This is a genomic window from Arthrobacter sp. CC3, from assembly GCF_039907775.1.
Taxonomy (GTDB): domain Bacteria; phylum Actinomycetota; class Actinomycetes; order Actinomycetales; family Micrococcaceae; genus Arthrobacter.
The window spans coordinates 1-56383 of the sequence record NZ_JARCCY010000029.1; the positions used below are offsets into that span (position 1 = coordinate 1).

Here is a 56383-nt window from a genome sequence, read left to right on the forward strand (position 1 = left end):
CACCAATGGGCACTTTTGCTGGCCATCAGTGGGCACTTATGTGGCCGCCTATGGGCAGTTTTTCACGGCCGCTAACAATCCCGCCCCCAAACGGAAAATCAGTCACGTCTTCGGGTCGACCCACTCGCTGGCGACTATCTTTCTGGCCCCCGTCCGAAAGACGTGCTATGAGTCCGGAGTTTTGTACATTTTGTCAATGGACTTGATAAATCGAATTGGTGGCTCTCACGGGGGTGCCGTTGTATCCGTCGGGACGCCCGGCGGTGCTGCGTTTGCCGGCTGAGGGTGGAAGTGCGTTCCGGTGCTCAAAAGGCGCCAAGAACCGTGCCGGGCGAACGTCGTTTTCCGTGGGGACGGTCTTGCGTTGCCGAGAAGCCTCCTCATGAACGAGGGTGATCGGTGCTGACACGGTGAGTAACCGGCCTCGTCGTTCGGCCTTTTTGGATTAGCCGACCCCAACGCCGCCGGCCAGCTCTGCTGGACCGGAGCCGCGTTCCACGCCTGCGTCTCTAGGCGCCGGATCCTGCCCGATGAGGCCGGACGGCGATGAATATGACCAGGGCGACCGCCTGGATAAGGTCACCGGGCTCGGTGCGTCCGCGCTGAAGGTCAACTGCCTGATGTTGCGATGATCGCCGGGCTGCATGATTGTGACAGTTTGATTCAACACCGCTGTGACGGCCTGATCCAGGTCAACATTGGGCCTCGGCGGGCAGGTTGTGACGGTTGGGTCAGACCCCCTCCCGGCGTTGCATGCCCGGTGTCAGTAGTGGTGGCGGGCGGCGATTATGATGAGCTGCGCGGGTTCCGCGGCGTAGACGAGCCGGTGTTCCTCCGTGATCCTTCGGGACCAGTATCCGGAAAGCTGATGCTTGAGGGCTTCGGGCTTGCCTATGCCCGCGAAAGGATCGCGCTGGCAGTCCTTGATCAGCAGATTGATCCGCTTGACCATAGCCCTGTCAGTCGCGGTCCAGTATACGTAGTCCTCCCAAGCCTTTTCGGTGAAGAGGACGTTCACTCTGCCAGTTCCCGTTGAACCGCCGATCCGGCCCGGTGCTGGGCGATGCTTTCAAGCAAATGCGCCGCGTTCGCCGGCGTCCGCAGCAGGTAGGCCGTTTCCTCCAGCGCCTCAAAGTCCGCTAGGGACATCAGGACGGCGCTGCCCTTTTTGGACACAATTTCAATGGGTGTGTGGTCGGCGTTAACCTTCTCAATCAGAGGAAACAGCCCGGCCCTGGCCTGCGAGGCGGTGATCGCCATGACGTACTCCTTCCATAGTCGTACCACATATTGTACCACTCCGTGGAGGTGGGGGCGGGGATGCGCGGTCGCGTCCATTCCGGGGATCTGAGACGACCTAGCCCTATCAGTTTTAGTGTTCGCCGTGTACCGGGTGGGCGTCGGACCGGAGCGCGCGGGTCTCCGTCTGTGGTGAGCCGCCTTCGGCCGGTGCGTGTTTAGGCGTACCACTGCCAGCCGGGCGGCGCCAGTCTTCCGGTGCCTGGTGGGAGTAGTGGTTGCCGCAGTGTTTGCAGCTGTAGCTGATGACCGGGTGCCGCAGGCCGTCCCGGTCGCGTGCCCCCGATATCAGAGCGAGGGTTCGGGTCACTTTACTCTCGTGGCGGCCTGTCCGGAACCCCTCGGCAGGGCGGTTCTGCGGGCATCACCCTGCCTGGCGGCAGCGGTGCCCGGCCTTTCAGGGCTGTGTTGCGTCGAAGAAACGGTATTCCCGTGGCGGAGTTTCCGCCTCGTGTGCCTTCGCCTGGATGAAATCGCGGTCCTCCTGGGCGAGCACGGTCTCGCCGTGCCGGTCACCTTCGTCGGTGCCGGTCTCCTTGCAAATAGTCGAGGTGATGGTGCGGGGCAGGATCAGACACCCGGATTATCGATGAGCCCACTTCTGTGTGGAGGGATCGAGGCGGTCCCACTGATCCTTGATGTTCATCTGCGTTGAATGCTGCCTTTCTGAGTGCACGCCTAGTGAGGGGCATTGTATCGCGCACGTACCCGGTGTGCGCTCAGGGTACGCCCGCCTGCCGACGAAGGACAGAGACCCCGGGATGGAGCGGTCACCTCCCCTTGTCAGGGAGCTGGATGCCGCTGACGATCCCTCGGGAACAGCGACGGACAAAAGGATGTCCGGCCGGGATGGGACCGGCGGGACATGCTCACTGTAGCAAGGTCGGTTCTTGCTGTCGTTGGCGGAGCCAAGCTATCAGTCACAGAAGTTGTCCGGCGCTAAAGCCGGGGGTCTGAGCAGACCACGCGGTTCCGTCCGAGGGCCTTGGCCCGGTATAGGGCGGTGTCCGCTTCCGCGATCATGCGTCCCAGATCCGGGTCGGCGATTGTGCTGGGAGCGGCGCCGTAGCTCACGGTCGGGAACGTGACCCCGGCTGGCGTCTGGGCCTGGGCCATGCGGCGGCTGATCAGGGTGGCGATGATCCGGGCGCTCTCCGGTCCGGCCCCGGGTGGCAGGATGATGAATTCCTCCCCGCCGTACCGTCCGACGAAGTCGGTGTCGCGGACCGAGGCCCGGCAGGCCGCGGCGAAGGCCTGGATCGCGGCGTCCCCGGCGGCGTGGCCGTGCCCGTCGTTGAGGGCCTTGAAGTGGTCCAGGTCGGCGAGGATCACCGTGGAGACGGACCCTGCTGCGTGCACTCGGTGGATTTCCTTTGCGGCGAGTTCCATGAAGGCCGTGCGGTTCAGGAGCCCGGTCAGGCCGTCGCGGGTGGCGCGTTCGTTGAGCCCGTTGATGAGCTGTTCGTTGCTCAGGGCGGTCACGCTGAAGGACACCGTGACCAGAAGAACGATTGTGAGCACGCTGGTCACGGCGGGGCTGAAATAGGTGGCGAAGTTCGGCCCATCGGGTCCTTCCCGGAGATAGACGACGAAGCGGCAGAGATAGTAGATGGCCAGGATCCCCGCGGCCAGCGCCAGGGCACGGTGGGTTTCCGAGTCGCTAGGCTTCAACAGCCACAGCTCCCATGTTGCCAGGGCCATGCCGATGGCCATCATCGCCAAATACACCGCGCCCCCGGACCAGGCGTTGGCGGCCGGATTCTCCAGCAACGACGCCACCGCCGTCACGAGGGGCGCGGCGATCAGCTCCCACCGCGGCGTCGGGAGCAGCCTCAGGGAACGCGAGCCCGCGCCCACACGCTGAAGGCCCCAGCCACCAGCAGGGCGTTGCCGGCCGGATCCGCCCAGACCTGCTGCGACGTTCCGGTCAGCAGGTATGCGATGTTTCCGAAGAGCAGGAAAACCAGGGCAACCGACCACCAGCCGCTGTGCGCGGACCGGGTCCGGCGGAACGAACCGAAAAACAGCAGGCACAGCGTGAGCGAGACGACGCCCAGCGCCAGCTTCAGGCCGCCCGCATCAAGCACCATGAATCGTTTCCCCTCCCAGAAGGAACTCCAAGCCTATCCGCTACCCTGCGCGCCGGACACGGGATTGACATTCTCACGGGATCGGCGGTTTCGGGATCTGAGCATGCCGGCGCGTGTAACCCAATTACTGGCCAGTTACATTTCGGTAGGGACAGCTAATTTCGGTGGGACAGCTACAGGAGTACCGTGCCCAGAAGACACGACAACCCGATCGCTCGAGGGTTCCGGAGACCTCCAACAACAGCTTTGTGGTTACAGAAGGTGTGTGGTGCTGTCCGGCAGGAGTATCCAGGCCCAGATGTAGAACGTGACGGCAGGGCCCGGTATCAGGGACAGCACCAGGAAAACGATCCTGGCCGCGTTGGGGTCCACGCCAAGCTTGGCTGCGATTCCGCCGCAGACGCCGCCGATCCACCTGTCCGGTCCACGGCTGAGCCCCGTTGCCCGGATCGCCGCGAATGTCTTTTGGGTCAGCTCGTTAAAAGTCATGGCACGCTCCTCGTAGTGCCGCCAGACTATGGCCGTCCCCGCCGCCCTTCCTAGGGCCGAAAGCCACGGATGCCGGGCGTGGCCAAGGACGCCAACCAGGCGCGACCCGGCGGCGCTGCCATGTAAACATACATAATGGCCAAAGCCCTACCGGGCAGTAACTTATAGTGCCCCATGGTGCTGCCGTTCAGGTTAAGCCTGTAAATTTGAACGCATGACCCCCACCGCGAAGCCTGCCATGACCCGCGCCCCCGGAATCTCCAAGGAGATCGAGGACGCGGCGTGGTTTGTCCTCGGGGCAGGCCTGCAGGGAAAGCCGTCAGCACTGGACGGACGGACCCAGACATGGACCACGGCAGCTGCCGGCGAACTGCTGGAGCGGCTGGAGCGGGGCGTCGCGGATTCCAAGGCGCCCATGATGACCAACCTGCGGCAAAACCTCTCGGATGCCTCCCGCGCAGCCAAACAGCTGGCGGTCGAGCTTCTGTTCCTGCAGTCGCTGCCGCTGGCGCACGAGGTCAAGTCGCTGAAGGTCAAGCGTGCCCGCGTGGCTGAAGCGGCCTCCTGGCTGGAGCTTCCGCTGGAACTCCCGGACGAGCTCTACGAAGGCATGACGGACCACGGCGTTATCCGCGACCGCACCGCCGAGTTCAACTGGACCATCTGGGACCACCTGAAGTGGCTGTGCCGCTTCGTGCAGCATGTTGACCAGCAGTCTACGAATGCTGTGACCAAGGCCTTGAAGGACCCCCTCGCATTCCATCAGCTCGCGTCCGGAACCCCGGACGACCAGCCGGCCATCCGCCGCAGCATTGAGTACCTGGCCTGGCCCAGTTACTTCGAGCCGGTGGTGGCTGACGTGGAGCGGCAGGAAATCCGGGACGCGTTCGCCTCCCTGGTGGGAGGCGCCAAGGGTGACAGCGAAGCCGAAATTACCGCTGATATCCACCGTATCCGCCTCTACCTGGACAAGCAGGCCGGCCAGCGCATCGACTGGTACGCCCGCCAGCTGGTGAGCCAGTGGCGCAAGGTGGGGGACCCGGGCCGCCGTGCCTGGCTGCTGCGCACGCACCATGACGTGAAGGACCTCCTGGCGGCGTGGCACGGGGAGGAGAAGGTGACGCTCGACGTCGAGCATCTGCGCCTCCTGGATGCCGGCGTCACCGCGGGCGTCGTGCAGCACGCCGTGGACGAGGACTACAAGCACCTCGGCTACGTGGAGCGCGAGGACAACAAGACCGCCGTCTTCGCCTTCCTCACGGTCATGAAGCCGGGCGACCTGGTCCTGTACCAGCACGCCGGTGCCGTCCGACTGGGCGGGGTGCTCGGCGAGCCCGAGCACAACGAGGACAACCGCCGGATGCGCCGCAAGGTCCGCTGGTTCGACGACGCGCACAGCATGGCGGACCTTCCCCGCCACGTCCAGCGCCAGCTGGCCACGCCCGGGGTCATCGTCGATGTCACCCGGGTAGTGCAGGCGCTGCAGGCGCTGCTGCCCGCCGAAGCGGAAGCGGAGGCCGACGACGCCGCCGAGCCTGCCGCCGTCGTCGAACCCGTCCCGGAGGGGTTCCGTCCGCTGACGGAGGAGTTCGCCGCGTCCCTGCACATGGACCTGGAGCCGCTGCAGGAAATTGCCGAACTCCTGGAAGAGAACCGGCAACTGGTGCTCTACGGTCCGCCCGGAACAGGCAAGACCTACCTGGCCAAGCACCTCGCGGCCGAACTTGCCGGGGACAGCACCGACGAGCGCGTCAAGCTGGTGCAGTTCCACCCGTCGTACGCCTATGAGGACTTCTTCGAAGGCTTCCGGCCTGACAAAACGGACGAGGGGCAGGTTTCCTTCAAGCTGGTGGCCGGCCCGCTGCGCCGCCTCGCGGAAGAGGCTGCCAAACCCGGCAACGAGAAGAAGCCCTACTTCCTGATCATCGATGAGATGAACCGTGCCAACCTGGCCAAGGTGTTCGGCGAGCTCTACTTCCTGCTGGAGTACCGCGACGACCGGATTTACCTGCAGTACAGCCCCAACGAGCCGTTCACGCTGCCGGACAACCTGTACATCATCGGCACCATGAACACCGCGGACCGGTCCATCGCCATGATGGATGCGGCCATCCGCCGGCGGTTCTCCTTCATTGAGCTGCACCCCAAGACTGAACCGGTGAAGGGTTCTTTGCTTCGCTTCCTGCAGGCCCGGAACCTGGACACCACCCCGGCGCTCCTCCTGGACGCCCTCAACGACGCGATTGATGAGTGGGACCGCGACCTCATGATCGGGCCGTCCTACTTCATGAAGAAGGCCGCCCAGACTCCCGCGGGCCTGCGCCGGATCTGGAAATACGAGCTCATGCCGCTCCTTGAAGAGCACTACCATGGCCAGCTGAACCGGGCCCAGCTGCAGGAGCGCTTCGGGCTGGAGCAGCTGCTGGGCCGCCTTGCGTCCCGCTAACGAGTTGCTGCCGGCTCAAGGCTTAAGGCCCGCCGTCGCGGTACCGCCACTGCCGGCGCGGCAGCCGTCCAGTGCCGACAAGGCCGTCCGCCACATTGTCCTGGACGAGCTGTCCGGCGGCGTGGTGGACAAGCTTGACGCCGCCAGTGCCGCGTTCCTGAACGCCAGCGGCCTGGCCAAGGCGTCCCCCATGGGCATGGGCCTGTTCAGGATCGAGCCGGTGGGCATGGTGGGGTCCGTGCGGACGCCCACGGTGCAGCTGGAAGTACGGCCCAAAGACCGCCTGGGCCTCAGCCGGCTGCTGTTCCTCCTCAGCTATGCCGGGAACCAGGGCTTCCGCGACGACCCCGTGGCCGCCGTCGAGGACTCGGACCTGTGGAGCGCGCTGGCTGAATCGCTGGCACAGCTGGCGGACCGTGCCCTGAGCCGCGGGGTCCTGCAGGGTTACCTCACAGTGGACGAATCGCTGCGGACCGTGAAGGGCAGGATCCGGATCTCGGACCAGATCTCGCGCCGCCCCGGCATGCTGGTGCCGCTGGAAGTTTCGTATGACGAATTCACCGAAGACATCGCCGAGAACCGCATCCTGCGGGCCGCCCTGGAGCGCATGGCCCAGGTTCCTCGCGTGCGGCCGGACGTCCAGAGCCGCCTGCGGCAGCTGAAGGGAAAGCTCGACGCCGTCACGCGGCTTCAGTCCGGAGCGCCCCTGCCGCCGTGGCAGGCGACGAGGATGAACGCGCGGTACCACGCGGTGCTCCGCCTCTCCGAGGTGATCCTGCGCAACGCCTCAGCCGAAGCCGGCGACGGAAAGCAGCAGACGGCGTCGTTCGTTGTGGACATGGGCCAGGTTTTCGAAGACTTTGTGGGCACTGCCCTCCGCGAAGCCATGGCCGCCTATCCCGGCGAGATGCGGCTGCAGTACAACGCCCTGCTGAACGAGGCGGTGCGCGACTCGGACCGGCTTACCGTGAATCCGGACGCAGTCCACCTCCTGGGCGGCCGCCCCGTGGTGGTCTACGACACCAAGTACCGGGCGGCCACGGACCAGGGCGCGTCATTGTCCGCGGACCACTTCCAGATGCTGGCCTACTGTACGGCCCTACGCGTCCCCACTGCCTGGCTTGTGTACGCAGGCTCGGGGGAAATGAAACTCCGCCGCATCCTTCACACGGACATCGACGTGGTGGAGTACCCGCTTGATCTGTCCCTGCCGCCGTCGGACATCCTGGCAGCTGTTGCTGACCTGGCACAACAGTCCTGGGGCGAAGTGGTGCGGCAGGCAGGACTTAATCAATGACTGCGGGCGCGGAGCGGCCCGGCATTGACATGAGGTGCATGAGCAAGGCCCTCTCAGGGTTGCCCCGGTTTTTGTTGAGGCAACGGCGCAGCTGATTGCGGTTTTCTGACCCCTCCGGGTCATTGTCCGTCAGGATTGCATTGATGATTTCCCACGATTGGTGGCGAATCGGCTCAAGATTCACGCGCCCGCGTACGCGCCCCCCAACGGCATGGATCCCGGACCGCGCCTGCCACGGATCCCCCTGATGGGACACTGCGGCTGACAGCAATTTCTTCGGCATCTCTTACCCTCCTGTGGCACAAGCGCTCTGGCTCAAACGCCTGGGAATTCGACCGACCGGAATGTAAAGAATTTTATCTCAGACAGACAAGTCTGTCTCCCCTTTGCGCTAGACTATTTGTAATGAACCCCACGCCAGACCACTCAGTGATTGAGCCTGCCCCGGAGGCCGAGGCTGCGATCAGCCTCGCCGACGCGAGGCAGCGGATCGTGGACACGGCATACCAGCTGTTCGCACGCCGGGGTATCCGCGATGTGGGCGTCAACGAGCTGATCAGCAGCGCGGGCGTAGCCAAGGCAACGTTCTACCGGCACTTTGCCTCCAAAGATGAACTGGTACTTGCCTTCCTGGAGCAGCGCGACCGAGTCTGGACCGTGGACATGATCGTCGCGGACGCACGGCGCCGCGGCGGCACGCCCACCGAGCAGCTACTGGCCATCTTCGACGTCTTCGGCGACTGGTTCAGTCGCGACGATTTTGAAGCATGCTCCTTCATCAACGTCCTGCTGGAAATGGGCGCCAACCATCCGCTGGGACGGGCAAGCATCGACTATCTTGCCAGGATCCGCGGCCACGTCCAGCAGCTCGCCGAGGAGGCGGGACTCCGCGACACCGAGGATTTCTCCCGCTCGTGGCACATCCTTATGAAGGGGTCCATCATCTCCGCGACGGAAGGCGATGCCGGCGCCGCCAAGCGTGCGCAGGCGATGGCCCGGACTCTGATTGAGCAGTACCGGCCATAGGGCTGACCGCGGCCGGCAGGCCGGCGGTCGGAGCGCCGTGTCCGGCGGTCTCGGACGCCGGGGTAGGCAGGCCGCTAGACCGGCACCCTGACCGTGAACGTGGTTCCTTCTCCCAGCGTGCTCCGCAACTGGATGCTGCCGCCATGTGCTTCAACAATGGCCTTGCTGATGGACAGGCCCAGCCCCACTCCGGGGATGGACGTGTTCCGCACGTTGCCGGTCCGGAAGAACTTCGTAAACACCTCGGCCTGGTCCTTCTCGCTCATTCCCATGCCTGTATCGCTGACCCGGCACACCAGGTCCGGTCCGTCCGAGTCCAGCGACACCACAACGTCGCCACCGTTTGGCGAGTACTTGATGGCATTGGACACGAGGTTGTCCAGGACCTGTGACATGCGCCCCGAATCGACGTGGGCATCCAGCCGGTCGGGGGCGTCGGCAACGAGCCGTACCTTGGCGGCAGCGGCGCGGGGGAGGGCGGCACTGACGCTGCCGCGCACGAGCTCGGCCACATTCACGGCCTGCGGGCTGACGATGAGTTGCCCGTTCCGGCTGGACAGCAAGTCCGATACAAGCCCCAACAGCCGCTGGGAGTTGCGGCGGATGATCATGAGGGCATCACGGTGCGGATCGGGTACACCGTCGTGGTCGTCCAGCAGGAGCTCCACGTAGCCCAGGATCGAGGTCAGCGGAGTGCGGAATTCGTGGGAAACGTTGGCCACGAAGTCGTCCTTGGCGGCAAGGGCGTTGACCAGGTCGGTGACGTCGCTGAACACGATCACCGAGCCGGCGAAGGTGCCGTCCTGGTCCCGCATGGCGCGGGCGCTGGTGGTGATGGCCCGCTGGTCACTGCCGCTGCCAAGCCACACCAGATTGTCCGTGAAACTTTCGCCCATCACGGCGCGGCGGACCGGCCGCTCGTCGACCGGGACGGTGGTGGTCCGGTCCGCTCGGAACACCAGGAGCTGGGATTCGTTGGGGTCGCCGTTTCCCGCCGGCGCGGCGAGCCGGTGGTTCTCCCGCTGTTTGCGGTTCATCAGGATGTCGTGCCCGTCGGCGTCCACAGCCAGCACGCCCAGGTGAACCGTCTCCAGCACGGAATTCAGCAGTTCTTCCTGCCGCTTGCTCTCCTTGAGTGTGACCCGCAGCTGAGCGTCCTTCTCTTCCAGGTCCCGCTGCTGCCGGACCATGCTCAGCGTCAAGACGCTCACCGAGACGCCGATCCCCAGCATCATCACCGGCAGCAGCAGGGTCCGCGCCAGGTCCTGCCCGGTGACGTCGCCGCGAAGGAACAACGGCACCCAGATAATGCCCAAGGGGCCGAGGAACGAGACCAGCAGCGAAGCCCGGGGGTACAGCCCTGAGGCGCATAGCCAGATGACGGGAAAGACCGCCAACAGGCTGATGCCCGTCAGGCTCTCCTGCCCACCCTCCCGGCCCAGCGCGATCGAGATGAAGTCAAGGATGGGAATCACCAGGAAGCTGGTAAACGGCAACCGGTCCCAGGGAGTGAAGTAGCACAGCGCAAGGATCAGGACCTGCGTGGCCAGGAACGCGAGAAACAGGGGATTACCCAGTGTGACCGGAAAAAACAACAACATCAGGACGGCCGTGAGCGCCGCCGTGATGGACAGCGGCATCTGGCTCAGGGTGACCCGTCCCCGCAGGGAGTACTCGTGAAAGGGCCGGCGGAAGAACAGGATCCGGCCAGACTTGATGTCCCAGGTGACGTTGCCGCTCATGGCAAGCTAAATTTCGACGTGCGGTTTACTGGACGCATACCCCCACGATATCCGGCGGGCGCTATACTTCTGACGGTATCGAGCGGACTGAGGGGGCTGCGATGAGTGAATCACGTGTGGGTCTGGTTATCGAGGATGATCACGACATCCGTGAACTGGTGCGGGTTGTGCTTGTCCAGGCCGGGTTCGATGTCCAAGTGGCCAGTAGCGGGGCGGCCGGCGTGGTTGCCGCCAAGGAGCTCAATCCCGCAGTCATCACCCTGGACCTGGGCCTCCCAGACATTGACGGCTTTGAAGTCGCCCGCCAGATCAGGGAATTCTCCGACGCCTATATTGTGATGCTGACCGCGCGGGCGGAGGAATTGGACACCCTCATCGGGCTGGAATCGGGCGCGGACGACTACCTGACGAAGCCCTTCCGTCCCCGCGAACTGCGCGCACGAGTCGCCGCCATGATGCGCCGTCCGCGTTCGACGTCGGACTCCGCCTCCGGTGGCAAGGCACCTGCCGTGGCTGCCGGCAACGGCCGGACGCTGACGCACAACGGGCTTGAGTTCAGCTACGACGCGCGGACCGTGAGTGTGGACGGACGCGAATTGCATCTGACCCGCACCGAGTTCGACCTGCTGCACGCGCTTCTTGAGGCGGGCCGGATGGTGCGGACCAAATCCGAACTGGTGAAGCGGCTGCGCGACGAACCGTACGACGTCGGGGGCTACATCTCCGAGGCGGACGAGCGGTCCGTGGAAGTGCACATGGGTAACCTCCGCAAGAAGCTGGGCGACAGTCCGCAGAACCCGCGCTGGCTGCAGACTGTGCGCGGTGTGGGTTACCGCCTGGCTCCTGCCGAGCGCTGATACGCGGAGCTGGACCCGGGCGGCCGGGACTGTGGGCTGGGCTAGGCCGCTGCGGCAGCCGAGAGGCCGGCCACAGTCTGGTCGGTGCAGGCGTCCATGCTTTCCAGGAGCGCGAGCTGAAGCCGGGGCGGATGCTCCGGCACGGCTTCCGGATGGGATTCCAAGTGCTTGAGGATGGTTTCGAGCTCATCCGCGAGCCGGCCCAGGTACGCCGCGCCCACCATCATGCTGGAGGTTTTCACGCTCAGGACGGCGTCCATGGCTGCGTCGAGGTCCATGGCTTCCACGGCGTGGCGGAGCCGGTCGAGCCGCCGGGGCAACTGCTGGATGTAGCTGTTCACGAACACGGTGCAGTACTCGGCGTCGGGCTCGAGTTCACAGCGGAGTGTTTGCAGCACGGAGGGGTCGACGTACGGCTGGCCGGCGCCATCCTGTCCATCCATTGGACACCCCTTCCCTTGGGCCTGCACAACCGGGATAACGGGTGCGGGACACATCCTTGCCTCTTTTACAGTAGGGCTCCCACGGAGCTGGAATGCGCTTTCCGGAAAAATTTGCGCCAATCTTGATCGGGGAAGGCCGGTTGAGCTTTAAGATCGGGACAAGTGTCTGCCGGCACTGAACTGACCTGTGGCTTCTCAGGCCACCAGCCGATTGCGGGGACGCTGTGTTCAGGATAGTGAAAATGCTTGTTTCGGGCCTGGCGGTGGCACTGGGCCTCAGCTTGGCGGCCATTCAGCCCGTCCAGGCAGCACCGGCTGCCGCCCAGGTGTACCTGAACCCCAATACCGGGCCCGTCGGATCGGCGGTGACAGTGAGCGGAACAGGATTCAAGGCTTCCACCACGGGAACCGTGATAATAGGCTCCACCACGTTTTCCTTCAAGACGGCGGCAGCGGGCACCTTCAGCACCTCAATCACCATCCCCGAGGCGGCCACGGGGGCGTTGACCATCACAGCGAAAACCTCCTCCATCAAGTCCTCGGCAGTGTTCACCGTGACTTCTTCGGCCCCGGCCATTCCTCCGGTGAGCACGGCGGCGCTCCGCTTTGGGGCGGCCACGCCGGGCGGCCCGCTGGCTGGAGCCGAGCTGGACGAAGTGGCGCGGATATCGGGGGAGAGCCCGTCCACCGTGTTGTTCTACAAGGACTTCCTGCAGGCACCGCCCATCGCGGAGTTGAATGCAGTGCGGTCCCGCGGAGCCGTCCCCTTGATCACGTGGGAACCGTGGGCCTGGGGCGGCGGCCTGGCGCAGCCAACGTACGCCCTGGACAGGATCGCCGCGGGCGACTTTGACGCCTACATAACGCAGTGGGGGCAGGCGCTGGCATCGTGGGGTCAGCCGGTCCAGCTACGGTTCGCCCACGAGATGAACGGCAACTGGTACCCGTGGGCGGAGGGTGTGAACGGCAACCAGCCCGGCGACTATGTACAGGCGTGGCGGCACGTGCACGACGTCGTTGCAGCAACCGGCGCCAGCAACGTGGACTGGGTATGGAGCCCGAACGTTCCGTACTTTGGCTCGACCGATCTTGCCGGACTGTTCCCGGGCGCCGGCTACGTGAACGTTGTTGCCCTCGACGGCTATAACTGGGGGACGTCGGCGTCGTGGAGCAGTTGGATGTCGCCGCAGGATCTCTTCGCGCCAGGCATTGCGCAATTGCGGACACTTGCGCCCGGACTCCCGATCCTGATCGCAGAGGTTGCGTCGGCCGAAGCCGGCGGCTCAAAAGCGCAGTGGAATACCGACCTGGTGAGCTATCTGGCAGCCCAGGCGGACGTGGAGGGCTTCGTCTGGTTCCATATGCAGAAAGAAACGGACTGGCGCATCAACAGCAGCGACGCGTCGGCGGCAGCGTTCAACGCTGCGTTGGCAGCCCGCCGCGCGTCGTAGGGCGGTTTCTGGGGCGGGGTAGGGCCCGCGTCAGGCGAGGAACTGCTCCAGCTGTTCTTCCAGGGCAGAGGCGTTCTTGAGTTCGCATTCCCAGACGGTGAGTACTTTCCAGCCGGAGGCTTCCAGGAGCCGGCGCTGTTCGGCGTCGCGGTTCCTGGTGCGGGTCCGTTTCGCCTCCCAGAACTCCGCGTTCGCCTTGGGAGCGTGTTGCCCGGCCTTGCAGTCGTGGAAATGCCAGAAACAGCCGTTGACGAAGATGACCTTATGCCGCCCCGCGAACACCAGGTCCGGATTGCCCGGGAGTTTGCCGCCGCGGGCGCTGCCGTGCAACCGGTAGCGGTAGCCCTTGGCGTGCAGGAGGCTCCGCACGAGCAGCTCCGGTTTGGTGTTCTTGCCCCGGATCCTGGACATGTTCCAGCTGCGCCGTTCGGGAGTCAGCTGGTCAGCCATGAATTAAGTTTAGGCGGCTGCCGTCCCTAGATTTCGCGCTCCGGATGTTCCCCGAACTGGAAGTGCCGTCCGCTGACCGCAACCGGCTCGATCTCAACGTAGAAGTCCTTCAGCGTGGGCACCCACGGCTTCAAGCCGAGCGATTCCGCCACCGCGATGTCGGCCGACTGGTCCAGGACCCGCGCTGTTCCGCGAAGCACCACGGACCAGGCCTCGTCTGACATGATGCCGTCCGTCTCAAAGAGGACTTTGGCGTTGATGGTCAGCTCTGCAAGCTTGTTCCCCGGAGCTGTCCGGAGATACAGCTTGCGGCCGCCCACGGCGTAGTTGACCGGGAAGATATCCGGTTCGCCGCCCACGGTCACAACCAGCCGGCCGTGCTTGGTGCCCTCCAGGAGCTTCCACGACTGGTCATCGTCAAGGTTCAGAATGGGATTGCCGTCTTCGTGTGTGAACATCATGAGCCCTATTGTTCAGCCGGCGGCAGGCGATGGCCAGTGTCTTAAGGACGCATTCTCATTACGGTGACGCCGTGCCGGGAACATTCTGCGGTCCAGCCGAGCGGGGTGACCTGGACCTTCATGCTGCGCCGGCAGGCGGCGCAGTAGCGCGGCGGTTCCAGCGTGAGCCGTTCACCGCAGTGGAGGTGAACGTCCGACGTCGGGCCGGCGCCGTCGTCGGACGGCTCGCCGCAGTGCCCGCAATACTGTGCCGGATCGCTGGTTGGGCTGGTCGAAACCCCAGTGGTTGAGTTCGTCTGCACGGCGGTCATAGTGTCTTTTGGAGTTCCTTGATGGGCATGTTCAGCTCCACGAGGAGGTTGAGGTCGGCGGTGGCGGGGCGGCCGAGGGTGGTGAGGTAGTTGCCGACGATGACGGCGTTGATGCCGCCGAGGAGGCCTTCGCGGGTGCCGAGGTCGCCGAGGGTCAGTTCCCGGCCGCCGGCGTAGCGCAGCACGGTGCGGGGCATGGCGAGGCGGAACGCGGCGATCGCGCGAAGGGCGTCCTTGCCGTCCATGATGCCCTGGTTTTCCAGCGGGGTGCCGGGGCGGGGGTTGAGGAAGTTCAGCGGGACTTCGTGGGGTTCGAGGGCGGCGAGCTGGGCGGCGAGTTCGGCCCGCTGTTCCAGGGTTTCGCCCATGCCGATCAGGGCGCCGCAGCACAGTTCCATGCCGGCGGCCTTGACCATGTTGCAGGTCTCGAGGCGTTCTTCGTAGCTGTGGGTGGTGACGACTTCGGGGAAGTAGCTGCGGGCGGTTTCGAGGTTGTGGTTGTAGCGGTGCACGCCCCATTCGGCGAGCTGGTCCACTTGGCGCTGGGTGAGCATGCCCAGGGAGCAGGCGATGTTGATGTCCACTTCCTCGTTGATGCGGTCGATCGCGAACTTGATCTGGTTCATGAGTTTGATGTCGGGGCCGCGGACGGCGGCGACGATGCAGAACTCGGTGGCCCCGGTCGCGGCGGTTTCCTTGGCGGCTTTGACGAGTTCGGGGATGTCCAGCCAGACACCTCTTACCGGGCTGTCAAAGAGGCCGGACTGGCTGCAGAAGTGGCAGTCCTCGGGGCAGCCGCCGGTCTTGATGGAGATGATGCCTTCCACTTCGACATCCTCCCCGCAGTGCTTGAGGCGTACTTCGTGGGCCAGCTGCAGCGCGGCGGAAAGGGCTGCGTCCGGGAGGCGGAGGACCTCCTCGAGCTGCGGGTGGGTCAGGCCGATGCCGTCTTCGAGGACCTGACGGCGGGCGGTTTCAAGGATTTTCGCGCTTGTTTCGTCGATGGTTGGAACGGCTGCCTGAATCGTCATTGAGGGGTCCTTTTCGCGGGGACGGCTGGTCGCCTCTGACGCTAGTTTGGCTTTTTGTTGGCTTTTTTGTGGGAAGTAAACAAAGAGCAGGCGCTGAACTTGGGCAGCTGTTTTCGGGGTGGAGTCTGGGCGGTGCGACTTCTTAACGGAAGCAGCGGGTGATACACCGGAGGCTGTGGATAACTTTGAGCGCCAAAGTGTGACCTCAGTTACCCTTTAACCATCGTCCGGATTTATTGCGGGCGTTCGGACGTCTTGAAACTATCGGGGGAATAGCTGCCCATGACATCTCGTACTTTGCCTTCCGCACGGTTGCGCTATTCCACCGCTGCAGTTTTCGTCGCTTCTGTCCTGGTTTTGTCGGCGTGCAACGGGGGCGGCACTACGCCCAGGAACGAGGGTACGTCGGGGTCCGCCTCGGCTTCCGCTTCTGCCTCGTCCACGCCAAGCCCGACGCCGACTCCCACCGCGGCCTACAAGCCCGCCGACGCCAAGGGAAAAGCCCAGAACGTTCCCGTTCCGGTGCTGCCCGAAGCCGCCAAGGAGGAGACGAAGGAAGGGCTGGAAGCTTTCGCGGCTTATTGGTTCAAGTTGCTTAGCTACGGCTACGAAACTGGCGATGTATCTGGGCTGGAGGCTATTACCAGCTCGGCGTGCAGCTCCTGTGAGCGAGCAAAGAAGGTGATTACTGGTTGGCACGAGAACGGCAGGTGGATCGTCGGAGGAAAAGTGGACACTCCGGCGATAAGTACTACTTTTCGGATGGCTGCCGATGGTAATTATCAAGTGCCCGTCCAGGTCTCCCAAGGCGCTCTTTCCTATTACAACGCCGATGGCACCTTGCACAAATCTGACCCTAAGCCTGATGACAAGGGAAATCTGATGCTGGCCGTTTTCAAAGACGGTTCCTGGTACGTCAACAACATCCAGCCCATAGTTGGCTAGCGAAATGAGGGCGCTCCATCGAGCTGCGCTAACAGTTGCCCTGTGTTTCGTAGCCATCCTCAGTGCCCCGGGGTTCACTTTCGCAGCTGAGTCAGAGCCGCCGATTACCGGCGATTGGGGAACTGACGAGGTCAAAGTCGGGGGTTGGTCTGTGGGCCCTAGCGGGGAATTTGTCTGGGCTGAACCGGGCACCTTGCCGGCTGATCCCAACCAGTACAAATACGAACTCCAGTGCCACTTGGGCGGTGCCGATTTCGATACACCTTGTTTATCGCGACAGTTGGAATGCAAGAACGGGCCCGACGGCAAAGATGGAATACCAGTGGTGTGGTTGAAATCGCCAATTGGAATTCCTAACCCCGCCTGGACGTTCCATTCGGGCCCCACCTGCCTTTTCGATCCGCGACCCGAGGACCTGCTTCCGCGCATTGCGGCATTGATTCAGAACGAGTTCCAGAAGCTTCCCGTGGCCGCAGGAACCGTCACGGCCCAACCGAGCCCGCATACCCTTCGCGGAGCCGAGACGAATTTCTTCACGGACTCGGCAGAGCAGACTTTCGACATCACCATCCTGGCCCAGAAGGTGCATGTTGTGGCGACCCCGGCCCAATACACCTGGAGCTACGGCGACGGAACAACACTTGGCCCCCAGCAATCCGCAGGCGGCCCTCTGCCGCAGGACCGCTGGGGTGAAAAGACCCGCACCAGCCACGTCTACACGCAGACCGGCGATTTCCAAGTGGTGCTCACGACGCACTTCCAGGGAACTTACTCCGTCAACAACGGCCCGCCACTGCCAATCCCTGGTCAAGGCCAGTTCAGTTCGCCGCCTCAGACCATCAGTGTGTGGCGTTCCATCACCCGCAACTACGCCGACGACTGCATCAAAAACCCGCAAGGCCAAGGCTGCCCGGGAGCTGTGCCGCCTACCCCCTAGCCGGTCAGCTCCTGGCTAGACCAACCCCCTAGCCAGCCCAGTCCGCCCCCGGCTAGCTAGGTCTGCAGTTCCCGGTCCACCCGCTCCATCCGGGCCCGGACCAGCTGAAAGCGAGGATCGCCGGGCCCGATCAAGCTGGCAATGGCCGCCGCGCCTTCGGTATCTGATGCACCCATGTCGCTGGCGCACCACTGCATGATGAGTTGTGCGTCGCCGCTGGAGCGGACCGACGCGCCCACGGCTTCATTCAGCTCGTCCCGCATCAGCTCGATGGACAGGTTCACCGAACGGTTGAGCAGCTTCGCAGGGTAGGCGCCCAGTGCCTGGGCCACCCGGCCTTCCCTCAGGTGGCCGGCAACGACCGATGCGTCCGTGACCACATGAACTGCCGACGAGAAGCGGTACGGGTTTGGTTCCACCACGTTGCCGAGGATCCCGCGGATTCGATGCATCTCGGTCCGGATAGCCGTGGCCGCGCCGTCCTCGCCGTGCAATCGGTACGCCAGCTCATCGGCACTCCACCCCTGGGACCTGGAGGCGAGCAGGGCCAGGATCTCCGCACGGCGCAGCGTCAGCGGAAGGCGTGTGCCGTCGTCGAGCTCGGCGCTGGGAGCGTCACCCAGCAACCTCAGCATCAGCGTCGAACGTACCCCGCCCATATGCGTGCCGCCGATCTGCTCCCTGGCCGCGGGAGCGCCGGCAGACTTCAACAACTCCTCCGCCAGCCGCACCCCGCAGCGCACCATGCGGAGGCTGTCCGGTGTCACCGATTCGAAGGGGCCGGAAACATCGAGTACTCCCACCACTTCGCCCGTGAACGGGTCGCGGATGGGTGCAGCCGTGCACGCCCAGTCGTGATGCGTGCGCACCAGGTGTTCGGCGGAGAATAACTGCGCCGGCGCGCCGGTCACGAGGGCCTCGCTGATGGCGTTGGTCCCGACGCCGGATTCGGACCAGTCGGCGCCCTCCACAAACTCGAGCGAGTCGGCCAGCCTCAGCGCTTGCCGGCTGCCCACCCGCCACAGCACCTCACCCAGCCGGTCCGTGACGATCAGCAGGTGGCGCCCCGCCGACGACTCGTCCGCCAGCAGCTGGGACAACGCCGGCATCACGGCGGCCAACCGGTGCCCGGCGCTGAGCGAGCGTGCTTCGGATACGTCGTGCCGGTGAACCGGCCTGTGTTGATCAGGGTCGATGCCCAGCGCCAGCGAACGCTGCCAGGACTTGATCAGGCCCGGAGAAATTGAGGGATCGGGGTTGCCCGAAATGGTGGCTTCGTGGGCTTTGCGCAGCGTGCGCGCATACTCCGCCGGAGCGGTAAACCGCAGGTCGCGAAGATGGGTGATCGCGCCGGTGCCCGTCCGCATCCGCAATCTCCCAACTCGTCATCGAATCGTGCTCGGACCGCCCGAAGAAATCGGGGAGGGGGCCGTGTCACTCGATTGTAACCCTAGGGGGCTTTTACTTGTGATGCGGGTCACGGCCGGGCGGGGCGACAAAACCGGACGCGGCCCACCGCAAGCAACGGAAAGAGGAATCATGCCTGAAACACCAAACGGCATCGTGGAGGCCTGGCTGGCGCAGTTCGATGAGGCGCTGCGCAGCAAGGACATCGACGCCGCAGTACAGCTGTTTGAAGACGAGCCCTATTGGCGCGACTTCGTATCCTTCACCTGGAACCTCAAGACGCTCGAGGGCAAGGCCGAGATCAAGCGCATGCTGGATGCCACGCTCGCGGAAGTTCAGCCCACCAACTGGGCGCTCGCCGAGGATGCCACCGGGGACGCAGCGAACACCGAGGCCTGGGTGGACTTCGAAACCTCCCAGGCGCGGGGCTACGCCCACTTGCGTCTCCGCGACGGCAAGTGCTGGACGCTTCTCACCACCATGAAAGAGCTGAAGGGCTTCGAGGAGAAAAAGGGCCCCAACCGCGAGAAGGGTGTGGCGCACCAGATCAGCAAGGGCCGCAAATCGTGGCTGGAACTCAAAGAGGAGGAGGAAGCCCGCCTGGGATACGAAGACCAGCCGTACACCGTGATCATCGGCGGAGGCCAAGGCGGCATTGGACTCGGCGCACGGCTGCGACGGCTGGGTGTGCCCACCATCATCATCGAGAAGAACGAAAAACCCGGCGACTCCTGGCGGAACCGGTACAAGTCCCTCCACCTGCACGATCCCGTCTGGTACGACCACCTTCCCTACATGAAGTTCCCTGATGACTGGCCCGTTTTCGCGGCCAAGGACAAGATCGGCGACTGGCTCGAGAACTACACCCGGATCATGGAACTCAACTACTGGTCCAAGACCGAGTGCACCAACGCCCGCTTCGATGAAGCGTCCCAGGAGTGGATCGTGCAGGTAATGCGCGACGGCGAACCGGTCACCTTGCGTCCCAAGCAGCTGGTCTTCGCCCTGGGCGTCTCCGGATATCCAAACGTTCCAACGTTCGACGGTGCCGAGTCCTTCCTGGGACAGCAGTACCACTCGTCCAAGCACCCGGGCGGCGGAGACTGGACCGGCAAGAAGGCCGTGGTGATCGGGTCCAACAACTCGGCGCACGACATCTGCGCCGACCTGTGGGAACACGGCGCGGAGGTCACCATGGTCCAGCGGTCGTCCACCCACATTGCCCGGAGCGAGTCACTCATGGACCTGGCCCTTGGCGACCTGTATTCGGAGAAGGCTCTCGCCAACGGTGTCACCACGGAGAAGGCCGATCTCCTCTTCGCGTCCTTGCCGTACCGGATCCTGCCCGAAGCCCAAATCCCCGTTTACGAGGAAATGGCCAGGCGCGACGCCGACTTCTACTCGCAGCTTGAGGCTGCCGGTTTCGACCTGGACTTCGGGGTGGACGGTTCGGGCCTGTTCCTCAAGTACCTGAGGCGCGGCTCGGGCTACTACATCGACGTCGGCGCCTCCCAACTGATCATTGACGGCCGGGTCAAGCTCGCTAACGGGCAAGTCACCAAAATCACCGGGAACGCCGTGGTCATGGACAGCGGAGCGGAGCTCGAAGCCGACGTCATCATCTATGCCACCGGATACGGATCTATGAACGGCTTGCTGGCCGACCTCGTCTCACCCGAGGTGGCTGACGCCGTCGGCAAATGCTGGGGCTTCGGCTCGGACACGCCCAAGGACCCAGGGCCGTGGGAGGGGGAGCTGCGCAACATGTGGAAGCCCACCAACGTTGAGAATCTCTGGATTCACGGCGGCAACTTGCACCAGAGCCGCCACTATTCCAACTACCTCGCCCTGCAGCTCAAGGCGCGGATGGAGGAACTGCCCACGCCGGTTTACGAGCTCCAGCCCACACACCACACGCGCTGACCAAACTGAGCAGGGGGCCGTGACAACCACAGTTCCCCGGGACCACACTGGGGTGACGGACCCCTGCTGTGACAGTCCAACGACATGCCGTGGATGCGCCTGACCGGGTGCATCCACGGCCCCGTAAGCGAAGGAAAAGACCATGAAAGCAGCACGTTTCCACGCCCGCGAAGATCTCCGGATCGAAGACGTTCCGGAGCCGGAACTGCGGCCCGGTGCCGTGAAGATCGCCGTCGCCTGGTGCGGTATCTGCGGCACGGACCTCCACGAATTCCTGGAAGGCCCCATCTTCACCCCGCCGCCCGGACACCCCCACGGGCTCTCCCACGAGGAAGCCCCGGTCACCCTGGGACATGAGTTCTCCGGAATCGTTGAGGAACTGGGCGACGGCGTTACCGGCCTGTCCGTCGGAGACAGCGTGGTGGTGGAGCCCTACTTCGTTTGTGACGAGTGCGGTCCGTGCCGGGCGGGCAACTACAACCTGTGCACCAAGCTGGGCTTCATCGGGCTTGCCGGCGGCGGCGGGGGACTCAGCGAAAAGATCGTGGTTGATACGCGCTGGGTCCACCCGGTCGGCGATATTCCGCTCGACGAAGCCGCGCTCATCGAACCCCTCGCCGTGGCCTATCACGCAGTGGGCCGAAGCGACGTCAAAGCCGGGGACGTCGCCGTCGTCGGCGGTGCAGGTCCCATCGGGCTGCTCACGGCGGCGGTCCTGAAAGGGCTGGGAGTCACCACGGTGGTGACCGAACTGTCCGCCGCGCGCAAAGAGAAAGCCACCTCATCCGGCGTCGCGGATCATGTACTGGACCCCAGCGCCGTCGACGTCAAGGCGCGGGTGCTGGAACTGACCGGGGGAGCAGGGGCGGACGCAGCGTTCGAATGCGCCGGTGTGAATGCGGTGCTGGACACTATGCTCGACGTCGTGAAGCCCGCAGGTGTGGTGGTCAACGTGTCCATCTGGGGACGCCCGGCCACCGTGGACATGCAGAAGATCGTCCTCAAGGAGATCGACCTGCGCGGAACGATTGCCTACCGCGGCGATCACGCGGCCGCCATCAAACTTGTCCAGGATGGAAAAGTCGACCTCAAACCCTTCATCACGGGACGGATTTCCTTGGACGATCTCGTGGACAAGGGCTTCGACACCTTGATCCACCACAACGACACGGCGGTGAAGATCATCGTGCATCCGTAGTGATCCGAGTCTCATCCGGAATAGTTGCAGGCGCCTCGCAGTTGGGCTCAGTGGACCCAATCCGCTTTGAAAGGAACTGCGCATGCTGTTTTCCCCGTTGACTCTCGGCGAGCTCGAACTGCCCAACCGCCTGGTGATGGCCCCGCTGACCCGTCTCCGCTCCGGCGAAGCGGGGGTACCCGCCCCCATCGTTGCCGAGCACTACCGCCAGCGCGCCTCGCTTGGCCTCATCGTCAGCGAAGGCACGTACCCGAGCCATGCAGGACGCTCCTACCCGGGGCAGCCAGGCATCGTCACGCGCGAGCAGATTGCCGGCTGGAAAACGGTCACGGACGCAGTGCATGCCGAAGGCGGCCGGATCTTCGCACAGATCATGCACGGTGGCCGGGTTTCGCACGAGGACATCAACGGGGGCCACCAGGTCGTCGCGCCGAGTGCCATCGCCGTCGAGGCAGAGTCCCGCACGTACAAGGGCAAGCAGCCACACCCCGTGCCGCACGCCCTGACCACCGCTGAGCTGCCCGGCGTCCTCCAGGAAATTGTCCAAGGATCGCTGAACGCGATCGAGGCAGGGTTCGACGGCGTTGAGCTGCACTCCGCCAACGGTTACCTGCTGCACGAATTCCTTGCGCCGTCGTCGAACCAGCGCGACGACATCTATGGCGGCTCTCCCGAGAACCGGGCGCGCTTCGTCATCGAGGTTGTGCAGGCAGTGGTTGCGGCCATTGGTGCCGACCGCGTCGGCATCCGGATCTCGCCCGAGCACAACGTCCAGGGTGCCCTCGAAACGGATGCCGCGGACGTCCGCGCAACGTACTCCCGGTTGGTGGACGCCATCTCGCCGCTGAACCTGGCCTACCTGAGCATCCTGCACAAGGAGCCCGCCGGCGACCTGGTCCAGTACCTGCGTTCCCGGTTCAACGGACCCTTCCTGGTCAACACCGGGTTCGGCGTGATCACCACCCGCGAAGAGGCCATCGCACTGGTTGCCGACGGCCATGCCGACGCCGTGGTGGTGGGCCGTCCTGCCATCGCCAACCCCGACCTTGTGCGCCGCTGGCGAGAAGACCTGCCGGTCAACGAACCGAACCAGGCCACGTTCTACGCCGACGGAGCCGAAGGCTACACGGACTACCCGTTCTACGAGGAGTCCGCGAACTAGCCACTTAGGGCCCCGGGCCCTGGCATAACAGACTGGTACCACAGGCGGGCGCAACCCCTTTGCGCCCGCCTGTTGTGTTGTCCGCTGCTTTGTGACCGGCCGTGCAGGCCGCGTCGGAGGCTGGCCTATAGGATCTGAACATGCAGCGTCCGTCCCAAAGCACCAGTCCCGGCAGTCGAAAAGGCAAGCCCGTGAGCCGTCAGGTGCTGGCCGACCACGTCTATGAGGAACTGCTGGAATCCCTGATGGACGGCCGGCTTGAACCGGGCGCCACCGTCAGCATTGACGGCACGGCGCGTGACCTTGACGTTTCGCCCACCCCCGTTCGCGAGGCTCTGGCCCGGCTGGAACACACCGGAATGGTCCGCCGCGTTGCCCTCAAGGGCTACCGGGTGGCGCCCGTCTTCACCCGCGAGGACTTCGCCGAGCTGATGGAAGCGCGGCTCGCCATCGAGCCGGTGAATGCCCGGCTTGCCTGCGCGCGGCTGACCCCGGAAAGCCTGGCCCAGCTGGAACAGGCAGTGACCGACCTGAAAACCGCACCGCGAGGGCCGTCCTTCGCAGAATTCCGTGACTACCTGGAGGCCGACGAGCGGTTCCACCGCCTCATCGCCGAGCAGACCGGAAACCAGTTCATGGTGGCTGCCTACGCGGCGCTGGGAGGCCAGGTGCAGCGGTTCCGGCTCTTCGGCGGCGTGGGCATCACGGATGCGGAGAACGCCATCGCCGAACATCAGGCCGTCCTTGATGCGATGGCCTCGGGAGACCCCGAGTCGGCTGCGGCTGCCATGGCCGAGCACGTGGGCAAGGTCCGCGGCCGCGCCATAGCTGACGCCCCTGAGGCCTGATCCCGCCACCCCAACTGAGTAGCAGCAGGTGTCGTTTTGGAGCGTCAAAACGACACCTGCTGCTACCTAGTTGGGCCATAACCACCAGAAATGTGACCTTGACAACTTTGTGTCGATAGTAAATCCTATAGGAAACAGGATTCGCACAAAGGAGTGAACACCATGGCCTACACCGCCGAGAACTGGCCCATTACTGCGGCCCTGCTTCAGTTCCCGGGCACCGACGCCCAGGGAACCCACATCAACGACGCCGACGCATCGGCCTGGGCCAGCGTCCTCACTGAGGTCAAGGAAGCCGGCTTCGCCCACGCGGACCTCACGGACAGCTGGGTGCGCCCCGGCGATCTCAGCAAGGAGCGCCTGGCCGAGTTCAAGCAGACGGCAGATGCCGTGGGCATCGGCGTGCCGGTCATCTCCGCCATCCGCCGCAGCGTCATCGAAGAAGGCAACTGGGAAGCCAACCTTGCCTACAGCCACCGCACCATCGACGCCGCCGCCGAGCTGGGCTGCGAAGTCGTCTCGTTCGGACTCCACCAGGCCATTACGCCTGAGCAGCAGAAACAGCTCTGGTTCTGGACCGTCGAAGGCTACAAGGACCCGGCAGGAAACAAGGAAGCCTGGGGCAACGCCGTCAGCCGCCTCGGCGAACTTGGCCGGCACGCAGCCGAAGTCGGCGTCCTGCTCTCGCTCGAAATGTATGAGGACACCTACCTGGGCACCGCGGATTCCTCGGTGCAGCTGGTCCAGGACATCGGACTGTCCAACGTCGGCCTCAACCCGGACCTCGGCAACCTGATCCGGCTCCACCGGCCCATCGAGGACTGGCGCGAGATGGTGGCCAAGACCCTGCCGTACTCCAACTACTGGCACATGAAGAACTACATCCGGGATGAGGACGCGGCCCGCGGCATGTACGTCGCCATGCCGGCGCCGATGGAAAGCGGCCTCATCAACTACCGCGAAGCCTTCAAGCTCGCGCTGTCCGTCGGGTTCCAGGGCATCCTCTGCACCGAGCACTACGGCGGCGACGGCCTCAGCATGACGGCCAGCAACCAGGACTACCTCCGCCGCCACGTCCTCCCCAAGACGGACGGTTACGCGCTGGGCCAGAGCCAGGTGGCCCAGGGCCGGCAGCAGCCGGCCGCCGCACTCGCCGTCGTCTAAACAGGCCGTCGTCTAAACAGGGCGTCAGCCTAAACAGGCCGTCGCCTAAGCAGGCCGTCAGCCCGACACCGCTTTTCCCAACACGGATTCGATGAGGAAACCATGACCCAGATCTTCGACAACCCCGCTGATTTCGCGGATGAGGCACTGGAAGGCTTTGTCGCAGCCAACCGCGGCTACGTTGCCCGCGTTGACGGCGGCGTGGTCCGCTCCACCGAGGTGCCCGCCGGGCAGGTGGCCCTGGTGGTGGGCGGCGGCTCCGGCCACTACCCGGCCTTCGCCGGACTGGTGGGGCCGGGCCTCGCCACCGGCTCCGCCTGCGGCAACATGTTCGCGTCCCCGGCGGCCGGCCAGGTCTACCGGGTGGCCAAGGCGTCCAACGCCGGCGGCGGCGTGCTGCTGAGCTACGGCAACTACGCCGGCGACGTGCTCCACTTCGGCCAGGCCCAGCTGCGCCTCAACGCCGAAGGCATCGAGACCCGCACCGTCCTCGTCACGGACGACATCGCCAGCGCCCCGCTGGACCAGATCGAGAAACGCCGCGGCATCGCCGGCGACCTGACGGTCTTCAAGATCGCCGGCGCTGCGGCCGAAGCGGGACTGGACCTCGACGCCGTCGAACGCCTGGCGATCCGCACCAATTACCGCACCCGTTCCCTGGGCGTGGCATTCGACGGCTGCACCCTCCCCGGAGCGGACACTCCGCTGTTCCACGTGCCCGCCGGCCAGATGTCGCTGGGCCTGGGCATCCACGGCGAACCGGGCATCTCCGAACACCCCATGCCCACCGCCTCCGAACTCGCCGAGCTGCTCGTCTCCCGGCTCCTGGCGGACAAGCCCGACGACGTCGGGAACCGCGTGGTGGCCATCGTCAACGGCCTGGGCACGGTCAAATACGATGAGCTGTTCCTGCTGTTCGGCAAGATCGACAAGCTCCTCACCGCTGCGGGCCTGACCGTGGTGGAACCGGAATGCGGCGAGCTGGTCACCAGCCTGGACATGTCCGGGCTCTCCCTGACCCTGCTGTGGCTGGACGATGAACTGGAGCAGTTCTGGGCGGCTCCGGCCGACACCCCCGCCTTCCGCAAGGGCAACCTGGCCCCGCGCGCACTCCGCGAGCTGGCCGGCCCGGAAGACGCCGTGGCCGGCGAAGTGGAAAACACGACGCCGGCAGCAGCTGAGCTGGGCCGGCTGGCAGCCGCCGTGCTCGCCCAGGTGCAGGGCGTCGTCGTCGAGCATGAAGAGGAACTGGGCAACCTGGACGCCATCGCCGGCGACGGCGACCACGGCATCGGCATGCGCCGCGGAGTGGACGCGGCAGCCGCGGCAGCACAGGAAACCTCGGCAGCCGGGGCTTCGGTGGAACGCGTTCTCACCGCAGCAGGGGAGGCCTGGAGCGAACGCGCCGGCGGAACCTCAGGTGCGCTGTGGGGATCCGCGGTCATCGCTGCCGGGCTCGCCCTCGGCAACAAGGATTCGTACCGCGGAGAGGATGCGGCGGCCGCCGTCACCGCCTTCGTGGACGCCATCACCGAACTCGGCAAGGCCGAGCCGGGGGACAAGACCATGGTGGACGCGCTGCTTCCCTTCCGGGACGCATTCCGCACAGCGTTCGACGGCGGCACCCCGGCACGCGGGGCGCTCGCCTCGGCAGCGGCTGCTGCAGTGACCGCAGCCGACGCCACCGCGGCGCTCCGGCCGCTCAAGGGCCGCGCGCGTCCCCTTGCCGAAAAGAGCCTGGGCCATCCCGATCCCGGCGCCGTCTCCTTCGGCCTGATCGCCACCCGGATCTCGAACTACCTCGATTCTGAACTGAATAATTCCGCCCTGACGGATTCACAGCTTGCCGCGTCCGCGGCCGGAAATGGAGCACCAGCATGAGCACCACCCCGGGCACCAGCCCCAGCAACACGACTTCCGGGAGCACCGCAGGCTGGCGGATCGTCGTCGGAAACGATGAAGCCGGCGTCGAGTACAAGGAAGCGCTGAAGGCCCTGCTCGAAGCCGACAGCCGCGTCGCGTCCGTGCTGGACATCGGCGTGGGCGCCAACGACTCCACCGCGTACCCGCACGTCGCCGTCGACGCCGCCCGCAAAGTGGCCGACGGCGAAGCGGACCGTGCGCTGCTGATCTGCGGCACGGGGCTGGGCGTGGCCATCGCGGCCAACAAAGTCCCCGGGATCCGCGCCGTCACGGCCCACGACGGCTACTCCGTGGAGCGCTCGGTCCTGAGCAACAACGCCCAGGTCCTCACCATGGGCCAGCGCGTCATCGGCCTGGAGCTGGCCAAGAAGCTGGTGGGCGAGTGGCTCGACTACCGTTTCGACGAGACCTCATCCTCCGCCGCCAAGGTGGACGCCATCTGCTCCTACGAGCCCGACTACACGAAGGCAGTCTGATCATGACCGAAACAGTAAGCACCCCCAACGCGGCAGCCGTAAACAGCGCCCGGAAGATCGCCGTCGTCGGCTCCGGCTACATGGGCGGCGGGATCGCGCAGGTCCTGGCGCTCGGCGGAGCCCGCGTGGCACTCGCCGATGTGTCCGCCGAAGTAGCGCAGAGCAACTACGACCGTCTCCTGACGGAATCTGACCAGTTCGTGGCCGACGGCCTGTTCCCTGCCGGTTCCACCGAAATCCTGAAGCAGAACCTCTGGGCCGCCAAGGACATCGAGGAAGCCGTGGCCGATGCGGACTTCATTGAGGAAGCCGTCCCCGAAGTCATCGCCATCAAGCACCAGACGCTGGCCCGCATCAGCGCCGCGGCCAGGCCGGACGCCATCATCGGCTCCAACACCTCCACCATCTCCATCGCCGAACTGTCCGAGCCGGTCACCAACCCGGAGCGGTTCCTCGGCGTGCACTTCTCCAACCCCTCACCGTTCATCCCCGGCGTCGAGATCATCCCCCACGCCGGTACGTCGGCAACCACCGTCGGCGCGGTCCGCGACCTGGTGCACGCAGCAGGCAAGCAGACCGCCGTCGTCAAGGACGTCACCGGCTTCGTTCTCAACCGCCTGCAGTACGCGCTCTTCCACGAAGCCGCGCAGCTGGTGGAGCAGGGCATCGCCACCGCGGACGATGTGGACACCCTGGTTCGCACCACCTTCGGCTTCCGGCTGCCGTTCTTCGGTCCCTTCGCGATTGCCGACATGGCCGGGCTGGACGTTTACAACTTCTGCTACAAGTCGCTCCAGACCGACTTCCCGGAGCGGTTCGCCACCCCGAAGATCCTCACGGACCTGGTGGAAGCGGGAAAGCTGGGCACCAAGACCGGCGCGGGCTTCCTCAACGTTCCGGCAGAGCGCACGCCTGAGCTGATCGCCTACCGCAATAAGGCCTACGTGGCCATGCAGCAGCTGCTCGAAGACCTCGGCCCCGCGCCCATCAACTAACTCCGCCCCTTTACTTCACCCAGGAGCCACCCACATGAGCATCTTCCCCGCAGAACGCACGGCAATCGTCACAGGAGCCGTCTCCGAGCGCGGTATCGGCCGGGCCACTGTCAACTACCTGGCCGCGCAAGGCTGGAACATCGGCATCATCGACCTTGACGACGCACTCTGCAAAGCCACCGCCAAGGAACTCGCAGCCCAGTACGGCGTGCAGGCCCACGGCGTCGGCGCCAACGTCGGCGATGAAGCATCGGTCCGCAGCGCGATCGACGAGATCGAAGCCGAACTGCCGCAAATAGTGGCCCTCGCCAATGTGGCCGGGGTCAGTTCACCCGTTCCGTACCTGGAACTGGACCTGGCCGAATGGGACCGCGTCCTGAACATCAACCTCAACGGCGTCCACTACGCCACCCGCCGCGTAGCCGAGTCCATGGTGAAGAACCGGATCGGGCGCATCGTGAACATCTCCTCCGTGTCGGCCCAGCGCGGCGGCGGCACCTTCTCCAAGACGCCCTACTCGGTGGCGAAGGCCGGCGTGATCGGGCTGACCCGTTCCACTGCCCGGGAACTGGGGGAGTACGACATCACAGTCAACGCGATCTCCCCGGGCCCGATCGACACCGACATCATGGGCGGCACGCTCAGCCAGGAACGCAAGGACGAACTCACCAAGGACCTCGTCGTCAACCGGGTCGGGTCCACCCGCGACATCGCAGCAGCCATCGCCTTCCTCATCAGCGAGGACGCCGGCTACATCTCCGGCCAGACGCTGAATGTGGATGGCGGACTCTACATGCACTAGGGAAGGCCAGCCATGGCACAGCACAGCAACCCCGCAGGACTGTCCGCAAAAGCACGGCCGGCAACGCCACGGCCCGCAACGGGGCTCAGGTCCTGGAGCCGCGGACGCCAGATCTACCTCGCCGTGGGCATCCTCGCCTGCCTCGCCGGGATCATGATCATCGCGTTCTCCCGCTAGCTAGGACCCGAAGTACCCCCTTCGTTCGCAACTGATTTACTCAAAGAGGAGTTTTGATGTCCCTAACAGCAACGTCCACGAAGGAGCTCCTGGATTCGCCGGTCCTCAAATCGGCGATTTCCAAAGCTTCGTTCCGGCTCATGCCTATGCTCGTCATCCTGTACATCGTGGCCTTCCTGGACCGCACCAACGTGGGTTTCGCCGAAGCGGCGCTCGGTGTGGACCGCGGAGTCACGGCCGGGGCCTACGCCCTTGGCGCCGGCATTTTCTTCATCGGCTACGCCCTGTTCGAAATCCCCAGCAACCTGCTCCTGACCAAGTTCGGCGCCAAAGTGTGGCTGGCCCGCATCGCCATCACCTGGGGCATCGTGTCCGCGTGCTTCGCCTTCGTCCAGGGCGAGACGTCCTTCATCATCCTGCGCTTCCTGCTCGGCGTGACTGAGGCAGGCCTGTTCCCGGGCGTCATCATGTTCCTGGCGGCCTGGTTCCCGAACAAGGTGCGCGTGAAGATGTTCGCCATCTTCTACCTCGCCCAGCCGTTCTCCCAGATGATGGGCGCCCCGCTGTCCGGCTGGCTGATCAACATCGGCGACCAGGTCCCCGGCGTGGCCGGCTGGCAGGTCATGTTCTTCGTCGAAGGCATGCTTGCAGTAGTGGCCGGCATCGCCGCGTACTTCTTCCTGATCAACAGCCCCCAGGACGCAAAGTTCCTGAACCCCGGGGAGAAGAAGGCGCTGCTGGATGTCATGGCACTGGAGGACACCGTCAAGGAAGAAACCGGTCCCCGCGGCGTGCTCGCGGCCATGAAGAACCGCAAGGTCTGGTACTTCACCGTCATCTACTTCTGCCTCCAGGTGGCGGTCTACGGCGTGACGTTCTACCTGCCGCAGCAGGTGGCCCAGCTGACCGGCCAGAAGGTGGGGTTCGCCGTCGGCCTGCTGGCGGCCATCCCGTGGTTCTTCGGCATCTTCGCCTGCTACTTCATCGGCAAAGCCGCCAACACCATCGTCCGCCGCCGGGTGTGGGGCACGGGGCTGTTCATCTCCACCGGCCTCTGCATCTTCGGCTCGGCCTGGGCCGGCGCCAACCATATCCCGGCACTGGGCATCATCTTCATCACGCTGGCGGTGTGCAGCTTCCTGTCGATCGGGCCTATCGCCTGGTCCTACCCGACGGCGTTCCTCACCGGCACGGCGGCGGCTGCGGGTATCGGCCTGATCAACTCCCTGGGCAACCTGGGCGGCTTCGTGGCCCCGATCCTGCGCACCACGGTGAACCAGGTGACGGCGTCCGACACCGGAACGATGGGTGTTTACGCCCTGGGTGTGCTGCCGTTCCTGGCGGCCGCGATGATGTTCGCGACCAAGCGGTTCCAGAACAAGGCAGACGAACTGCTTGAGAAGTAGCAACAGCCTGGAAAGTAAAAACAGCTCCGTGACGTATGTCGGGGTCAGCACCAAGATGTACCTGGGTTACCGGGACAGCCTGGAATGGCTCAAGCGCCTGCGGCACGAAGTGGACTCCCGTCCGGCCCTCGCGGCCGGGCGGGTTGTCCCGTTTGTGATCCCGTCCTTCCCCGTGCTCCCAGCGGCCGCCGCCCTGGTGGACGGATCGCCGCTGCTCCTCGGCGCGCAGAACTGCAGCTGGGCGGACGGCCCGTGGACCGGTGAAGTGGCCCCGTCCATGCTCGCCGAGCTGGGCGTCCGGCTGGTGGAGATCGGCCATGCCGAGCGCCGTGCGCACTTCGGCGAAAACGACGCCGTGGCGGCGCTCAAGGTCCGGGCAGCGGACGACGCCGGGCTGACGCCGCTGCTGTGCGTTGGCGAAGACTCCGCCGCTGCTGCCGGTGATGCGGCCGATCATGTGTTCCGTCAGATCGAGGCTGCCGTCGGGGGCGACTGGGCGCTGGCCTCGCGCATCGTCATTGCCTACGAACCGGTCTGGGCCATCGGTGCCGCCGAGCCCGCGGACGCGGGCTACGTGTCCGACGTCGTGAATCACCTCCGTGGCCTGCTCGCCCGGCCCGGGCTTCAGGGACTCCCGGTCATTTACGGCGGTTCAGCGAAACCCGGCCTGCTTCCCAGGCTGGGCGGCGTTTCCGGACTGTTCCTGGGCCGGTTCGCACACGACGCCGCGAACTTCGGCAGGGTACTGGATGAGGCCCTGCTCCCTGCGTCCTAGTTTGTGGCGGACCGCCGCCTAGCTGGTAGCCGACCGCTGGCACAATCCAATGAAACCGCCCAGCTGTTCGAGCCCTTCCGGATGGGTGGGCAGGTAGTTGGTCAGTTCCGGTGCCCGCACCACCACGGCGCGCCATTTGCCGCGGGATACCGCCACGTTGATCCGGTTCCGGGAGAGCAGGAATTCCATCCCGCGCGGAGCCTCGGCCACCGCAGAGCAGGCCATGGACACTATCACTACGGCAGCTTCCTGGCCCTGGAATTTGTCCACGGTGCCCACTCGGACCGCGGTGTGGCCGGCCGCGTCGAGGGCGTCCCTGATCAGGTTCACCTGGGCGTTGTAAGCCGCCACCACCAGGATGTCCTGCTGCCCCAGCGGGCGGCCGCCGGATTCATCGTGCCACATCAGGCCAAGGTGCCTCTCCGCCTGATGAACCACTTCAGCTGCTTCCTCCGGGGAGGACGTGATGTTGCCGCCGTGCGGGACCATCACGGTTTCGATTCCGGCAGGAACGCCCTCCAGGCTCCGCAGGTCCGCCGCGTGTGCTGAGCGCAGCCTGCCCTCGTAGGAAAGCTCCGAAACGGCTTCGCACAGGGGGGACGCCATCCGCCACGAGTCGGCCAGGAAATACCCCAGCTCCGGCGGAAGCGTGGCACGGCCCGCGGAGATCCAGCCGAGCGCGGATTCATTGACCGGCTCCGGGTGGGTGCCCTGGCTGACCTGGGGGAGCTGCTGCGGGTCGCCGAGCAGCAGCATCCGCGGGCTCGCCTGGGCAACAGCGAGGGTATTCGCAAGGGAGAACTGCCCGGCCTCATCGATCACCAGAAGATCGAGTGAGCCGGCGGGAACCGTGGAGCCGGTCATGGTCCAGGCGGTGCCGCCCACCAGCGCGCCGCCCGGCGAACTGAGCAGCCGTTCAACGTCTGCGGCGTCCCGGTGGTGCCACGGCAGGGCACCGTCGTGTTTCACGTCCTTGGCGACACGGCGCGGGTCCACTCCGGCTTTTGCCACGGCAGTGCAGAGCAGGTTCTCCACCACCGCGTGCGACTGGGCAACCACGCCCACTTTCCAGCCGCGGGCCACAAGCCGCGCGATGACGTGCGAGCCGACGTGCGTTTTGCCGGTGCCAGGCGGCCCCTGGACCGCGAGGTACGAATGGTCGAGCGCCTCCACCGCGGAAGTGATGGCGTCAATGAAGCGGTCCGGTCCGCCAGCCGGTGCGGGGAGCGGGCCGCCTGTCACCAGCCGCGGCGGAACCCGGCGCACCAGGTCCAACGCCGGGTGCTTCCGGAAGTTTGGTCTGCCCGGCGCCCCGGCCTTTGACGGTGCGGCCTTGGCGGATGCACCGGCCTTTGACGGTGCGGCCTTGGCGGATGCACCGGCCTTTGACGGTGCGGCTGCTAGACCCGCGTCGTCCGCCGAGCTGTCCGGAAGGCCGGCAGCGACCTGGTCCGCCAGCAGGGCCAGCGCTTCCTCCAAGCTCTTGGTGGCCACGGGCTGGTCTTCGGTCAGGGCGATGGGCAGGCTGTTGTGCGGTTCGATTTTCCGGTGCAGCCTGTCCCGGATCACCACAGTGTCCCGCCCGTCTTCGTGACCGATCTCCAGGACCTCCGTCCCGAACCATCCGTTGCGCCCCGACCCGTCGCTGCCCGTGCCCTCAAGCCCTGCCGGCAATGGACGGTCGTACATCCGGAACCACTTGCTGCCCTCGCGGAGGTCCGAGCCGGCGGTCAGGTTTCCGGTCAGCTGCACCCTGCGCTCCGGGAGCCTGGTGCCCACCTTGTGCCAGTCATCGAGGATCCGGGCTTCCTCCACGAGGAAGACGTTACGGTCCTGCTGGTGGGTGTCGGGGCCGTTTTCGCAGCGGTCAAAGTGTGCCCACCAAAATGCCTTGCGCTCGCGGCGGTGGTAGCTCACGGCTGCATCCACCATGGCGACAGCCTGAATATCGGAATCGGGGCCGCTGACCCCACCCTCTGCGGCGCGTAAGTCACCTCCTGCGGTGCGTGACTCCGCCGCCCGGGCGAGGAACGCCCGGATGGCCAGTTCGGAACGCCTAAGCGCGGCACCGTCGTCGGACTCAGATGCCGCCCGCCCTAAATTTCCGGAGCCCCCCGTGCTTCCGGGTGCCCCATCACTTCCGGGTGCCCCATCGTTTCCGGCAGGCCCGTCGTTTCCCGGGGCCGGGCGGATTCCCCGCTCGGCGGCACGCCCCAGCAGCCAGTCGCGGAGCTCCAGCGTGGAGAGGCAATCGTATTGGTTGTAGTCGGAGATCCCGGCGAGGACGGCCGCGGCGTCCTCGGACAATCCGGCGTCGCGCGCTTCGCAATAATCGGCGTATGCCACCACGGACGCGCCGGCGTCCTTCACCTCCCCGGAGCGGAGGTTGCTGCCCATGTAGAGCGGCTCGAGTTTCTTGATGCTGTACGAGTTCTCGGAGATGCGGATGCTGTTCCGCACGGTCTGGTACAGGTCCACGAGGAGTCCGTCCCGCAGCCAGTTGTCCACCACGTCCTCACCGGCGACGTGCATCACCGACAGTTTGCGGAGCGCCGTCTTCTCGTAGGCGGCGTAGTGGTAGACGTGCATGTCCGGGTAGTGGCGCCGCCTGTCTTCCACATAATCCAGGAAATCGAGGAAGGCCTGCTTCTCGGCGGCGCGGTTGTGGGCCCAGAAGGGCTTGAACACGGTACTGCGATCCGGTTCCAGCGGCGCTTCGATAACTCCGAACAGGTACTCGAGCCCCCAGACGCCGGTGGCGCTGTCCTGCCACAGCGGATCCCCTTCGAAGTCGAAAAAGATGTCGCCGGGGCTCGGCGGGGGCAGTTCCGCCAGCGTGTTCTCCGGGATCACCCGGTAGCTGATGCTGTGCTGTTGGCTGTCCTTGACGTAAGTTACGGAACCGTCTGCCGTGCCGGTGTTGCTTTGCATCCTGGCCTGGTCCTGCATCCGCAGCAGGGAGGGGCTGGCGCCGGGCAGCGCGGCATCGGCCAGCTGCTTGACCGTGAAGATACCTTCCGCGTGGAGCTTTTTCCGCTGCGCCGAGTTCATCCGAGCGACCTGGAGGAGGTCGTCCGTCGCTTTGACCTGTTCCTGGCAGTAATCGCACCTGCCGCAGGCAACGACGCCGGATGCACCCCAGCTGACGGCGTCGGGCTGGTTGCGGTGGCCGGTGGTCAGCGCAAGGAACCTGTCCCGGCGCTCGCGGAACACCGGGAGGATGTCGGCGAGCTTGTGGCTGCTGCGGACGTAGTCGAAGCCGCCTCCCGCAGTTTCCACGGTGGCACCAAGGATGAGGGTGACCGCGGGGTCCGGCGTGATTCCGGCGTGCAGCAGCTGGTCGCCGTACGCTGCAAGCTGGAGCAACGCGGTCACCTTGGCATGGCGGGCCAGTTTGGTGTCGTACACGGCGTAGCTGCCGTCATCCTGTTTGACCAGGAAGTCGGAGCGGCCGTGGAAGCGGCCGTCGAAGAAGGCGGCCTGGAAGACGACGTCCGCCCCGGCCCGCAGCGCATCGATGGATTCGGCATGCTTGGCCTGCAGGGTGGCGCGGTCCATTGCGGTGGCGGCTGCGACGTCGTACACACCGCGGCCGGTGGCGGGATCCCACGGGCCGAACTCATCAAGGAACTTGTCCAGGACCTTGTGCTCGTGGACGTCACCAAGCTTCGCCGTGCGGGCCAGCATCTCGTCGGGCTCGAATTCGGCTTTGGGGCACCTGCCCAGTTTTTCATCGAGTTTTCGCAGCAACTGGTATTCGCACGTGGCCGCGGTCACCAGATCGCTCGCGGAGAAGACCAGATCCTGTGCCAGATCCGGTACTTCCGGTTCAAGAAGAAACACTGCGCCTCGTTGCTGTAGATGTTGCGGTGCCGGTTGTTGTGAGTTGCCGCTGATGCCTTATTGCCAAGCTACCAAAGGGCCCTGACAATTTGGCTTGGGCTCTCCCTGTTCGGCTCTGCCGCTGCCCGCCAGCCTCTGGCCCGGGCAGGTGCGGTCGGCGTAAAGTCTGAGGAACATGACTGAACAACAGCATTTTGAAGTCGTCCAGCGGTTTCCGGATTTTGAAGTGCGCCGTTACCCGGCGCACGCCGTCGCCGAAGTAAAGGTGAACGCGACCTTCGACAGTGCGGGCAATGCCGCTTTTCGGCTTCTTTTCGGCTACATCAGCGGTTACACACCGCACGCGAGGCTGTGTCCATGACCGCCCCGGTCCTGCAAAGTCCCGCGCCGTCCCGGAAACTGGCAATGACGGCGCCGGTGGTCCAGAGCGGTGCCCCCGGCGACAGCGAATTCATTGTTGCGTTCGTTCTTCCCGCCAGCGTCACGGCGGAAACAGCTCCCGTCCCGAGTAATCCACAAGTGGAAATCCGGGCCGTGCGCGGTTCGGTTGCTGCCGTTCTGGGATTCTCCGGCCGGGGGACCGAAGCGGCGTTCGAGAAACGGAACAGTGTCCTGCAGGAAGCCCTGGCTCAGGCCGGCCTCAGGCCAGTCGGAGCGCCGCGGTTCGCACGCTTTGACCCGCCTTTCAAACCCTGGTTCCTCAGGAAGAATGAAGTGGTCCAGGATATCGAGGAGTCGGCGGGACTTGCCGGCCAGAGGGAAGGGGCCTCATGAACGGTCAGCCCAGTGAGTACGCCGCCTACAACGAAGACGCGTTCGAAGCTGCAGTCCGGGCAGCGCAGAAGAGCCTTAGTGAAGGCGGCATCCCCATCGGCGCCGCCCTGGCGAGGGGCAACGAAGTGATCGCCAGCGGTCATAACGAGCGCGTGCAGCACGGCGATCCGATTGCACACGGCGAGATGTCCGCACTCCGCGCAGCAGGGCGCCAGAGGAGCTACCGGGACACAACCCTCTACACCACGCTTGCCCCGTGCGCCATGTGCACCGGAACGATCATCCAGTTCAAGATCCCGCGGGTTGTGGTGGGCGAGGCGCGCACCTTCCCGGGCGAATTCGAGCTCCTCCGTTCGCGCGGCGTGGAAGTGCTGGTGCTGGACGACCAGCGCAGCTTCGACATGATGCGCAGCTTCCAGCAGGATCACCCGGAGCTGTGGGCGGAGGACATCGCCGAGGACGCGCTGCCGGAACCGGCCTAGGGCCTGTAACTCTCAAGGTGGCGGAGAAATGGACCGAAATCACGCAGCGCTGAGGGCAGTGAAGGCATTCCACACGCTGGCCTGGTTCCTGATTGAAGCCTGCATGGTCTACCTCCTCTACGCCGGGGTCCGCGGGCAGACGGACAAGCGTTCCGGGGTGGCCGCGTGCGTCGTGGCCGGTGAAACGCTGATCTTTGCCGCCAACGGCTTCCACTGCCCGCTGACCGCCGTGGCCAAAAACCTGGGAGACGAGACGGGGTCGGTGACTGACATTTACCTGCCCAAATGGTTCGCGAGGAACCTCCCGGCCATCCACGTTCCGTTGCTCTTGCTGGCGGTGGCGCTGCATCGCCGGAACATCATCGCCGCGCGGGCACGCAGACAGGCCGCGCTCCTGACCGGGCGGCCCGCCCGGTAGCCAGGCCCGCCGGTAACCAAGCAGCCCGGTAACCAATCCCGCCGGCTACAGGAACGCCTCGCGGCCGGTCCCTTCCCGCAGCAGGAGTTTGCCGTTCTCGATGGACACAAGGAGGCTCTTGGGCCTGCCGCTGAGCTTGACGCCCCCGGACAAGCCCCGGCTGGTGACATCGACGCCGATGGTGGCACCGCGCGCCGGAACCTCGATCGCGACCTCTTCGGCGATGCCAAGCAGCGGATTCGTGGAAAGTTCGGTGTCACGCCTGGCCTGCTTGCCGTTGACGAAAACAGTGACGTTGTCCTCCTCAAAGCCGCCCTGAAGGATGATGAGCAACTCCTGCATCGTGGACCGCCTCCGTAGATCGTCGGGCTCCCCCAACTGCCACTACATCACTTCTTTTCGCCTGTGGATAGCCCCAGTTTTGGCTGTCGCGGGGAGGGCACAGAGAGGACACAGCGGCACAGTGTCGGTCCGGTAAGGCAAAATGATCTGGGTGAACCACATCCCGCAGCGCCCGTCCCCTTCCCCGGCCACAACACCGGCCAGCCCGGCCGCCACCATGTCTGCCGACTCCACTGCCGAGCACATCGCAGCCCAGATTGCCGGTGAGCTGGGGGTCAAGGCTTGGCAGGTCAAGGCCGCGGTGGAACTGCTCGACGGCGGCTCGACCGTTCCCTTCATCGCCCGGTACCGCAAGGAAGCCACCGGGACGCTGGACGACACCCAGCTCCGCGACCTCGAGGAGCGGCTCCGGTACCTCCGCGAACTGGAGGACCGCCGTCGGGCCGTCCTGGAGGCGATCGCCGCCCAAGGCAAGCTGACACCGGAACTGCAGGCCGCCGTCGTCGGCGCCGACACCAAATCCCGGTTGGAAGACATCTACCTTCCCTTCAAAACCAAGCGGCGGACCAAGGCGCAGATCGCCCGTGAGGCGGGGCTCGAGCCCCTCGCGGATGCCCTCCTCAAGCGCCCGGAACTGCACCCGGAGCGCGAGGCCGCCAAGTACTTCAACCCTGAACATTCCATCGAGGACGCCGCAGCAGCGCTGGCGGGTGCCCGGGCCATCCTCGTTGAGCGGGTGGCCCAGGACCCTGATCTCGCCGCGACCCTCCGCGAACGGCTCTGGACCCAGGGCCGCATGGTGTCGCGGGTGAAGAAGGGCCAGGAGGCCGAGGGGCAGAAGTTCAAGGACTACTTCGAGTTTTCGCAGGCGCCGTCCGGGATGCCGTCGCACCGGGTCCTGGCGCTGCTCCGCGGGGAAAAGGACGGGGTGCTGGAGCTGGATCTCGCCGAGGCGGAGCCGTCCGACGACGCCGCCCTCGCCGCCGCCCGCGGCCGGTATGAATCCGCGGTGGCCAGGTTCCTCGGGGTTGCGGACCGCGGCCGGCCCGCCGATGAGTGGCTGCTGCAGACCGCGCAGGTGGCGTGGCGCTCACGGGTGCTGGCCCGGCTGACGGCCGACCTGAGGGGAAAGATGTTCGCCGCGGCCGAGGACGAAGCCGTGCGGGTTTTCGCCGCCAACCTCCGCGACGTGCTGCTCGCCGCGCCGGCAGGCAACCGGGCAACGCTTGGATTGGACCCGGGGCTGCGCACCGGCGTGAAGGTGGCGGTGGTGGACGGAACCGGCAAGGTGGTGGCCACCGACACGGTCTACCCGCATGCCCCGGCGCGCAAGTGGGACGAAGCCCTGGCCACGCTGGTCCGGCTGGCACGCCAGCACGGCGTCGAACTCGTGGCGATCGGCAACGGGACGGCGTCCCGCGAGACCGACAAGCTTGCCCTCGAACTGATCAAGAAGCTGTCCGCGTCCGGAGCCGCGGGGCCGGAAAAGCTGGTGGTGTCCGAAGCCGGTGCGTCGGTGTATTCGGCGTCGGCCCTTGCTGCGGCGGAGCTGCCCGGCATGGACGTCTCCCTGCGCGGGGCGGTCTCCATCGCCCGGCGGCTGCAGGATCCGCTGGCCGAGCTGGTGAAGATCGAGCCGAAGTCGATCGGCGTCGGGCAGTACCAGCACGACGTCACGGCGGCGAAGCTGGACCGCAGCCTGGATGCCGTGGTGGAGGACTGCGTGAATGCCGTGGGAGTGGACGTCAACACTGCGTCGCCTGCGCTGCTCAGCCGTGTGGCCGGCGTCGGGCCGCTGCTGAGCGAGAACATCGTGGCGTACCGGAACGAGCACGGACCGTTCGCCAAGCGCAGCGATCTGAAGAAGGTGCCGCGGCTGGGGGCCAAGGCGTTCGAGCAGTGCGCCGGGTTCCTCCGGATCACCGGGGGAGCGGAGCCGCTGGACGCTTCCAGCGTGCACCCGGAAGCCTATCCGGTGGCGCGGAAGATCCTGGCGGCCGCCGGCGGCGGGAAGTCAGTTGCCGGGGAGTCAGCTGCCGGGAAGGCAGCCCTTGGCGGGTCAGGTACCGGCAGCCTCGCCTCCCTCAACGCGCAGGATTTCGTGGAAGGCTCCTTCGGACTGCCCACGGTGCAGGACATCATGGCCGAACTGGAGAAGCCGGGCCGGGACCCGCGGCCGGCCTTCGCGGCGGCAAAGTTCTCGGAGGGGATCGAGAAGATCTCCGATCTCCGGCCGGGCATGATCCTGGAGGGAACCGTCACCAACGTGGCCGCATTCGGGGCGTTCGTGGACGTCGGAGTGCACCAGGACGGACTGGTGCACGTGTCCGCACTGGCCAACCGCTTCGTGTCCGATCCGCGCGAAGTGGTGAAGTCAGGACAAGTGGTGCGCGTGAAGGTCCTCGAAGCCGATCCGGAGCGGAAGCGCATTTCGCTCACGTTGAGGCTCGACGATGAACCGGCACCTGCCAGTGGGCGGGCGGCTACCGGCGGCCGGCAGGGGAACAGTGAACCTCGGCAGGGGAACGACGCCCGTCCGCCGAGGACCGACGCCAGGTCGCCGCGGAGCAACGACCGCCAGCCCCGGAGAGACAGCGCCGACGCCAAGCGGACGCCGCCAAAGCCCGCGCCAGTCAACACGGCCATGGCAGAAGCGCTGCGGAAGGCGGGCCTGGGCAAGTAGCCGGCAATCCGCCGTCGCGGTTCATCCGTCCCACCGCAGACGGCCGTGGCTACAGTGGTCCCCATGACCTTTACCCGGCCTGAGCCGTTCACCACGCGCCCCACCCTGCAGGGTACCTTCGGGATGTCCGCTTCGACGCACTGGCTTGCGACGGCGGCTGCCCAGGCGGTGCTGGAACGTGGCGGGAACGCGTTCGACGCCGCCACCGCCGGGGCGTTTGTACTCCACGTCGCAGAGCCGCACCTGAACGGTCCGGGCGGTGACATGACCGCGGTGTTTGTCACCGCTGCGGAACCGGGAAAGCCGGTGGTCCTGATGGGGCAGGGCCCCGCCCCGGCGGGAGCGACGCCCGAACACTATCGTTCGGAGGGCCTGGAACTGGTGCCCGGTTCGGGCGCCCTGGCCGCAGCGGTGCCTGCCGCCGTCGACGCCTGGCTGCTTCTGCTGCGCGACCACGGGACCTGGGAGCTGCCGGCGGTGCTGGAGTTCGCGATCGGCTACGCGCGCGACGGCCATCCGGTGCTGGGACGGGTGGGCGCAACAATTGCGGCGGTTTCCGAACTGTTCCGGGAACATTGGCCCACGTCGGCCGACCTGTGGATGCCGGGGGGACGAATCCCCTCTGAAGGGGAACTGGTCCGCAATCCGGCCTACGCGCAGACCCTTGAACGGCTGGTGGAGGCGGGGGCGGCAGAGCCCGCCCGTGAGGCACGCATCGACGCCGCACGCCATGAATGGCGCGCGGGTTTCGCCGCGGCAGCGATGGCGCAGTCCGTGCAGATCCCGCACCGGCATTCGTCCGGCACCGACCATCGGGGCGTGATGGCACTGAGTGACCTGGCGGACTTCGAGGCAGGCTACGAGGCCGCTGCGACTTGTGAATTCAGAGGGTACACCGTCGCCAAGACAGGTCCGTGGGGCCAAGGGCCGGCGCTGCTGCAGACCCTCGCGATCCTGGACGGATTCGCGGACGAGTACCTCGACCCGTCCACCGAACTCGGCGCGCACACCATCCTGGAGGCCCAGAAGCTGGCGCTCGCGGACCGGGAGGCGTACTACGGCGACACTGAGGTTCCGCTCGACTACCTGCTGTCCGCCGAGTACGCCGCGGAGCGCAGGCAGTTGATCTCGGAGCGGGCGTCGCATGAGTTCCGGCCCGGCCGGGTTCCCGGACGAGACCCGTTTACCCCGCCGCTCCGGACGGAGTACGTGCCGCCGGCATTTGCGAACGACGACGACGGGACTCGCGTTGGCGGGCACGGTGTCGGCCCGGGAGTGGGGGAGCCGACCGTGCTCGCCACCGGCGAGACACGCGGTGACACCTGCCACCTGGACGTGGTGGACCGCTGGGGAAATATGATTTCGGCGACTCCGTCAGGCGGGTGGCTGCAGTCCTCCCCGGCGATTCCCGAGTTGGGTTTCTGCCTGGGAACGCGGTTGCAGATGACCTGGCTCGAACCTGGGACGCCGTCGACACTCACGCCCGGGAAGCGGCCGCGCACCACGCTGACGCCGACCCTGGTGCTGCGGAACGGCTCGGCTATCAGCGCGCTGGGATCACCCGGCGGCGACCAGCAGGACCAGTGGCAGCTGCCGTACCTGCTGAGGACCATCGTCGGGGGCTACTCCCCGCAACAGGCCATCGACGCGCCGACGTTCCATACGACGTCGATGCCGGGGTCGTTCTGGCCCCGCACCTGGGAACCGGGCGGCGCCGTCGTCGAGGACAGGCTGGGTGAGGACGTCATTGCGGGCCTGGAACGCCGTGGCCACCGGATCACGCGCGCCGGCGACTGGACGCTGGGACGGCTGTCCGCCGTCGTACGCGATCCACTGACGGGAGTCCTGCAGGCCGCAGCGAACCCCCGCGGCGCGCAGGGCTACGCGGCGGGGCGGTAGCCGCCAGGGTGGCCGATCCTGCGGCTGCCGTGGTTCAGCCCCGGCTGACGATATCCACCGAAATCTCCACCGCCGGAACGGTTCCCCTGTTCTCGAGCCAGTGGGTGGTGTTCCGGTCCTCGGGCCATCCCACTCCCGGCCCGTAGTCCGTGGCGACCCCGTTTCGATGGTCGGTGATGGTGCCCTGCAGGATGTAAACGGTGCCGGGCCGGCCCACGTGGTCGTGAACCGGGCCGAAGACTCCGCCGGGATCGATGGTCACTTTACGCGTTCAAAGTTGGCGCCCCTCCATGCCGTCGATCTCTCCATCAAGGTCAACCGTTGCAAGGACCTCCACGGTGACGCCTTTCGTCTCAGGTGCCACTCGATCGTTGCTCATTGTGCTCCCATCCTTGTGCGTCCATACCTAATGCTGGTGGTCCAAACCAGCGTGCGCCCTAAGACACACCGAAGCAACGGGGGTCCCTCTGCAACCGGCTCCCTCAGGTCGCTCGGCGTCAGGCCGAAAGCAAGGTTGTGAAGTAGGTGTTTCTTCGCGGCACTTCGGCCGTACGCGAGGCCGCAGGGGTTTCCTGAGGACCCGCACCGCAGAGAAGCGCGAACGGACACTTGCGGCCCCAGGCTCCAGCCCCGACCCCCGCCGCCCGGCCATCCCCTATGCCCGCAGCACCCGCGGCTTGCCGAACTGGGTCCGGACGCCGGGGGAGAACAACACGGACTCGGGTGGCCCCGCCACCTCGAGGCCGGCCGCGCTGATCAGCCCGTCCTCAAGCACCGTCAGCTCAGCGCGGTACAGCGGCCAGGCTGTGTGTGTATTGGGGATGTACAGCGTGCGGCCGCGGAAGCGGGAGTGCAGCCCGAATCTCGCTGTGAGGTGGATGGATAGCGGATCCGCGGCCAGGTCGTCGAGCGCCGGAACAACCGCAAAGTCGCTCGTCGCCCCGCGGCGGTACCGGCGCACCGAATAGCCCGTCGACGGGTCTCCTGGACCGCCCCGGCGGAAGCGCGCGTGCGACCAGACATAGGGAATCCCGGCGGCGCGTGCGGCCAGCACTACAGCCAGCCGGTCCGCGTCCAGGCTCAGGAAGACGACGCCGCGGGTGCCGTCAGGTTCCCTCGAATACAGCCGGACGTTGATCTCGTTGAAATCCCCGAAGAACGGCACCCCCGGGCCTCGGCCGATACCCGCCTGCTGCATGCGGAAGCCGATCAGCCCCACCCACGCTGAGCCGTCGAATTCGTCCGGCACCACCCCGGGCGGCATGAACGCGGCAGCCGCCCCAACGGGGATGCGCCAGTGCAGGAACACCGCATCCGTCCACCGCTGGTCCATGATCCCGGGAGAGGGCAACTCCGGCGGCTCCGGCCAAGGGTCACGGAATTCCACAGCGGACAAGAGTTTCAGCCGTCCGTGGATGAGCTCGACGAGCCTGCGGAGGCCGCAGCACCCGCGGGTTGTTTCTGCCAGGGCCAGCGGCCCGTGATTTCGAGCTCCAGCGAGAAGCTCAGGAAGGTCCGGATGAGCACGATGATCGCCAGCACGCCCACACTCTCGAAGGTAGGCGTCACGGCCACCGTGCGGATGATGTCCGCCGCCACCAGGAGTTCGAGCCCCAGCAGGATGGAGCGGCCCAGCAACTGCCGGTAGGAACGGTAGACGGAGAGCGGTTCGGAGCCTTCCGGCAGGCGCTTCGGCTGGAAGCCGCGCAATGCCATGGGGATGGAGACGACGGCGCCGATCACCATGACGGCGACGCCGGCAAAGTCCATGAACCTGCCGACCGATTCGATGATGTGCTGGAAATCCACTGTTCCCCCTACGAGGTCTCGGACACGATCAGGGATTCGGAACCACATAAGTGCGGCTGCATCACGGGTGCCTCACGCCCTCGCCGGCGAGGATGGCCCGGTACCCTTCACGGAAGGTGGGGTACGCAAATTCGAACCCGGTGCTGCGGAGCAGTGCGTTGCTGCACCGTTTGTTCCCGCCCCGGGAAGGCTCGCCCCCGCCGGAACCAGCCGAAACGCCCGACGGCGGCAGCGGCAGTCCCAGCTCGTCGGCCAGGAAACGCTGGACCTCGCCGAGCTCCGCGGGATCGTTGTCCACGCCGAGGTACACGGGAGCGGGCTCGGCGGCCATGGTGCACAGGTGCACGATCGCCGCGGCAGCGTCGTCCCGGTGGATGCGGTTGGTGTAGCGGGGTTCGGCCGGTGCCATGGCCGCGCCGGACCGGACTTGATCGATCAGCCGTGTCCGCCCCGGCCCGTAAATGCCTCCCAGCCGCAGAACCACGGGAGAGATTCCGGTGCCGAGCAACCGCTGGCGCAGCAGATCCTCCGCCTCGCCGATGATGCGGCCGGAGAATCCGCCGGGTTCCGGCGTCGTGCGTTCATCCACCCAGCCGCCCCCGGCGTCGCCGTACACGGCAGTGGACGAGACGAACAACACGCGCCGAAGCCGCGACGGTGACGCCGCGCCGTCGCGCTTCCGGTCCAGGTCCAGTGCGTCCAGGACGTTCGACAGCCCGTCCACGTAGGCGGCCCGGTAGGCCGCCTCCGTGGGGGAGTCAGCCGCGACGGCGACGACGACGGCGGTGTTGTCCACCGGGATGGGCGGCAGCGGCGGGGTGGTCAGGTCAGCCCGGGCACCCTCGATGGCGGCCGGAAGCTTGTCGGGCGAGCGGCGCCAGCCCACCACGCGATGTCCGGCCGCCGCGAAACGCAGCCCGGCCTCGGTACCAAGATCGCCGCAACCGGCCAAAAGAACAGTCATACCGGCCAGTCTGCCAGAGCCGCGCCGAAGGCCTAGCTACCGACGCTTGCCTACGGCGCCGGAACGGGGAAGAACAGCCGCGGGTCCTGCAGCAGGGCGGGGTAGTCGAACGACGAACGTTCCACGACCTCGGTGACCTGGAAGTTCCGGGCGAAGCGGCCGTCCACCGTAATGGGACGTCCCTGCACCTTGCCCAGAGCAAACGTGGCGCCGCCATTGAACGGGACCGCGAGGGCCGTGTTGCCGGGCAGGGTGCGGAAGGCTTCTTCCTGCTGCTGGCGTTTTTTCGTGGGCTTCTTCACGAGCTGCTTCGGGGGCCGCTTCTTGGGGTTCTTGGCCGGGCGGCGGGAGGTGTCGTCCGCGTAAACGAATTCGTAGTCGTCGGCCTGGGCCGCTGCCTTGGCGGCCCGGCCAACCTCCGGCAGGCTGACGATATCCAGCTTGTCGGGGTCGGTGTCGCCCACGTTGGCCCGCAGGATCCAGAGCCGGTCGCCTACAGGATCTTCCGGGAGGAACTCGTGCCGGGGTTCGGGCCAGACATACTCCAGGTCCGCCGGCGTTCCGGGGAACAGTTCGCTATAGAAGCGGGGTTCCTTCTGCAGCAGCCGGGAGCGGTGGCTGAGGTGCACGTCCGGCTCGCCGAGCCATGGCGGCATGGGGATCTTGGCCGCGTAGGCAGCGTGGTCCGCCTGCGGCGCGAATTCAAGGATCTTGGCGCGGGTGGTGTCTTCGCCGCCGCGGGCGATCCACTCGTCGGCCATGGCCAGGCCGTACATGGTCAGCGCGGGGACGTAGCCCATCCACATGCGGATGGCCGGGTGCGATTGCCAGCCGTACTCCGGGATCACCAGCGCACGCAGTGTTTGCAGCGCCTCGACACGCTGCTTGCCGAGCCGGACGCGGTCCAGGACCGCGGCGCTCTGCTGGAAATCTGGATAGGGAAGGAAAGTCTGCATCCTTCAAGTGTGGAGGTGCCGGGGTCCCAGACCAAATGCCGACGACGGCGGCGCACCGCCCCCGCGCCGGCCGTTGACCGGGTAGGCTGTCAGCGGCTGGCGGGAAGTGCGGCGTAGTCTACTGGACCGTATGGTGAGACGACGGAGACAACACGGTCACAATTTGACTAAGATGACCGCAATCAAAACACCCCTCAGCCACCCTCCGGAAGATACGAAATGACACTTACCCAAGCAGTTCCGTTCACGCCGAAGTTCGGACAAATGCTGAGCCCGGAAGCCAACGGCATCCTGGTGCTTGATGAATTCACGCTGGACCCGGAAGCGGCCCGCAAGGAGCAGCACGGTTTCCGCGCCGCCCTTGGTTCTGTGGCCCTCACCCTCCGCCGCATCGTTGCCCTCCGCCTGTTCATTGCGGTGGTGGCCATCGCCAACCTTCCGCTGTTCCTCCTCTCCACCGGCTGGTGGATTTACGCAGTGTCCCTGACCGTTGTGGTGGCAGTGCACGCGGCCGTTTCGTGGCTGAACAGCCATGAACCGAAGGTCCGCCAGCGGCACTCGCTGGAACTGCACATGCACCGGGAACGCAGCGACAACTACCGCAAGGTGCGCGACGCCGTGAAGTTCGTGATCGATTCGCCGGCGCGCATGAACGAGCACCTGTACCTGGAACTCCTGGCCGCCAAGCGGGTTGCCCTGCACCTGCACATCGGCACCGTGGCAGTCTTGGACACCAGCGACGACTCTGCCTGGAAAGTCCGGATCGTCCGCGAACTGCCGCAGACGGCATTTACGCAGGCCGCCTAGAAAGCAGCAGGAACCAACCAACTTAAGAAACAACGACGCCGGAGCTCCCCGCCAAGGGGAGGCTCCGGCGTCGTTGTTAACGCTGTGCTGCTTGAACGCTAGGCAGGCAGCTGCAGGACCTGGCCTTCAAGCACCAGGTCGGGATCCACGATGGTGTCCGTGTTGGCGTCGGCAAGGGTCTGCCAGCCGCCGGTGATGTTGAGCTTCTCCGCGATGGTGCTCAGTGTGTCGCCGGCCTCGACCGTGTAGGTCTCGCCACTCAGCGGAACCTGCGCTGCGTGCCGGGGCTCGGCTTGGACGGGCGCGGCCTGGACGGGAGCCGGCGCGGCCTGGACCTGGACTTCGGTGGGCGCCGCCGGAGTGACCGGAACGCTCGGGGCGGGTGCTCCGCCGCCGCCGCTCAGGCCCAGCTTGGCGGCGCAGGCGGGCCAGGCGCCCCAGCCCTGGCTGGCCTGGACGTTTTCGGCGACGGCGATCTGCTGCTCGCGGGTGGCGTTTGCCGCCGATCCGGTGCCGCCGTAGGCCGCCCACGTGCTGTCCGTGAACTGCAGGCCACCACTGAAACCGTTGCCCGTATTGGTGCTCCAGTTGCCGCCGCTCTCACACTGGGCGAGGGCGTCCCAGGTGCCGCCGCTCGTGGCAGTGGGCACGGCCGCGTTGGCGGCTGTGGCGGACAATGCGAGTCCTGCCGCTGAAACGGCGGCCAGCGTGACTCCGCGGCGCGCGGCGGTCCCCAGTTTGGATTTGCCCATGGACGTGTTCATGCGAGTGGAAGTGTTCATGAAAGTGGATGCTCCTGAGGGCCACCTGCGCTCGGTCCGTCCCCGGACGTTGTCGCGCCACTGCCCGCCCCTGACGAACTAGAGGTCATTTACGGTGTCTGCCGGCCGGGCAGTTACTGGTGGTGGCAGCACCGGGCATTCGTTGTCCCGCTTGGCGGGATTACGTTCCACGCTAAGACAGTGCCGCCCCGTTATCAAATCGAAATAGATACCGGGAGCCGGCTGCCAGTCTGGGCGTGAGCACAGGCGCCGGTCAGTGCTGCAGGGCCGTGGCCAGGTACGGCGCCGTCCGGCTCTGCTTGGAACGCGCGACGGCGGCCGGCGTCCCGGACGCCACGATCTCACCACCGGCATCGCCACCGGCCGGGCCGAGGTCGATGACCCAGTCCGCGGCAGCCACCACGTCCATTTCGTGCTCCACCACAATGACCGTATTTCCGGCGTCCACCAGGCCATGCAGCTGCACCATGAGCAGCTGGACGTCCGCCGGGTGGAGTCCCGTCGTGGGCTCGTCCAGCAGGTACAGGGTGTGGCCGCGGCGGGCGCGCTGGAGTTCCGTGGCCAGTTTGATCCGCTGCGCCTCGCCGCCGGAGAGCTCGGTGGCGGGCTGGCCCAGCCGGAGGTAGCCCAGGCCAACGTCGCGCAGGGTCTGCAGGCTGCGGGCGGCGGCCGGAACGCCGGCCAGGAATTCCGCCGCGGCGTCCACGGTCATGGCCAGTACTTCGGCCACGTTTTTGCCGTTGTAGCTGACCTCAAGGGTCTCCGGGTTGTAGCGCGAACCCGCGCATTCGGGGCAGGGGCCGTAGCTGCCCGGAAGGAACAGGAGCTCCACGGCCACGAATCCTTCGCCCAGGCAGGTCTCGCAGCGTCCGCCGGCCACGTTGAACGAGAACCGCCCGGCGCCGAAACCCCGGGCACGGGCCTGCTCGGTGGCGGCGAATTCCTTGCGCACCGCGTCGAAGAGCCCGGTGTAGGTGGCGAGGTTGGACCTCGGGGTGCGGCCGATCGGTTTCTGGTCCACCCGGACCAGCCGGTCAATCCGTTCCAGTCCGGAGACCGGGCCCACTGCTTCGGAAACATCCAGCGGCTCGCCGGACCCGGCGTCCGCGGAGCCCGGGAACCCGGCGGCATCCGAGGTGTCCGCAGTGTCTGCGGCGGCACCGCCTTCGGGTTTCAGCCGTGCTCCGACCACTTCGGCGAGAACTTGGCTGACCAGGGTCGACTTGCCGGAGCCGGACACACCTGTGACCGCGGTCAGGATGCCCAGCGGGAACTCCGCGTCGAGGCTGCGCAGGTTGTGGCGGGTGATGTCGCGCAGCTCCAGCCAGCCGTCCGCCTCCCTGCGGGTGGATTTGGGGACTGCGGCTTTGCCCTCCGGGAACAGGAACGGCCTCGTGACGGACGCATCCACGTCCGCGAGCCCGGCCACGGGCCCGCTGTACAGGATTTCGCCGCCGCCTTCACCGGCACGCGGGCCAACGTCCACCAGCCAGTCGGCGCGGCGGACCACATCCATGTTGTGTTCCACCACGAACACCGAATTCCCCGAGGACTTGAGCGCTTCGAGCACGGCCTGCAGGGGTTCGGCGTCCGCGGGGTGAAGCCCTGCGGAGGGTTCGTCCAGCACGTACACCACGCCGAACAGCCCGGAGCGGAGCTGGGTGGCGATCCGCAGGCGCTGCATTTCACCGGGGGAGAGCGTGGGAGTCGCCCGGCCCAGGGCGAGGTAGCCAAGGCCCAGCTCCAGCAACACGGTGATCCGCAGCAGGAGGTCGCGGGTGATGGCCACCGCCACTTCATTGGTCTCGCCCGATGCCGCGGCGCGGCTGGCTGTCCCTGCGTCCGTGACCTGGCTGGTGGGCCGGATCAGCTCTGCCAGTTCACTCATCGGCACGGCGTTTAGGCCGGCGATGGTGTGGCCCGCAAAGGTCACGGCGAGGGCCTCGGGGGTGAGGCCGCTGCCACTGCAGCGCTCGCACGGACCCGTCTCCATGAACCTGAGGACGCGCTGGCGCATGGTGTCGCTCTTGGAGTCGGCCAGGGTGTGGAGCACGTAGCTTTTGGCGCTCCAGAACCGGCCCTTGTACGGCTTGGCCACGCGGTCCCGCTTCGGCGTCACCTCCACTACCGGCTGCTCCTCGGTGAAGAGGATCCAGTCGCGTTCCTTCCTGGGCAGCTTCCGCCATGGAATGTTGACGTCGTAGCCGAGGTGGCTGAGGATGTCGCGGAGGTTCTTGCCCTGCCACGCGCCGGGCCAGGCGGCGATGGCACCGTCGGCGATGCTCAGGGAGGTGTCCGGTACCAGGGACGATTCGCTGACTGCGTGGGCAACACCGAGGCCGTGGCACACAGGGCAGGCGCCTGCAGCGGTGTTGGGCGAGAAGGCGTCAGAATCCAGTTGCGCCACACCGTCCGGGTAGGTTCCGGCACGGGAGAACAGCATGCGCAGCGAGTTGGACAGTGTGGTGACCGTGCCCACCGTGGAACGGCTGCTCGGTGTGCCGCGCCGCTGTTGAAGCGCGACGGCGGGAGGCAGCCCGGTGATCAGCTCCACCTTGGGGTTGTGCCCCTGCTGGATGAGGCGCCGCGCGTACGGGGCCACGGACTCGAAGTAGCGGCGCTGGGCCTCGGCATAAATGGTGCCGAAGGCGAGGGATGACTTGCCGGAACCGGAGACGCCGGTGAACGCCACGATGGCATCGCGCGGCACGTCCACATCCACGTTGCGAAGGTTGTTTTCGCGGGCTCCGCGCACGCGGACGAATCCATCGGTGGGGTGGTCCGGGGTCAGGAAGGGCACATCGGAAGCCTGCTTGTTGTGTTGCATTGGTTCGACTCTATCGGTGCGGGGGCGCCGCGGGCATATCCTTACCGGATGGAAACTTACGACGGCGCACCCGAACCCGGCGGCGCGCCAGCACTCAGCGATGCACCCCTACCCACTGCTGAAGAGGCCAACCCGGAACACGCTGCGAAGGACCGGCCTGCGGAGGATCAGACCGCCACCGAAGCAGCGGCCGACGAGCCGGTCGTTGAGCAACCTGTCAAGCTGTTGCCGGTGGCGGAGCTGCACCTCCACATCGAGGGAACGCTGGAGCCGGAGCTGATATTCGCCCTCGCAGAACGGAACGGCATCGAGCTGCCGTATGCGGACCTCGACGAGCTGCGGGCCCGTTACGAGTTCACTGACCTGCAGTCCTTCCTGGACCTGTACTACGCCAACATGGCCGTACTGCAGACAGAGCAGGACTTCGCGGACATGACCCGCGCCTACCTGGAACGTGCGGCGGCCGCGGGAGTGCGGCACGCCGAAATCATGATGGACCCGCAGGCGCATGTGTCCCGCGGAATCCCGCTGGAAACCTGCGTCAACGGGGTTGCCTCCGTGCTGGCGAACTCCCTGGCGGAGTTCGGCGTGTCCACCCTGCTCATCGCCGCGTTCCTGCGCGACCTGTCCGAGGAATCGGCCCTCGGCGTCCTGGAGCAGCTGCTGGCCATGAACGCGCCCATCGCCGGAATCGGCCTGGACTCGGCCGAGGTGGGCAACCCCCCGGCCAAATTCGAACGGCTGTTTGCGCGGGCGAAGGAAGCCGGGCTGCACCGCATTGCGCACGCCGGCGAGGAGGGCCCGCCGTCGTACATTATCGATGCGCTGGAACTGCTGGACGTGGAGCGGATCGACCACGGCATCCGCTGCATGGAGGACCCCGACCTGGTGGAACACCTCGTCGCGGAGCGTGTGCCGCTGACCGTGTGCCCCCTGTCCAACGTCCGGCTCCGCGCCGTGGACACCCTGGCCGAGCACCCGCTTCCGGCCATGCTGGCCGCGGGACTGAACGTCAGCGTGAACTCGGACGACCCCGCCTACTTCGGCGGATACGTGGACGACAACTTCGTGCAGCTGCAGACTGTCCTGGGGCTGTCCGAGTTCGACCGCGTCCGGCTGGCATCGAACTCCATCCGGTCCTCCTTCGCGGACGACGAGCGCAAGACCGAACTGCTGGCGGAGCTCGGTTACTCCTAACCCCGTGCGTAGGCCCGTGCGTAGGCCCGTGCGTAGGCCCAGGCCCTAGGCCCGGGCGGCCGGTGCCGCCAGGCTGCGGGCGCTGCGGGTGGTGATCCACCACCCCAGTGCCGCCATGGCCAGGCCGATCGGGATTCCGTAGGGCGGCAGGCCGGCGTTGTAGCCCAGGACGCCGGCCACAACGAAGGCCGCGCCCAGCCATGCCGGGAACATGCGGGCCCGCCAGCCGGCAATCCCGAAAACCATCCAGCCAAGGGCAAAAAGGACGTAGCTGGAGAACCCGCCGATCACCAGCATTCCCGACCCGCCGGCCAGGATGGCCCCGGGCGCGACGTCGGCGATCCACGGGCCGGCGAAACCGTCGAACCACATGTTGCCCGCCATGTCCATGGTGCCCACCAGGGCAAAGCAGAAAGCGACGGCGCCCAGGGCCCCGGCCTCGGCGTGGAACCTCAGGTAGAAGCAAACCAGCGCCAGGAGCAGCCCGATGAAGACCACAAAGTAGAGCGCGTTGGTCACCTGGAACGGGGGTTCGCGCATCATCGCGATCCGTTCCTTGCTGGTGTCGGCCGCGAGGAGCCGCGAAACGTCGACGGCTGCGAAGGTGAGGCCCGCAGCCACGGCGATCGGGCCGGCGCCGGAGGCGAGTGGTGATGACATGACTTCTCCAATCAGGGCCGGGGTGGCGGCGCCGGGATGCTCATGGCGCCGGCGGCCCGGGGACGGTGCGGCCGGAGCGCACGGGGAGGGGGCCGACGTCGGTCGCTTCCCTGGGTGCAGTGCGCCAGGCCGGGCGGTCCAACAGAACGGTGCCGAGGACGGCGGCGGTGACCACCGCAAGGTAGATCACTTCCGCCCTGGTTAGGTCGGAACCCGTGAATCCGTACGAGCCCATGGTGAACGTGCCCTGGCTGTTGTGGAAGAGCAGCGTCAGCAGCACGCTCCCGCCGGTGCGGTTGAACAGCCAGACGTAGAGGAAGGTGATCACGAAGGTTATCGGCAGGCCGATAATGCTGAGGCCGCCGAAGATGATCAACGGCAGGTGCCAGACGGCCACCGCCACCCCGAGCATCGTTGATGACAGCAGCGGGGTCCGGGCGGCCTGGAGCAGCGGGACGGCGTAGCCGCGGAATCCAGGTTCTTCGCCCAGCGGCCCGTCCATCGGATTGATCAGGCGCACCCCGAAAACCATCAGCAGTCCGGACCAGGTCAGCTGGGACAGCTCAGGGCGGGTGGGTCCCATTCTCCGCCATCCGCATTTTGATACCAGCCCCCGGGGGACGCGGGGCGAGCGTGGGCCGAATGCTTGCGGGGCCCTGCCATACCTGCTAATCCTGAGGAAAGGTCCTGTCCGTGGGGGACGCTCCTCCCGTGGGACATCAGTTCAAAGCAACACTGATCAGCAGGTTCCGAGTCAGGGAGGGCGCAGCATGCCGCGCAAGAATCCGCACGTGGAAGAAGCCGACGAAAACAACCTTGAAGTCGGGAAGCCCAAGGAGTGGGCCGCCGGCATTCCCGGTGTCTACCATTCGATGCAGCCGGCCCTGAAGCACATGGGCGTGGGGCGTGCCGGTAAGACACTGCTGGGGCTGAACCAGAAAGACGGCTTCGACTGCATGAGCTGCGCCTGGCCGGATCCCGGGCACCGCAAGACCTTCGAGTTCTGTGAGCAGGGCGCAAAGGCGGTCACGTGGGAGGCGACGCCGGTGGTGGTGCCGTCCGAGTTCTGGGCCGCGAACCCGGTCACCGAACTGCGGGAGCGGTCTGAGTACTGGCTAGGGATGCAGGGCCGGCTCACCGAACCGGTGTACAAACCGGCCGGGGACGACCACTACCGGCCAGTCAGCTGGGACGAGGCCTTTTCCATCATCGGCAGCAAGCTCCAGGGCCTGGACAGCCCGGACCAGGCCGCGTTCTACACCAGCGGCCGGACCTCGAACGAGGCTGCCTTCCTGTACCAGTTGTTCGTGCGGGCCTACGGAACCAACAACCTGCCGGACTGCTCCAACATGTGCCATGAGTCCTCCGGCTGGGCCATGGGCCAGACCATCGGCGTGGGCAAGGCCACGGTCTCCTACGACGACTTCGCCAAGGCGGACCTGATCATCATCATGGGGCAGAACCCGGGCAGCAACCATCCCCGCATGCTCACCGCCCTCGAGGACGCCAAGGAAGCCGGCTGCGAGATTGTGGCCATCAACCCGCTGCCGGAAGCCGGGCTCATGCGCTACAAGAACCCGCAGAAAATCAACGGGATCGTGGGACGCGGCACTGAACTTGCTGACCAGTACCTGCAGATCCGTCTGGGCGGGGACATGGCGCTGATGCAGGCCCTCTCCAAGCGTGTGCTCGACGCCGAGGCCAAACGTCCCGGGAGCGTGCTGGACCACGAGTTCCTCCGGGAACACTGCGAGGGCCTGGACGAACTCAAGGCGCACCTGGGGTCCCTGCAGGAATCAACCGTGCTTCGCGCCACCGGCCTGAGCAGCATGGAAATCGACGAACTCGCCGAGCGGTATCTGCGGGCCGGGAAGGTGATCATCACCTGGGCCATGGGCATCACGCAGCATAAGAAGGCCGTGCCCACCATCAAGGAGATCATCAACCTGCTGCTGCTGCGCGGAAACATCGGCAAACCCGGGGCCGGCGCGTCCCCGATCCGCGGCCACAGCAACGTCCAGGGGGACCGCACCATGGGCATCTGGGAGCAGATGCCGCCCGCGTTCCTGGATTCCCTCGCCAACGAGTTCACTTTCGAACCGCCGCGCGAACCCGGGGCTGACGCGGTGGAAACCATCCGCCAAATGCGCGACGGCGGGATCAAGGTTTTCGTCGCCATGGGAGGAAACTTCGTGGCGGCCATCTCGGACACCCACGCGGCCGAGGCCGCCGTCGCGAACACCGACATGACGGTGCAGATCTCTACCAAACTCAACCGTTCGCACGCGGTCACGGGCGAGGAATCACTCATCCTGCCCACCCTGGGGCGGACGGAAATCGACCTCCAGGAATCCGGGCCGCAGTTTGTGTCCGTGGAGGACACCGTCTCCGCCGTGCACGCCTCCGAGGGAAAGGTAAAGCCGGTGGCGCCCGGGCTGCTGTCCGAAGTGGCGATCGTTACCCGGCTGGCCCGGGCCACCGTGGACAGCCGGATCAACGCGGACTGGGCCGGCTTCGAACGGAACTACGACCTCATCCGGGACCACATCTCCCGCGTGGTGGCCGGCTGCGAGGACTACAACCGGCGGATCCGGGACTGGGGCGGATTTGTGCTCCCCAACGGGCCGCGTGATTCCCGGACATTCCACACCCCCACGGGGAAGGCGATGCTGACGGTCAACGAGTTGGAGTACGTGGAGCGGCCCGCCGGGACGCTGATCCTGCAGACCATGCGCTCCCACGACCAGTTCAACACCACCATCTACGGGCACAATGACCGGTACCGCGGGGTAAAGAAGGGCCGGGACGTTGTATTCGTCAGCCCGGAAGACATCTCCGAACTGGGACTGGCCGACGGGCAATACGTGGACATCCACGGCGTGTACGGCGACGGCGCTGAGCGGGTAATCAGGAAGTTCCGGGTGGTGTCCTACCCCACGGCACGGGGATGTGCCGCGGCCTATTACCCGGAAGCGAACGTCCTGGTGCCGTTGGAGACGGTGGCGGAGGGCAGCCACACGCCCGTTTCCAAAGCCGTCATCGTGCGCCTGACGCCGAGCCCGGAGCCGAGCCCGGAGCCGAGCCCGGCGTGAGCGGGGCCAGCCCGCAAGGAGGACAACATGAGTGATTTCCTTGTCTACCTAGATACCTCCGACGTGCGGCCCGGGAAACTTGGCGAGCTCAAGGTCGCCATGGAGGACCTCGCCCGCTTTGTCGAAGCCAACGAGCCACGGATCATTGCCTATGACGTCTACTTTTCGGACGACGGCACCCGCATGAACGTCCTCCAGGTCCACCAGGACCTGGCGTCGCTGGAATTCCACTTGGAGGTGGCCGGTCCGCGGTTCCCGCCGATTGCGCCCCTCGTCCGGCTCCGGACCATCGAAATCTTCGGCGCGGTCACCGAGGAGCTGGTCAAACAGCTCGAAGCGAAGACGCAATTGCTGGGCGGCACCGTGATGATCCGCAACCTCCACGCAGGTTTTGCCCGGGTGGCGGCTTGATAAATACAAGCCCGGGCCCTTTGTCAACAGGCCCAAAGTCCTGATGTTTCCGCCGCTCAGCTGAGACTCTAGGATCACTTGTGCTGCATTCGGCGTCATAGTCGGTCACGACACACGTTGTTAACGTCCATAGTCGCCTCTATTTACAGTTCACTGGCAAAATGCTGAGTGATCACCTGCTCGAAAGGACAAATATGCCCACGGCTATTGCAGACACCACCACTGTTCGACTCAAATCAGTGCTCGACATCCTCGCGGAAAGCGTCCTGTCAGGCGAGACCCTCGGCGCGGGCGCAGTCCTGGCCCAGGCCACGGTCCGTGTACCGCTGAACGAGAAGGAAAGTGAGCTGCTCAGCGGAGGCATCCCCCGGGGACACAAGGCGCTGACCACCGCCACCAGCAAGCTCGTGAAGGCAGGCTGGCTCGTCAAGGGACGCAGCGGCTGGACCATTACCGACGACGGCCTCCGCGCCACCGTCGCATTCCCGGATCCGGACACCTTTGCCACGGCCCTTGCCGAAGGCACCCCGGTCCCCGCTGACGTGCCGGTTCCCACGGAGCTCCCCGCCAAGGCTGCAGCTCCGAAGGCTGCCGCAAAAGCTCCCGCCAAGGCTGCCCCGAAGAAGAAGGCGCCGTCCAAGGCTGCCAAGGTGGTTGAAAAGGCTGCCGAGCTGATTGAAGATGCCGTGGAGCCGGTGAAGAAGGCTGTGCGTACCCGTAAGGCTGCTGCCAAGCCGGCCAAGGCCAGCGTAGAAACGCCTGCAGAGGCTCCCAGTGTGGAATCGATCGACCAGCCGGAGGCAGTCGCCATCGCGGGCGACTTCAATGTGCTCCTGGGCGCCCCCGCGAACTGGGCACCGCAGTACGACGAATCTCAGATGACACTGGATTCAGTGGACCAGCTGT

Annotated in this window: 52 protein-coding genes (1 of these 52 cut by a window edge); 30 read left to right on the forward strand and 22 right to left on the reverse strand. The window is 65.9% G+C overall.

The annotated features are described in order from the left end of the window. Positions 1 to 763: 763 nt before the first annotated feature. The 5 genes from PV761_RS16460 to PV761_RS16480 form a co-directional block, all read right to left on the reverse strand. Positions 764 to 1018 carry a Txe/YoeB family addiction module toxin gene (locus PV761_RS16460; RefSeq protein ID WP_347898373.1) on the reverse strand — a complete coding sequence of 85 codons (255 nt, stop codon included), beginning with the start codon at positions 1016 to 1018 and terminating at the stop codon, positions 764 to 766. After that, complete coding sequence (locus PV761_RS16465; protein ID WP_347898375.1) at positions 1015 to 1260, reverse strand: type II toxin-antitoxin system prevent-host-death family antitoxin; 246 nt, start codon at positions 1258 to 1260, stop codon at positions 1015 to 1017. Before PV761_RS16465 ends, PV761_RS16460 begins: the two co-directional genes overlap by 4 nt. Before the next feature lie 978 nt (positions 1261 to 2238). After that, complete coding sequence (locus tag PV761_RS16470) at positions 2239 to 3156, reverse strand: GGDEF domain-containing protein (protein WP_347898377.1); 918 nt, start codon at positions 3154 to 3156, stop codon at positions 2239 to 2241. Then, the gene (locus PV761_RS16475; protein ID WP_347898379.1) at positions 3132 to 3389 is read right to left on the reverse strand and encodes a hypothetical protein; all 258 of its coding nucleotides are present in this window, start codon (positions 3387 to 3389) and stop codon (positions 3132 to 3134) included. The genes PV761_RS16470 and PV761_RS16475 overlap by 25 nt, the downstream gene beginning before the upstream one ends. A 252-nt stretch (positions 3390 to 3641) precedes the next feature. Further along, positions 3642 to 3878 carry a PspC domain-containing protein gene (locus PV761_RS16480; protein ID WP_347898381.1) on the reverse strand — a complete coding sequence of 79 codons (237 nt, stop codon included), beginning with the start codon at positions 3876 to 3878 and terminating at the stop codon, positions 3642 to 3644. Between the two features lie 214 nt (positions 3879 to 4092). On the opposite strand from PV761_RS16480, the gene PV761_RS16485 reads away from it, so the two are divergent. The 3 genes from PV761_RS16485 to PV761_RS16495 all read left to right on the forward strand — a co-directional run bounded on the left by PV761_RS16485 (position 4093) and on the right by PV761_RS16495 (position 8647). Then, entirely contained in the window at positions 4093 to 6324 is a 2232-nt protein-coding gene (locus PV761_RS16485) for an AAA family ATPase (RefSeq protein WP_347898383.1), read from the forward strand. Positions 6325 to 6424: 100 nt separating this feature from the next. Then, positions 6425 to 7621: an McrC family protein gene (locus tag PV761_RS16490; RefSeq protein WP_043439192.1), complete on the forward strand. Its 1197-nt coding sequence runs from the start codon at positions 6425 to 6427 to the stop codon at positions 7619 to 7621. Between the two features lie 405 nt (positions 7622 to 8026). Beyond that, a complete protein-coding gene (locus PV761_RS16495; protein WP_028272080.1) occupies positions 8027 to 8647 on the forward strand; it encodes a TetR/AcrR family transcriptional regulator in 621 nt (206 codons plus the stop codon). A 74-nt stretch (positions 8648 to 8721) separates the two neighbouring features. On the opposite strand, the gene PV761_RS16500 is transcribed toward PV761_RS16495, so the two are convergent. Further along, the gene (locus PV761_RS16500; protein WP_347898385.1) at positions 8722 to 10389 is read right to left on the reverse strand and encodes an ATP-binding protein; all 1668 of its coding nucleotides are present in this window, start codon (positions 10387 to 10389) and stop codon (positions 8722 to 8724) included. 101 nt (positions 10390 to 10490) lie between these two features. Here PV761_RS16500 and PV761_RS16505 point away from each other — a divergent pair, with 101 nt between their 5' ends. Next, positions 10491 to 11246, forward strand: coding sequence for a response regulator transcription factor (locus PV761_RS16505; protein ID WP_028272082.1), 756 nt, complete (start codon positions 10491 to 10493; stop codon positions 11244 to 11246). Between the two features lie 41 nt (positions 11247 to 11287). On the opposite strand, the gene PV761_RS16510 is transcribed toward PV761_RS16505, so the two are convergent. After that, complete coding sequence (locus tag PV761_RS16510) at positions 11288 to 11689, reverse strand: Hpt domain-containing protein (protein WP_028272083.1); 402 nt, start codon at positions 11687 to 11689, stop codon at positions 11288 to 11290. A gap of 242 nt (positions 11690 to 11931) precedes the next feature. Here PV761_RS16510 and PV761_RS16515 point away from each other — a divergent pair, with 242 nt between their 5' ends. Continuing rightward, entirely contained in the window at positions 11932 to 13140 is a 1209-nt protein-coding gene (locus PV761_RS16515; protein WP_347898388.1) for a glycosyl hydrolase, read from the forward strand. Positions 13141 to 13170: 30 nt separating this feature from the next. Here the strand turns inward: PV761_RS16515 and PV761_RS16520 are convergent, their stop codons facing one another. The 3 genes from PV761_RS16520 to bioB all read right to left on the reverse strand — a co-directional run bounded on the left by PV761_RS16520 (position 13171) and on the right by bioB (position 15393). Beyond that, positions 13171 to 13590, reverse strand: a complete 420-nt coding sequence (locus PV761_RS16520) for a very short patch repair endonuclease (RefSeq protein WP_028272085.1) — start codon at positions 13588 to 13590, stop codon at positions 13171 to 13173. A gap of 26 nt (positions 13591 to 13616) precedes the next feature. Beyond that, a complete protein-coding gene (locus PV761_RS16525; RefSeq protein WP_028272086.1) occupies positions 13617 to 14051 on the reverse strand; it encodes a pyridoxamine 5'-phosphate oxidase family protein in 435 nt (144 codons plus the stop codon). 307 nt (positions 14052 to 14358) lie between these two features. Next, positions 14359 to 15393, reverse strand: coding sequence for a biotin synthase BioB (gene bioB / locus PV761_RS16530; protein ID WP_347898390.1), 1035 nt, complete (start codon positions 15391 to 15393; stop codon positions 14359 to 14361). A 282-nt stretch (positions 15394 to 15675) separates the two neighbouring features. Here bioB and PV761_RS16535 point away from each other — a divergent pair, with 282 nt between their 5' ends. Then, the gene (locus tag PV761_RS16535; RefSeq protein WP_347898392.1) at positions 15676 to 16338 is read left to right on the forward strand and encodes a DUF6318 family protein; all 663 of its coding nucleotides are present in this window, start codon (positions 15676 to 15678) and stop codon (positions 16336 to 16338) included. Between the two features lie 193 nt (positions 16339 to 16531). Further along, complete coding sequence (locus PV761_RS16540; protein ID WP_347898394.1) at positions 16532 to 17275, forward strand: hypothetical protein; 744 nt, start codon at positions 16532 to 16534, stop codon at positions 17273 to 17275. Positions 17276 to 17331: 56 nt separating this feature from the next. Here the strand turns inward: PV761_RS16540 and PV761_RS16545 are convergent, their stop codons facing one another. After that, the gene (locus PV761_RS16545) at positions 17332 to 18642 is read right to left on the reverse strand and encodes a GAF domain-containing protein (RefSeq protein ID WP_347898396.1); all 1311 of its coding nucleotides are present in this window, start codon (positions 18640 to 18642) and stop codon (positions 17332 to 17334) included. A 172-nt stretch (positions 18643 to 18814) separates the two neighbouring features. Between PV761_RS16545 and PV761_RS16550 the strand changes: the two genes are divergently transcribed. The 12 genes from PV761_RS16550 to PV761_RS16605 all read left to right on the forward strand — a co-directional run bounded on the left by PV761_RS16550 (position 18815) and on the right by PV761_RS16605 (position 31531). After that, on the forward strand, positions 18815 to 20605 hold the full coding sequence (locus PV761_RS16550) for an NAD(P)/FAD-dependent oxidoreductase (protein ID WP_347898398.1): 1791 nt from the start codon (positions 18815 to 18817) through the stop codon (positions 20603 to 20605). A 142-nt stretch (positions 20606 to 20747) separates the two neighbouring features. After that, positions 20748 to 21803, forward strand: coding sequence for a 2,3-butanediol dehydrogenase (locus PV761_RS16555; protein WP_347898400.1), 1056 nt, complete (start codon positions 20748 to 20750; stop codon positions 21801 to 21803). An 82-nt stretch (positions 21804 to 21885) separates the two neighbouring features. Beyond that, complete coding sequence (locus PV761_RS16560) at positions 21886 to 22965, forward strand: alkene reductase (RefSeq protein WP_347898402.1); 1080 nt, start codon at positions 21886 to 21888, stop codon at positions 22963 to 22965. A 140-nt stretch (positions 22966 to 23105) separates the two neighbouring features. Beyond that, entirely contained in the window at positions 23106 to 23813 is a 708-nt protein-coding gene (locus PV761_RS16565; RefSeq protein WP_347898404.1) for a GntR family transcriptional regulator, read from the forward strand. Between the two features lie 162 nt (positions 23814 to 23975). Beyond that, positions 23976 to 24977 carry a sugar phosphate isomerase/epimerase family protein gene (locus tag PV761_RS16570; RefSeq protein ID WP_347898406.1) on the forward strand — a complete coding sequence of 334 codons (1002 nt, stop codon included), beginning with the start codon at positions 23976 to 23978 and terminating at the stop codon, positions 24975 to 24977. Between the two features lie 102 nt (positions 24978 to 25079). After that, positions 25080 to 26858, forward strand: a complete 1779-nt coding sequence (gene dhaL / locus PV761_RS16575) for a dihydroxyacetone kinase subunit DhaL (RefSeq protein WP_347898408.1) — start codon at positions 25080 to 25082, stop codon at positions 26856 to 26858. Beyond that, positions 26855 to 27376 carry a ribose-5-phosphate isomerase gene (locus PV761_RS16580; protein WP_347898410.1) on the forward strand — a complete coding sequence of 174 codons (522 nt, stop codon included), beginning with the start codon at positions 26855 to 26857 and terminating at the stop codon, positions 27374 to 27376. The genes dhaL and PV761_RS16580 overlap by 4 nt, the downstream gene beginning before the upstream one ends. Positions 27377 to 27378: 2 nt before the next feature. Further along, positions 27379 to 28371: a 3-hydroxyacyl-CoA dehydrogenase family protein gene (locus PV761_RS16585; protein WP_347898412.1), complete on the forward strand. Its 993-nt coding sequence runs from the start codon at positions 27379 to 27381 to the stop codon at positions 28369 to 28371. A gap of 34 nt (positions 28372 to 28405) precedes the next feature. After that, a complete protein-coding gene (locus PV761_RS16590) occupies positions 28406 to 29173 on the forward strand; it encodes an SDR family oxidoreductase (protein ID WP_347898414.1) in 768 nt (255 codons plus the stop codon). A gap of 12 nt (positions 29174 to 29185) precedes the next feature. Next, positions 29186 to 29350, forward strand: coding sequence for a hypothetical protein (locus PV761_RS16595; protein WP_156037175.1), 165 nt, complete (start codon positions 29186 to 29188; stop codon positions 29348 to 29350). 56 nt (positions 29351 to 29406) lie between these two features. After that, entirely contained in the window at positions 29407 to 30756 is a 1350-nt protein-coding gene (locus PV761_RS16600) for an MFS transporter (protein WP_028272100.1), read from the forward strand. Positions 30757 to 30784: 28 nt separating this feature from the next. Further along, positions 30785 to 31531, forward strand: a complete 747-nt coding sequence (locus PV761_RS16605; RefSeq protein ID WP_347898417.1) for a triose-phosphate isomerase family protein — start codon at positions 30785 to 30787, stop codon at positions 31529 to 31531. Positions 31532 to 31549: 18 nt separating this feature from the next. Here the strand turns inward: PV761_RS16605 and PV761_RS16610 are convergent, their stop codons facing one another. Further along, a complete protein-coding gene (locus PV761_RS16610) occupies positions 31550 to 35374 on the reverse strand; it encodes a TM0106 family RecB-like putative nuclease (RefSeq protein ID WP_347898419.1) in 3825 nt (1274 codons plus the stop codon). Between the two features lie 175 nt (positions 35375 to 35549). Between PV761_RS16610 and PV761_RS16615 the strand changes: the two genes are divergently transcribed. From PV761_RS16615 to PV761_RS16630, 4 genes are read left to right on the forward strand one after another with little or no spacing between them, the layout of a single operon-like run. Beyond that, a complete protein-coding gene (locus PV761_RS16615) occupies positions 35550 to 35735 on the forward strand; it encodes a heme-binding protein (RefSeq protein WP_347898421.1) in 186 nt (61 codons plus the stop codon). Next, positions 35732 to 36148 carry a heme-binding protein gene (locus tag PV761_RS16620; protein WP_347898423.1) on the forward strand — a complete coding sequence of 139 codons (417 nt, stop codon included), beginning with the start codon at positions 35732 to 35734 and terminating at the stop codon, positions 36146 to 36148. Before PV761_RS16615 ends, PV761_RS16620 begins: the two co-directional genes overlap by 4 nt. Then, positions 36145 to 36630, forward strand: a complete 486-nt coding sequence (locus PV761_RS16625; protein ID WP_028272104.1) for a nucleoside deaminase — start codon at positions 36145 to 36147, stop codon at positions 36628 to 36630. Before PV761_RS16620 ends, PV761_RS16625 begins: the two co-directional genes overlap by 4 nt. A gap of 28 nt (positions 36631 to 36658) precedes the next feature. Further along, a complete protein-coding gene (locus PV761_RS16630; protein WP_347898425.1) occupies positions 36659 to 37048 on the forward strand; it encodes a hypothetical protein in 390 nt (129 codons plus the stop codon). 45 nt (positions 37049 to 37093) lie between these two features. Here the strand turns inward: PV761_RS16630 and PV761_RS16635 are convergent, their stop codons facing one another. Next, positions 37094 to 37390 carry a hypothetical protein gene (locus PV761_RS16635; RefSeq protein WP_028272106.1) on the reverse strand — a complete coding sequence of 99 codons (297 nt, stop codon included), beginning with the start codon at positions 37388 to 37390 and terminating at the stop codon, positions 37094 to 37096. Between the two features lie 217 nt (positions 37391 to 37607). Here PV761_RS16635 and PV761_RS16640 point away from each other — a divergent pair, with 217 nt between their 5' ends. Together PV761_RS16640 and PV761_RS16645 are read left to right on the forward strand one after the other, a co-directional pair. Then, positions 37608 to 40073, forward strand: coding sequence for a Tex family protein (locus tag PV761_RS16640; protein ID WP_347898462.1), 2466 nt, complete (start codon positions 37608 to 37610; stop codon positions 40071 to 40073). A gap of 63 nt (positions 40074 to 40136) precedes the next feature. Continuing rightward, positions 40137 to 41972, forward strand: coding sequence for a gamma-glutamyltransferase (locus PV761_RS16645; RefSeq protein WP_347898427.1), 1836 nt, complete (start codon positions 40137 to 40139; stop codon positions 41970 to 41972). A 34-nt stretch (positions 41973 to 42006) separates the two neighbouring features. On the opposite strand, the gene PV761_RS16650 is transcribed toward PV761_RS16645, so the two are convergent. The 5 genes from PV761_RS16650 to PV761_RS16670 form a co-directional block, all read right to left on the reverse strand. Then, positions 42007 to 42234: a cupin domain-containing protein gene (locus PV761_RS16650; protein ID WP_347898429.1), complete on the reverse strand. Its 228-nt coding sequence runs from the start codon at positions 42232 to 42234 to the stop codon at positions 42007 to 42009. Positions 42235 to 42627: 393 nt separating this feature from the next. After that, positions 42628 to 43305, reverse strand: a complete 678-nt coding sequence (locus PV761_RS16655) for a DUF2071 domain-containing protein (RefSeq protein WP_347898431.1) — start codon at positions 43303 to 43305, stop codon at positions 42628 to 42630. Positions 43306 to 43373: 68 nt separating this feature from the next. Next, on the reverse strand, positions 43374 to 43781 hold the full coding sequence (locus PV761_RS16660) for a DUF1622 domain-containing protein (protein ID WP_028272111.1): 408 nt from the start codon (positions 43779 to 43781) through the stop codon (positions 43374 to 43376). A gap of 61 nt (positions 43782 to 43842) precedes the next feature. After that, positions 43843 to 44745, reverse strand: coding sequence for an NAD-dependent epimerase/dehydratase family protein (locus PV761_RS16665; protein ID WP_347898433.1), 903 nt, complete (start codon positions 44743 to 44745; stop codon positions 43843 to 43845). 50 nt (positions 44746 to 44795) lie between these two features. Further along, positions 44796 to 45701 carry an MSMEG_6728 family protein gene (locus PV761_RS16670; RefSeq protein ID WP_028272113.1) on the reverse strand — a complete coding sequence of 302 codons (906 nt, stop codon included), beginning with the start codon at positions 45699 to 45701 and terminating at the stop codon, positions 44796 to 44798. Between the two features lie 219 nt (positions 45702 to 45920). Here PV761_RS16670 and PV761_RS16675 point away from each other — a divergent pair, with 219 nt between their 5' ends. Further along, positions 45921 to 46508, forward strand: a complete 588-nt coding sequence (locus PV761_RS16675; protein ID WP_028272114.1) for a hypothetical protein — start codon at positions 45921 to 45923, stop codon at positions 46506 to 46508. 98 nt (positions 46509 to 46606) lie between these two features. Here PV761_RS16675 and PV761_RS16680 read toward each other — a convergent pair whose 3' ends face one another. Continuing rightward, entirely contained in the window at positions 46607 to 47290 is a 684-nt protein-coding gene (locus PV761_RS16680) for a transglycosylase family protein (RefSeq protein WP_347898436.1), read from the reverse strand. Positions 47291 to 47543: 253 nt separating this feature from the next. Then, positions 47544 to 50117: an excinuclease ABC subunit UvrA gene (locus PV761_RS16685; RefSeq protein WP_347898438.1), complete on the reverse strand. Its 2574-nt coding sequence runs from the start codon at positions 50115 to 50117 to the stop codon at positions 47544 to 47546. 48 nt (positions 50118 to 50165) lie between these two features. Between PV761_RS16685 and PV761_RS16690 the strand changes: the two genes are divergently transcribed. Then, a complete protein-coding gene (locus PV761_RS16690; RefSeq protein WP_347898440.1) occupies positions 50166 to 51314 on the forward strand; it encodes an adenosine deaminase in 1149 nt (382 codons plus the stop codon). Between the two features lie 45 nt (positions 51315 to 51359). Here the strand turns inward: PV761_RS16690 and PV761_RS16695 are convergent, their stop codons facing one another. Beyond that, the gene (locus PV761_RS16695) at positions 51360 to 51974 is read right to left on the reverse strand and encodes a hypothetical protein (protein ID WP_347898442.1); all 615 of its coding nucleotides are present in this window, start codon (positions 51972 to 51974) and stop codon (positions 51360 to 51362) included. Positions 51975 to 52014: 40 nt separating this feature from the next. After that, entirely contained in the window at positions 52015 to 52557 is a 543-nt protein-coding gene (locus tag PV761_RS16700) for a CPBP family intramembrane glutamic endopeptidase (RefSeq protein WP_347898444.1), read from the reverse strand. 187 nt (positions 52558 to 52744) lie between these two features. On the opposite strand from PV761_RS16700, the gene PV761_RS16705 reads away from it, so the two are divergent. The 3 genes from PV761_RS16705 to PV761_RS16715 all read left to right on the forward strand — a co-directional run. Continuing rightward, the gene (locus PV761_RS16705) at positions 52745 to 55066 is read left to right on the forward strand and encodes an FdhF/YdeP family oxidoreductase (RefSeq protein ID WP_347898446.1); all 2322 of its coding nucleotides are present in this window, start codon (positions 52745 to 52747) and stop codon (positions 55064 to 55066) included. Between the two features lie 27 nt (positions 55067 to 55093). Further along, the gene (locus PV761_RS16710) at positions 55094 to 55477 is read left to right on the forward strand and encodes a hypothetical protein (protein WP_028271976.1); all 384 of its coding nucleotides are present in this window, start codon (positions 55094 to 55096) and stop codon (positions 55475 to 55477) included. A 194-nt stretch (positions 55478 to 55671) separates the two neighbouring features. Then, positions 55672 to 56383: the 5' portion of a glycosidase gene (locus PV761_RS16715; RefSeq protein WP_028271977.1), read on the forward strand. The gene runs 182 nt beyond the window's last position; 712 of the gene's 894 nt are visible here — the first part of the coding sequence; the start codon lies at positions 55672 to 55674; the stop codon falls past the right edge of the window.

Excerpts from the sequence above, each read along its gene's own strand:
- dhaL (WP_347898408.1), top strand. The coding sequence starts at position 25,080 with ATGACCCAGATCTTCGACAACCCCGCTGATTTCGCGGATGAGGCACTG.
- PV761_RS16695 (WP_347898442.1), bottom strand. The coding sequence starts at position 51,974 with ATGTCATCACCACTCGCCTCCGGCGCCGGCCCGATCGCCGTGGCTGCG.
- PV761_RS16640 (WP_347898462.1), top strand. The coding sequence starts at position 37,608 with ATGTCTGCCGACTCCACTGCCGAGCACATCGCAGCCCAGATTGCCGGT.
- PV761_RS16685 (WP_347898438.1), bottom strand. The coding sequence starts at position 50,117 with ATGCAACACAACAAGCAGGCTTCCGATGTGCCCTTCCTGACCCCGGAC.
- PV761_RS16545 (WP_347898396.1), bottom strand. The coding sequence starts at position 18,642 with ATGCGGACGGGCACCGGCGCGATCACCCATCTTCGCGACCTGCGGTTT.
- PV761_RS16630 (WP_347898425.1), top strand. The coding sequence starts at position 36,659 with ATGGACCGAAATCACGCAGCGCTGAGGGCAGTGAAGGCATTCCACACG.
- PV761_RS16645 (WP_347898427.1), top strand. The coding sequence starts at position 40,137 with ATGACCTTTACCCGGCCTGAGCCGTTCACCACGCGCCCCACCCTGCAG.
- bioB (WP_347898390.1), bottom strand. The coding sequence starts at position 15,393 with ATGACGATTCAGGCAGCCGTTCCAACCATCGACGAAACAAGCGCGAAA.
- PV761_RS16700 (WP_347898444.1), bottom strand. The coding sequence starts at position 52,557 with ATGGGACCCACCCGCCCTGAGCTGTCCCAGCTGACCTGGTCCGGACTG.
- PV761_RS16475 (WP_347898379.1), bottom strand. The coding sequence starts at position 3,389 with ATGGTGCTTGATGCGGGCGGCCTGAAGCTGGCGCTGGGCGTCGTCTCG.
- PV761_RS16710 (WP_028271976.1), top strand. The coding sequence starts at position 55,094 with ATGAGTGATTTCCTTGTCTACCTAGATACCTCCGACGTGCGGCCCGGG.
- PV761_RS16595 (WP_156037175.1), top strand. The coding sequence starts at position 29,186 with ATGGCACAGCACAGCAACCCCGCAGGACTGTCCGCAAAAGCACGGCCG.
- PV761_RS16670 (WP_028272113.1), bottom strand. The coding sequence starts at position 45,701 with ATGCAGACTTTCCTTCCCTATCCAGATTTCCAGCAGAGCGCCGCGGTC.
- PV761_RS16515 (WP_347898388.1), top strand. The coding sequence starts at position 11,932 with ATGCTTGTTTCGGGCCTGGCGGTGGCACTGGGCCTCAGCTTGGCGGCC.
- PV761_RS16565 (WP_347898404.1), top strand. The coding sequence starts at position 23,106 with ATGCAGCGTCCGTCCCAAAGCACCAGTCCCGGCAGTCGAAAAGGCAAG.
- PV761_RS16615 (WP_347898421.1), top strand. The coding sequence starts at position 35,550 with ATGACTGAACAACAGCATTTTGAAGTCGTCCAGCGGTTTCCGGATTTT.
- PV761_RS16625 (WP_028272104.1), top strand. The coding sequence starts at position 36,145 with ATGAACGGTCAGCCCAGTGAGTACGCCGCCTACAACGAAGACGCGTTC.
- PV761_RS16675 (WP_028272114.1), top strand. The coding sequence starts at position 45,921 with ATGACACTTACCCAAGCAGTTCCGTTCACGCCGAAGTTCGGACAAATG.
- PV761_RS16590 (WP_347898414.1), top strand. The coding sequence starts at position 28,406 with ATGAGCATCTTCCCCGCAGAACGCACGGCAATCGTCACAGGAGCCGTC.
- PV761_RS16635 (WP_028272106.1), bottom strand. The coding sequence starts at position 37,390 with ATGCAGGAGTTGCTCATCATCCTTCAGGGCGGCTTTGAGGAGGACAAC.
- PV761_RS16560 (WP_347898402.1), top strand. The coding sequence starts at position 21,886 with ATGCTGTTTTCCCCGTTGACTCTCGGCGAGCTCGAACTGCCCAACCGC.
- PV761_RS16505 (WP_028272082.1), top strand. The coding sequence starts at position 10,491 with ATGAGTGAATCACGTGTGGGTCTGGTTATCGAGGATGATCACGACATC.
- PV761_RS16535 (WP_347898392.1), top strand. The coding sequence starts at position 15,676 with ATGACATCTCGTACTTTGCCTTCCGCACGGTTGCGCTATTCCACCGCT.
- PV761_RS16465 (WP_347898375.1), bottom strand. The coding sequence starts at position 1,260 with ATGGCGATCACCGCCTCGCAGGCCAGGGCCGGGCTGTTTCCTCTGATT.
- PV761_RS16510 (WP_028272083.1), bottom strand. The coding sequence starts at position 11,689 with ATGGATGGACAGGATGGCGCCGGCCAGCCGTACGTCGACCCCTCCGTG.
- PV761_RS16520 (WP_028272085.1), bottom strand. The coding sequence starts at position 13,590 with ATGGCTGACCAGCTGACTCCCGAACGGCGCAGCTGGAACATGTCCAGG.
- PV761_RS16665 (WP_347898433.1), bottom strand. The coding sequence starts at position 44,745 with ATGACTGTTCTTTTGGCCGGTTGCGGCGATCTTGGTACCGAGGCCGGG.
- PV761_RS16570 (WP_347898406.1), top strand. The coding sequence starts at position 23,976 with ATGGCCTACACCGCCGAGAACTGGCCCATTACTGCGGCCCTGCTTCAG.
- PV761_RS16485 (WP_347898383.1), top strand. The coding sequence starts at position 4,093 with ATGACCCCCACCGCGAAGCCTGCCATGACCCGCGCCCCCGGAATCTCC.
- PV761_RS16555 (WP_347898400.1), top strand. The coding sequence starts at position 20,748 with ATGAAAGCAGCACGTTTCCACGCCCGCGAAGATCTCCGGATCGAAGAC.
- PV761_RS16705 (WP_347898446.1), top strand. The coding sequence starts at position 52,745 with ATGCCGCGCAAGAATCCGCACGTGGAAGAAGCCGACGAAAACAACCTT.
- PV761_RS16690 (WP_347898440.1), top strand. The coding sequence starts at position 50,166 with ATGGAAACTTACGACGGCGCACCCGAACCCGGCGGCGCGCCAGCACTC.
- PV761_RS16525 (WP_028272086.1), bottom strand. The coding sequence starts at position 14,051 with ATGATGTTCACACACGAAGACGGCAATCCCATTCTGAACCTTGACGAT.
- PV761_RS16600 (WP_028272100.1), top strand. The coding sequence starts at position 29,407 with ATGTCCCTAACAGCAACGTCCACGAAGGAGCTCCTGGATTCGCCGGTC.
- PV761_RS16550 (WP_347898398.1), top strand. The coding sequence starts at position 18,815 with ATGCCTGAAACACCAAACGGCATCGTGGAGGCCTGGCTGGCGCAGTTC.
- PV761_RS16585 (WP_347898412.1), top strand. The coding sequence starts at position 27,379 with ATGACCGAAACAGTAAGCACCCCCAACGCGGCAGCCGTAAACAGCGCC.
- PV761_RS16580 (WP_347898410.1), top strand. The coding sequence starts at position 26,855 with ATGAGCACCACCCCGGGCACCAGCCCCAGCAACACGACTTCCGGGAGC.
- PV761_RS16495 (WP_028272080.1), top strand. The coding sequence starts at position 8,027 with ATGAACCCCACGCCAGACCACTCAGTGATTGAGCCTGCCCCGGAGGCC.
- PV761_RS16620 (WP_347898423.1), top strand. The coding sequence starts at position 35,732 with ATGACCGCCCCGGTCCTGCAAAGTCCCGCGCCGTCCCGGAAACTGGCA.
- PV761_RS16500 (WP_347898385.1), bottom strand. The coding sequence starts at position 10,389 with ATGAGCGGCAACGTCACCTGGGACATCAAGTCTGGCCGGATCCTGTTC.
- PV761_RS16480 (WP_347898381.1), bottom strand. The coding sequence starts at position 3,878 with ATGACTTTTAACGAGCTGACCCAAAAGACATTCGCGGCGATCCGGGCA.
- PV761_RS16655 (WP_347898431.1), bottom strand. The coding sequence starts at position 43,305 with ATGGACCAGCGGTGGACGGATGCGGTGTTCCTGCACTGGCGCATCCCC.
- PV761_RS16680 (WP_347898436.1), bottom strand. The coding sequence starts at position 47,290 with ATGAACACTTCCACTCGCATGAACACGTCCATGGGCAAATCCAAACTG.